This window comes from Streptomyces sp. NBC_01017 (assembly GCF_045162795.1).
In the GTDB taxonomy this organism is placed as follows: Bacteria; Actinomycetota; Actinomycetes; order Streptomycetales; family Streptomycetaceae; genus Streptomyces; species Streptomyces machairae.
The window spans coordinates 285,986-342,436 of sequence record NZ_CP108683.1 but is presented as its reverse complement, the minus strand read 5'-3'; the positions used below and the strand labels follow the sequence as shown (position 1 = coordinate 342,436).

The 56,451-nt window shown below is 69.3% G+C and carries 55 protein-coding genes and 5 pseudogenes (2 of these 60 only partly in view); 24 read left to right on the top strand and 36 right to left on the bottom strand.

The annotated features are described in order from the left end of the window. Positions 1–59, top strand: partial view of an amidase gene (locus OG331_RS01785; RefSeq protein WP_406190984.1) — the end only. 1,405 nt of this gene lie to the left of the window's left edge; the window shows 59 of its 1,464 coding nt (coding positions 1,406–1,464); the start codon falls outside the window, past its left edge; it ends in the stop codon at positions 57–59. Between the two features lie 186 nt (positions 60–245). Here OG331_RS01785 and OG331_RS01780 read toward each other — a convergent pair whose 3' ends face one another. The 4 genes from OG331_RS01780 to OG331_RS01765 form a co-directional block, all read right to left on the bottom strand. After that, positions 246–635, bottom strand: coding sequence for a hypothetical protein (locus OG331_RS01780; protein ID WP_406190982.1), 390 nt, complete (start codon positions 633–635; stop codon positions 246–248). A 294-nt stretch (positions 636–929) separates the two neighbouring features. Then, positions 930–1,220, bottom strand: coding sequence for a hypothetical protein (locus OG331_RS01775; RefSeq protein ID WP_406190980.1), 291 nt, complete (start codon positions 1,218–1,220; stop codon positions 930–932). Between the two features lie 58 nt (positions 1,221–1,278). Beyond that, entirely contained in the window at positions 1,279–4,683 is a 3,405-nt protein-coding gene (locus tag OG331_RS01770; protein ID WP_406190979.1) for a hypothetical protein, read from the bottom strand. Next, a complete protein-coding gene (locus tag OG331_RS01765; RefSeq protein ID WP_406190977.1) occupies positions 4,683–5,132 on the bottom strand; it encodes a TadE/TadG family type IV pilus assembly protein in 450 nt (149 codons plus the stop codon). The genes OG331_RS01770 and OG331_RS01765 overlap by 1 nt, the downstream gene beginning before the upstream one ends. 104 nt (positions 5,133–5,236) lie before the next feature. Between OG331_RS01765 and OG331_RS01760 the strand changes: the two genes are divergently transcribed. Next, positions 5,237–5,572 carry a hypothetical protein gene (locus tag OG331_RS01760; protein WP_406190975.1) on the top strand — a complete coding sequence of 112 codons (336 nt, stop codon included), beginning with the start codon at positions 5,237–5,239 and terminating at the stop codon, positions 5,570–5,572. A gap of 20 nt (positions 5,573–5,592) precedes the next feature. Here the strand turns inward: OG331_RS01760 and OG331_RS01755 are convergent, their stop codons facing one another. The 12 genes from OG331_RS01755 to OG331_RS01700 form a co-directional block, all read right to left on the bottom strand. Next, complete coding sequence (locus OG331_RS01755) at positions 5,593–6,051, bottom strand: TadE/TadG family type IV pilus assembly protein (RefSeq protein WP_406190973.1); 459 nt, start codon at positions 6,049–6,051, stop codon at positions 5,593–5,595. A gap of 56 nt (positions 6,052–6,107) precedes the next feature. Then, complete coding sequence (locus tag OG331_RS01750; protein WP_406190971.1) at positions 6,108–6,536, bottom strand: TadE family protein; 429 nt, start codon at positions 6,534–6,536, stop codon at positions 6,108–6,110. Continuing rightward, positions 6,536–6,751: a hypothetical protein gene (locus OG331_RS01745; protein ID WP_369275996.1), complete on the bottom strand. Its 216-nt coding sequence runs from the start codon at positions 6,749–6,751 to the stop codon at positions 6,536–6,538. The genes OG331_RS01750 and OG331_RS01745 overlap by 1 nt, the downstream gene beginning before the upstream one ends. Positions 6,752–6,792: 41 nt before the next feature. Continuing rightward, positions 6,793–7,677 (bottom strand): type II secretion system F family protein, encoded by an 885-nt coding sequence (locus OG331_RS01740; RefSeq protein WP_406190968.1) that lies wholly within the window; start codon positions 7,675–7,677, stop codon positions 6,793–6,795. Next, positions 7,674–8,630 (bottom strand): type II secretion system F family protein, encoded by a 957-nt coding sequence (locus OG331_RS01735; protein ID WP_406190966.1) that lies wholly within the window; start codon positions 8,628–8,630, stop codon positions 7,674–7,676. The genes OG331_RS01740 and OG331_RS01735 overlap by 4 nt, the downstream gene beginning before the upstream one ends. After that, positions 8,627–10,135, bottom strand: a complete 1,509-nt coding sequence (locus OG331_RS01730; protein WP_406190964.1) for a CpaF family protein — start codon at positions 10,133–10,135, stop codon at positions 8,627–8,629. Before OG331_RS01730 ends, OG331_RS01735 begins: the two co-directional genes overlap by 4 nt. After that, complete coding sequence (locus tag OG331_RS01725) at positions 10,125–10,934, bottom strand: hypothetical protein (RefSeq protein ID WP_406190962.1); 810 nt, start codon at positions 10,932–10,934, stop codon at positions 10,125–10,127. The genes OG331_RS01730 and OG331_RS01725 overlap by 11 nt, the downstream gene beginning before the upstream one ends. Next, on the bottom strand, positions 10,934–11,635 hold the full coding sequence (locus OG331_RS01720) for an SAF domain-containing protein (protein ID WP_406190960.1): 702 nt from the start codon (positions 11,633–11,635) through the stop codon (positions 10,934–10,936). Before OG331_RS01720 ends, OG331_RS01725 begins: the two co-directional genes overlap by 1 nt. A 21-nt stretch (positions 11,636–11,656) precedes the next feature. After that, positions 11,657–12,556 (bottom strand): ATP/GTP-binding protein, encoded by a 900-nt coding sequence (locus tag OG331_RS01715; RefSeq protein WP_406190958.1) that lies wholly within the window; start codon positions 12,554–12,556, stop codon positions 11,657–11,659. Next, a complete protein-coding gene (locus tag OG331_RS01710; protein WP_406190956.1) occupies positions 12,502–13,101 on the bottom strand; it encodes a hypothetical protein in 600 nt (199 codons plus the stop codon). Before OG331_RS01710 ends, OG331_RS01715 begins: the two co-directional genes overlap by 55 nt. Positions 13,102–13,868: 767 nt before the next feature. After that, positions 13,869–14,408, bottom strand: a complete 540-nt coding sequence (locus OG331_RS01705) for a GNAT family N-acetyltransferase (RefSeq protein ID WP_406190954.1) — start codon at positions 14,406–14,408, stop codon at positions 13,869–13,871. Continuing rightward, a complete protein-coding gene (locus OG331_RS01700; RefSeq protein ID WP_406190952.1) occupies positions 14,405–15,691 on the bottom strand; it encodes an XRE family transcriptional regulator in 1,287 nt (428 codons plus the stop codon). The genes OG331_RS01705 and OG331_RS01700 overlap by 4 nt, the downstream gene beginning before the upstream one ends. A 243-nt stretch (positions 15,692–15,934) precedes the next feature. Here OG331_RS01700 and OG331_RS01695 point away from each other — a divergent pair, with 243 nt between their 5' ends. The 9 genes from OG331_RS01695 (at position 15,935) to OG331_RS01655 (ending at position 23,990) form a co-directional block, all read left to right on the top strand. After that, on the top strand, positions 15,935–16,381 hold the full coding sequence (locus tag OG331_RS01695; protein WP_406190949.1) for an ATP-binding protein: 447 nt from the start codon (positions 15,935–15,937) through the stop codon (positions 16,379–16,381). Positions 16,382–16,611: 230 nt separating this feature from the next. Then, a complete protein-coding gene (locus OG331_RS01690) occupies positions 16,612–17,034 on the top strand; it encodes a DUF6415 family natural product biosynthesis protein (RefSeq protein ID WP_406190946.1) in 423 nt (140 codons plus the stop codon). 56 nt (positions 17,035–17,090) lie between these two features. After that, positions 17,091–17,753: a hypothetical protein gene (locus OG331_RS01685; RefSeq protein ID WP_406190943.1), complete on the top strand. Its 663-nt coding sequence runs from the start codon at positions 17,091–17,093 to the stop codon at positions 17,751–17,753. A gap of 197 nt (positions 17,754–17,950) precedes the next feature. Further along, entirely contained in the window at positions 17,951–19,132 is a 1,182-nt protein-coding gene (locus OG331_RS01680; protein ID WP_406190940.1) for a phosphotransferase, read from the top strand. Beyond that, entirely contained in the window at positions 19,087–20,034 is a 948-nt protein-coding gene (locus tag OG331_RS01675; protein ID WP_406190937.1) for a lactate/malate family dehydrogenase, read from the top strand. Before OG331_RS01680 ends, OG331_RS01675 begins: the two co-directional genes overlap by 46 nt. Continuing rightward, positions 20,025–21,152: a hypothetical protein gene (locus tag OG331_RS01670; protein ID WP_406190935.1), complete on the top strand. Its 1,128-nt coding sequence runs from the start codon at positions 20,025–20,027 to the stop codon at positions 21,150–21,152. The genes OG331_RS01675 and OG331_RS01670 overlap by 10 nt, the downstream gene beginning before the upstream one ends. A gap of 945 nt (positions 21,153–22,097) precedes the next feature. Next, complete coding sequence (locus OG331_RS01665) at positions 22,098–22,361, top strand: hypothetical protein (protein ID WP_406190932.1); 264 nt, start codon at positions 22,098–22,100, stop codon at positions 22,359–22,361. Further along, positions 22,358–22,744 (top strand): hypothetical protein, encoded by a 387-nt coding sequence (locus OG331_RS01660; protein ID WP_406190930.1) that lies wholly within the window; start codon positions 22,358–22,360, stop codon positions 22,742–22,744. The genes OG331_RS01665 and OG331_RS01660 overlap by 4 nt, the downstream gene beginning before the upstream one ends. Positions 22,745–23,051: 307 nt before the next feature. Next, a complete protein-coding gene (locus OG331_RS01655) occupies positions 23,052–23,990 on the top strand; it encodes a GNAT family N-acetyltransferase (protein WP_406190927.1) in 939 nt (312 codons plus the stop codon). A 275-nt stretch (positions 23,991–24,265) separates the two neighbouring features. On the opposite strand, the pseudogene OG331_RS01650 reads toward OG331_RS01655, so the two are convergent. Then, positions 24,266–24,772 (bottom strand): annotated as a pseudogene (locus OG331_RS01650) (DUF4158 domain-containing protein); the annotation flags it as partial. Between the two features lie 285 nt (positions 24,773–25,057). Then, a pseudogene (locus tag OG331_RS01645) lies at positions 25,058–25,275 on the bottom strand (helix-turn-helix domain-containing protein). Between the two features lie 150 nt (positions 25,276–25,425). On the opposite strand from OG331_RS01645, the gene ssb reads away from it, so the two are divergent. Beyond that, positions 25,426–25,917 carry a single-stranded DNA-binding protein gene (gene ssb, locus OG331_RS01640; RefSeq protein ID WP_406190925.1) on the top strand — a complete coding sequence of 164 codons (492 nt, stop codon included), beginning with the start codon at positions 25,426–25,428 and terminating at the stop codon, positions 25,915–25,917. 124 nt (positions 25,918–26,041) lie between these two features. On the opposite strand, the gene OG331_RS01635 is transcribed toward ssb, so the two are convergent. Further along, a complete protein-coding gene (locus OG331_RS01635) occupies positions 26,042–27,403 on the bottom strand; it encodes a hypothetical protein (protein WP_406210887.1) in 1,362 nt (453 codons plus the stop codon). Between the two features lie 253 nt (positions 27,404–27,656). Then, a complete protein-coding gene (locus OG331_RS01630) occupies positions 27,657–28,241 on the bottom strand; it encodes an HD family hydrolase (RefSeq protein WP_406190922.1) in 585 nt (194 codons plus the stop codon). A gap of 183 nt (positions 28,242–28,424) precedes the next feature. Between OG331_RS01630 and OG331_RS01625 the strand changes: the two genes are divergently transcribed. Then, positions 28,425–28,973, top strand: a complete 549-nt coding sequence (locus OG331_RS01625; RefSeq protein ID WP_406190919.1) for a DUF6262 family protein — start codon at positions 28,425–28,427, stop codon at positions 28,971–28,973. Positions 28,974–29,006: 33 nt separating this feature from the next. Here OG331_RS01625 and tgmC read toward each other — a convergent pair whose 3' ends face one another. Further along, positions 29,007–30,206 (bottom strand): ATP-grasp peptide maturase system methyltransferase, encoded by a 1,200-nt coding sequence (tgmC, locus tag OG331_RS01620; protein WP_406190917.1) that lies wholly within the window; start codon positions 30,204–30,206, stop codon positions 29,007–29,009. A gap of 218 nt (positions 30,207–30,424) precedes the next feature. Here tgmC and OG331_RS01615 point away from each other — a divergent pair. Continuing rightward, a pseudogene (locus tag OG331_RS01615) lies at positions 30,425–30,778 on the top strand (nucleotidyl transferase AbiEii/AbiGii toxin family protein); the annotation flags it as partial. Between the two features lie 43 nt (positions 30,779–30,821). On the opposite strand, the gene OG331_RS01610 reads toward OG331_RS01615, so the two are convergent. The 9 genes from OG331_RS01610 to OG331_RS01570 form a co-directional block, all read right to left on the bottom strand. Beyond that, a complete protein-coding gene (locus OG331_RS01610) occupies positions 30,822–33,446 on the bottom strand; it encodes an ATP/GTP-binding protein (protein WP_406190915.1) in 2,625 nt (874 codons plus the stop codon). Beyond that, a complete protein-coding gene (locus tag OG331_RS01605; RefSeq protein WP_406190913.1) occupies positions 33,422–34,006 on the bottom strand; it encodes a hypothetical protein in 585 nt (194 codons plus the stop codon). Before OG331_RS01605 ends, OG331_RS01610 begins: the two co-directional genes overlap by 25 nt. 230 nt (positions 34,007–34,236) lie before the next feature. Then, positions 34,237–35,394, bottom strand: coding sequence for a C40 family peptidase (locus tag OG331_RS01600; RefSeq protein ID WP_406190911.1), 1,158 nt, complete (start codon positions 35,392–35,394; stop codon positions 34,237–34,239). After that, positions 35,391–38,207: a hypothetical protein gene (locus OG331_RS01595; protein WP_406190908.1), complete on the bottom strand. Its 2,817-nt coding sequence runs from the start codon at positions 38,205–38,207 to the stop codon at positions 35,391–35,393. The genes OG331_RS01600 and OG331_RS01595 overlap by 4 nt, the downstream gene beginning before the upstream one ends. A 1-nt stretch (position 38,208) precedes the next feature. Further along, positions 38,209–38,559: a hypothetical protein gene (locus tag OG331_RS01590; protein WP_406190905.1), complete on the bottom strand. Its 351-nt coding sequence runs from the start codon at positions 38,557–38,559 to the stop codon at positions 38,209–38,211. Beyond that, positions 38,556–41,237, bottom strand: a complete 2,682-nt coding sequence (locus tag OG331_RS01585; protein WP_406190903.1) for an ATP-binding protein — start codon at positions 41,235–41,237, stop codon at positions 38,556–38,558. Before OG331_RS01585 ends, OG331_RS01590 begins: the two co-directional genes overlap by 4 nt. Continuing rightward, the gene (locus OG331_RS01580; RefSeq protein WP_406190900.1) at positions 41,234–41,815 is read right to left on the bottom strand and encodes a hypothetical protein; all 582 of its coding nucleotides are present in this window, start codon (positions 41,813–41,815) and stop codon (positions 41,234–41,236) included. The genes OG331_RS01585 and OG331_RS01580 overlap by 4 nt, the downstream gene beginning before the upstream one ends. Then, positions 41,812–42,153: a hypothetical protein gene (locus tag OG331_RS01575; protein ID WP_406190897.1), complete on the bottom strand. Its 342-nt coding sequence runs from the start codon at positions 42,151–42,153 to the stop codon at positions 41,812–41,814. The genes OG331_RS01580 and OG331_RS01575 overlap by 4 nt, the downstream gene beginning before the upstream one ends. After that, positions 42,150–43,085 carry a conjugal transfer protein gene (locus tag OG331_RS01570; protein ID WP_406190893.1) on the bottom strand — a complete coding sequence of 312 codons (936 nt, stop codon included), beginning with the start codon at positions 43,083–43,085 and terminating at the stop codon, positions 42,150–42,152. Before OG331_RS01570 ends, OG331_RS01575 begins: the two co-directional genes overlap by 4 nt. 750 nt (positions 43,086–43,835) lie before the next feature. Between OG331_RS01570 and OG331_RS01565 the strand changes: the two genes are divergently transcribed. The 4 genes from OG331_RS01565 (at position 43,836) to OG331_RS01550 (ending at position 47,791) form a co-directional block, all read left to right on the top strand. Then, positions 43,836–45,251 carry a hypothetical protein gene (locus tag OG331_RS01565; RefSeq protein WP_406190890.1) on the top strand — a complete coding sequence of 472 codons (1,416 nt, stop codon included), beginning with the start codon at positions 43,836–43,838 and terminating at the stop codon, positions 45,249–45,251. Continuing rightward, entirely contained in the window at positions 45,248–46,693 is a 1,446-nt protein-coding gene (locus OG331_RS01560; RefSeq protein WP_406190888.1) for a hypothetical protein, read from the top strand. Before OG331_RS01565 ends, OG331_RS01560 begins: the two co-directional genes overlap by 4 nt. Before the next feature lie 577 nt (positions 46,694–47,270). Beyond that, positions 47,271–47,540 (top strand): hypothetical protein, encoded by a 270-nt coding sequence (locus OG331_RS01555; RefSeq protein WP_406190885.1) that lies wholly within the window; start codon positions 47,271–47,273, stop codon positions 47,538–47,540. A gap of 8 nt (positions 47,541–47,548) precedes the next feature. Then, on the top strand, positions 47,549–47,791 hold the full coding sequence (locus OG331_RS01550; protein ID WP_406190881.1) for a hypothetical protein: 243 nt from the start codon (positions 47,549–47,551) through the stop codon (positions 47,789–47,791). 493 nt (positions 47,792–48,284) lie between these two features. Here the strand turns inward: OG331_RS01550 and OG331_RS01545 are convergent, their stop codons facing one another. After that, complete coding sequence (locus OG331_RS01545) at positions 48,285–49,487, bottom strand: hypothetical protein (protein WP_406190878.1); 1,203 nt, start codon at positions 49,485–49,487, stop codon at positions 48,285–48,287. 375 nt (positions 49,488–49,862) lie between these two features. Between OG331_RS01545 and OG331_RS01540 the strand changes: the two are divergent. Then, a pseudogene (locus OG331_RS01540) lies at positions 49,863–50,536 on the top strand (class I SAM-dependent methyltransferase). 83 nt (positions 50,537–50,619) lie between these two features. On the opposite strand, the gene OG331_RS01535 reads toward OG331_RS01540, so the two are convergent. Together OG331_RS01535 and OG331_RS01530 are read right to left on the bottom strand one after the other, a co-directional pair. After that, the gene (locus OG331_RS01535) at positions 50,620–51,183 is read right to left on the bottom strand and encodes a transposase (RefSeq protein ID WP_406190874.1); all 564 of its coding nucleotides are present in this window, start codon (positions 51,181–51,183) and stop codon (positions 50,620–50,622) included. A gap of 106 nt (positions 51,184–51,289) precedes the next feature. Beyond that, entirely contained in the window at positions 51,290–51,760 is a 471-nt protein-coding gene (locus OG331_RS01530; RefSeq protein ID WP_406190871.1) for a helix-turn-helix domain-containing protein, read from the bottom strand. 518 nt (positions 51,761–52,278) lie between these two features. Between OG331_RS01530 and OG331_RS01525 the strand changes: the two genes are divergently transcribed. The 5 genes and pseudogenes from OG331_RS01525 (at position 52,279) to OG331_RS01505 (ending at position 55,645) form a co-directional block, all read left to right on the top strand. Next, the gene (locus tag OG331_RS01525) at positions 52,279–52,812 is read left to right on the top strand and encodes a hypothetical protein (RefSeq protein WP_406190868.1); all 534 of its coding nucleotides are present in this window, start codon (positions 52,279–52,281) and stop codon (positions 52,810–52,812) included. Between the two features lie 84 nt (positions 52,813–52,896). Next, positions 52,897–53,184: a transposase gene (locus OG331_RS01520; RefSeq protein WP_030596003.1), complete on the top strand. Its 288-nt coding sequence runs from the start codon at positions 52,897–52,899 to the stop codon at positions 53,182–53,184. Positions 53,185–53,195: 11 nt separating this feature from the next. Next, positions 53,196–54,098 (top strand): annotated as a pseudogene (locus OG331_RS01515) (IS3 family transposase); the annotation flags it as partial. Positions 54,099–54,299: 201 nt separating this feature from the next. Beyond that, positions 54,300–55,244 (top strand): hypothetical protein, encoded by a 945-nt coding sequence (locus OG331_RS01510; protein WP_406190864.1) that lies wholly within the window; start codon positions 54,300–54,302, stop codon positions 55,242–55,244. Further along, entirely contained in the window at positions 55,244–55,645 is a 402-nt protein-coding gene (locus OG331_RS01505; RefSeq protein ID WP_406190860.1) for a hypothetical protein, read from the top strand. Before OG331_RS01510 ends, OG331_RS01505 begins: the two co-directional genes overlap by 1 nt. A gap of 243 nt (positions 55,646–55,888) precedes the next feature. Here OG331_RS01505 and OG331_RS01500 read toward each other — a convergent pair whose 3' ends face one another. The 3 genes in view from OG331_RS01500 to OG331_RS01490 are tightly spaced (at most 21 nt apart) and all read right to left on the bottom strand, a layout consistent with a single transcriptional unit that may run on beyond the window. After that, entirely contained in the window at positions 55,889–56,023 is a 135-nt protein-coding gene (locus tag OG331_RS01500; RefSeq protein ID WP_406190857.1) for a hypothetical protein, read from the bottom strand. A 21-nt stretch (positions 56,024–56,044) separates the two neighbouring features. Beyond that, positions 56,045–56,422 carry an AAA family ATPase gene (locus OG331_RS01495; protein ID WP_406190854.1) on the bottom strand — a complete coding sequence of 126 codons (378 nt, stop codon included), beginning with the start codon at positions 56,420–56,422 and terminating at the stop codon, positions 56,045–56,047. After that, on the bottom strand, positions 56,419–56,451 hold the final stretch of the coding sequence (locus OG331_RS01490; protein WP_406190851.1) for a PolC-type DNA polymerase III. Its footprint extends 369 nt past the window's final position; 33 of the gene's 402 nt are visible here — the last part of the coding sequence; the start codon falls outside the window, past its right edge — the gene reads right to left on this strand; its stop codon occupies positions 56,419–56,421. The genes OG331_RS01495 and OG331_RS01490 overlap by 4 nt, the downstream gene beginning before the upstream one ends.

Below are 56,451 nucleotides of genomic sequence, written 5' to 3'. Positions count from 1 at the left end.
CGTCGGCGGGGGAGTGTCTAATCAACGGCGGATCCGATGATCAAGGAGAATCTCAATGATCGTGTCAAGCCGCTTGCGTGACTGGCGGGGCGGGGGTGACAGAGAGTCGTCCAACACCCCCTCACCACTACCGTCCGTCGCCGAGGTGCTGCCCGTTGCAGCCCCGGTCCGCCTGGAGGCGGGATCGTCTGATACCGCGTCTTAGCAGGTAGGCACGGCCCTCGCGGGATGTCAGCAGCTTGGGGTCAGGAGATTTCTGGAACCGCGCGGCTCAGTAGTGTGAGGTCTCCATACAGGGAGGCATGCAGCGCCGCCGCAAGTTCACGAGCCCTGGATTCGCTGCCGATGTCGAACAGCGCAACGTAGCCAACGCTCTCATGCGAGTCCGGACGGATCTCGCGGGAGCGCACCAGATGGGCGACGGCGGCACGAAGAGTCTCGATCACCGTGTCGTCGACGGCGTACGACGGGCCCGCGGTGAGCGTGTCGACCTTCACCGTCCAAAACTGTGCCTGACACTCCACAGCAACGAACACCGCACGCTGCCGCTTAGCCTGCTGATAGACCGCGGTATAGGCGTCCAGACCGGTGGCCTCCGGGATCAGATCAGCAGGGCAGGGAGTCGGCAACGTCATACACGCATCGTGCCAGCCCGGCCGGGCTGGTGGGCACACCGACATCTCCAGGCGGAAGGGACAGCCGCCGCCGACACCACGACCTGCGCTGTTGATCGTTGAGACCAGGCCGACAGCATCCTTGTCGGCCGTAAGTTCTTGTCGCCAGACGGGTGGAGGGCGTTGTGGCTGATCCGTCGGCCGACACCGGATACGAGCGCCTCGCCGGTCATCTCGCGGCCGGCATGGCCCTGTTCTCGTATAACTACGGCGAACGGACGGACACGGAGCGCTGTGCGACTGCTCCCGTCCTCGTCACAGGTAGTGAGCAGCAAGAGATATACGAGCAAGCGGTGCACAGCCGAGTTCAAGCGGGACGCGGTTGCGCTGGCGTTGTCCTCGTCCACGCTCGTGCCGCACGGCCGCGGACAGGACCCGGGCCTTTCCTGCCTGCACGCGGCCGAGGAGTTCGGCGGTGCGTTCGCGGGTGCGGATGGTGCCCAGCCAGGGCAGCGTGACATGCCGGCCGTCCGACTCGACACGGAGCGTACCGGTGGTGAACCGGCACGCAAGGCACGCCTTGCGCTTCGACTTGAACCGGGGCATCCCGAGCTAAGCGCGTATTGAACGGCCGTGCTGGCCCTGCTTGTAGCGGGAGGCCGCCTCACCGCGTGGGGAGCGCGCCTGCCGGTGGCTTATTGAGGAGCTCGTTGATCAGTTGGAATGTCTCAGACTCCAGGGAGCAGTCCAGCGCGTGGTTGACCTGTTGCACGCGGGTGATGGCGGTATGCAGGCCCTGCCGGTTCCCGGCCGAATGCTCGATCCGGAGCCAGTCCCGATACAACAGCTCTGCGCTGTTGTCGACGTCGAGACCCGTCGCGACGGCCTGTCGGGCCGCGCTGAGGTCGTGGTGCGGACCCGCGGGCGTGCGGTACGCGGCCACAGTGTGGGCGACGTCGATGATCCGCGTGATCATTTCCTGCTGGTGGGGTTCGGCCCAGGGCAGGGGCTTGCCTCCGAACGGCCGGCCGCGCACCAGGCCGAGGGCCTTCTCCAGGTCAGGTAGGCCGGTGGGGCCTAGCGGCAGGGCGTGTTCGACGAGTTGCAGGAAACGGATCCAGTCGCAGCGCACGCCGGGGGAGAGCCGGTAGGGATCTTCGCCGGAGCTGCGGCGGGGCACGTAGGGATTGCCGGTGGGATCGCTGCCCAGACAGCGCCGCAGGCCCCCTACCCGGGCGTTGAGGGTGCTCACCGACCAGGGATTGACGGGATCCATGTCGAAGCACAGCACGTCGGCGCTGCGCCCGGGCCGGAACAGCAGCAGGGCGGCGAGCTGCGCCATCCGCGGGCCGTGGCCGGTGCTGTCCACGCCGGTCACCTCGACCGGACCCAGGACTCGGATCTCCGGCGCCTGCAGGGCATGCGCCTCGGACTTCTCCACCCCCTCGTGGTCCTGGACCAGGTCCTCGGTGTCGTTCGCCGCCGCGACCTCTTCACCGCCAGTGGACTGCGGGGGCGCCGCGACTGCTGCTTCGGTGTCTGGGCCGGGCTCGTCGTGGCCCTGCGTCGGCACGACGGCGGTAGGCAGGAGACGCAGCCCGGACGGATCCGTGGTGGCGGCGACCAGAGCAGGGAACGCCTCGCTGCGCCCGTCCGGTGCCGTTGCAAACGAAGGGCTCGTCGGCGCGATGAGGTCCTTTGGTGCGGGCGGTTGCGGCTGCGCAGTCCTGTCGGGCTCGTCCGGGACGTCCTGCCAGTGGCCCTCGGCCGGGTGGGCTGGCTGCCCGGACAACGTCAGTGCGGTGGTGATCTGCAGGTAGGCGGCGTGCTCCAGGCGCTGCACGGTGATGTCGATGCCGGCGTGGTCGAGGTGCTGCGGCTCGCCGACGGACGCGTTGAGGAGTTCCGCCTCGGGGAAGTGCGGGGCCGCCGAACTCGCCGGGGCGACCAGCGTGACGGGCACCGTACCGGACCTGCTGATGACATCGGCGAACTGCCAGGCTGTGTCGGCGTCCAGCGAGGCCGCGCACAGCAGCAGGTACGGGTGACGCTGAGTCTCGGGCATCTGGTGTGTTTCCAGCAGCCGTTCGGACAGATCGCGCAGCGCGTGCTCGGCCTGCCGCATGTGGGCGATCCGCGCGGTGGGCAGCAACTGCGGCAAGTCGTCACCGAATCCGATCGTGACGACCTCGACCTCGTTCGCCCACGGGCTCATCGCGAGCTCCAGGGCGAGGGAGGTGCACAGTTCGGTGATGTGGACCGGGTTGCCGTCCAGCAGCAGCGCAGGCACTTGCGCCAGGTTGAGCAGCAGAAGGTCCCCCGCCGCGGTGCTGCCGATCGTGACCAGCCCGGGATACGGTGCCGGCACCTCGCGGGCGGCTTCCTCGTCCAGGAGGACGGCATCAGAGGGCAGGACCCACCAACCGCCCTTCCCGGGTACGAAGGGTGCCGACGGCTCCTGGGAGAGGTCCTCGGGCAGCACCTCCAGCGCGCGGGCCCCGATCCGTGCGGCCCGCAGCGACGGCAGACCGCCGAGGCTTTCTGGGCGAGCGGGCTGGTGGGCGAGAGTGCGCAGTGCACGGTCCAAGCGGGCAGCTCCGCCGGGCTCGGCGGCCGCCGCCAACTGGGCTTCCGCCGTGGATGTCTCCGGCGCGATGGCGATCGTCTCGCCGGGTTTGCGGCGGCGGCGTTGCAGCGTCCGGCGCAGGGCGAGGGCACCGGTGACGGCGGCGGCCAGCAGCGCCCCGGCGCCGAGAACAGTGCGCAAGTTCAGCGGGCTGCCGGCCGGAGCCGTCGCCGGGGCGTCGGACGCCGTAGGGGCGGATGACGCGGCAGCGGAGCCAGATGATTCAGCCGACGGCGAGACGGCGGAGGCCGAGGCGGTGGGCCCGGGTGCTGCAGAGGCCGATGCGGACGGAGAGGCCTGATCCTGCCCGGCAGTGTGGCTTGCCGATGCGCTGGGGGCCGAGGCCTCGGGGGCAGGTGTTGCGGTATGGCTCGGCGCGGGCGCTTGCTCATCCCCCGTGCCCCCGCCCGGGTTCTGCTCGCTGTCGGGCTTCTGGCCGGCCGGGGGAGTGGTCTCCGTGCTTCCCGACTCGCGATTCTGGGGCGGCTGTTCGGGCTGGGTGCCGGGCACAGTGACCTGCTGCCCGGGGCGGATCAGGTCCGGGTCGGTGATAGCGGGCAGGCCGTCCGGCTGCGGCTTGCCCCGGCTGGCATTGAATAGCCGAGGCCAGTCGTTGCCGTCGCCGAGCTCCTCCTCGGCGATCTTCGACAGGTAGTCGCCGGACTGGACCGTGACGACGTGCTCGCTCTTCTCGGCACCGACAGGCGGGGCGCCAGCACCCAGTTGCGTACGGAGGCCTCCCGCGGCATCCCCGGCATCAGGCATCTGCAACTGCCAGCCCGGCTGCAGAAAACTGTTCGCGCGGAAGACCTCGCCGTCGACCATGGTCCTGCCCTCGTTCAGGTCGGCGATCTCCCGCCATCGCTCGCCGTCCCCCAACTGCCGCTCGGCGATGGCCCACAGGCTTTCCGCCGGCCGCGTCTCGCGCACCGTGTATGCACGGTGCGTCGTGCCCGCGCGCGTCGCGTCGTGGTCGGCCTCGGCCGCCTGCGGGGCGTGGCTCTGGCCGGGCAGGCGGGCCGAGGCGGCGGCGGGAGCTGCCTGGGCGTCGGAGGCGAGGGCCGAGCTCGTGGGTAGCAGGACCAGGATGCTGCCGATCAGGAGCGCAGCGGCGCGCTGTGAGCTGCCCAGTCCGCGAGGGGCACGCCAGACCCGGCCGCGCAGCTGCGCGACCAGTTCGCGTACGGCGCAGAACGTGAACTGTGCCCACCCGATCCAGCCCACCGCGACGAGCAGGAGCAGGAACGCAGCCCCGGTGTCCTGGCGGTCCAGCAGGTGTGTGAGGTCGTCGTGGCTGGATGCCCAGATGGCCGGTGTGGCCCACGCCAGCAGCAGCGGGAGCCCGGCGACCGCGCCGGCCAGGACAAGCAGGCTTAAGCCGGCCCTGACGGCTCGGCCCAGGGTACGGCCTGCTGTGGCGGCGGGGGAGTGGGTGGTGCGCATCAGCTTCCTTCTGGAGCGGTGACGCCGTACAGGAGGGTGGCCTCGCCGTGGCCGGCCACTGTGAGCGAGCCGATCCCGACGACGGACAGGAACTTGGTGTCGTAGGCGTCGTTGACGGTCACGGTGAGCGTCTTGCCGTCCCCTAAGACGCTGACGGTGCCCGTGGCGCCGACCGAGCTGAGGTAGGAGCGCGCGGCGGCGACCGCGTCCTGCGGATCCACGACCACGGCTTCACCACTGATCGCCTTGGCGGGATCGATGGCCTGTCCGCCTGCCCGGGCGGCTTCCCCGGCGATGAAATCGGCGCGTTCCACCGCGCGCATCTTGCTGCCGCCGTCGACCGCGACGCCGATGATGCCGATCAGCGCGACCATGCACACCGCGACGAACACCGTGACGCCGCCGCGGTCGTCGAACCGGGCCCGCTCGCCCAGCCGATGAACGCTCATCAGCCCTCCCATGTCGGAGAAGCCGTAGGTTCGGCAGCGGCCGCCCGGGCTTCAATGATGCTTTCCCGTCGGCGTGACCCAGCGCGTTCACGGACAATGACGTCATGACGCGCTGGTTTCGCAGCCACTGGGCCGAAGAAAACATCTGGTTCTACTTCGAGGTCGACGACGACGGCTGGGCCACCCGTCAGGTCGAGCTCCAAGGTCCGCTCGAAAGGCCCATCGCCGCGGCCTCGTTGACCGAGTGGAATGCCGCCCAACAGGCCGGAACTCTCGCGGACTACGAAGCGACCTTCGGCGCCACCGCCGAGGTTCCCGTCCATGAGTGGGACATCCCTGATCCGCGGGACCTCACCATCGGAGAGTTCGAGAGCGTGTGGCGCACGGCACGGGCCGTCTGCCAGACAAGAGCTCGAGCACGCTCGACGCGCGGCGCGTGAGCCCAGGTGCCGTCGCGCGCTCACTGCGCAGCACCTGCGCTTCGGTTCGCGGTCCACGGCACTTCAGGATTCGCGAACCCGAGAGCTCTCTGCCGGTACTGATCCACGACCGAGGTCGCTGACGATGTGAGCGTGCGAGCTCCCGGCACACCCGGCAGCAGCAGGTCCGACAGGCTGACCGTGCAGTGCACGGTCACGGTGACGGTGCCCATCTGGCCCACGGCAACGTTCAGCCCGCTCGTGTTGATGGTGACGTCGGCGCTCGCGCACCTGATGCCCTGGTCGTCCAGCGACTCAGTCGCTGCCGCGCGGGCGGCATCCTGGGCGGAGGCGACCGTGCGGTGGATGGACGCCTCACGGGCGGCGTCCTCAGCTGCGGCATCGATCTTCGCTCCGGACATGACGAGCCGGCCGCCCGCGATCGCCATACACAGGAACATGATCAGCGGCGGGACGATGATGGCGGCCTCGATCGCCACACTGCCGTCATCGCTGCGCGCCCGGCGAGCCCAACGAGCCCTGCTGCTCAACGGATTCACCCCCCTGGGAGCGTCCAGCGCTCCACGGCACCGGCTGCCGACTGACTGACCTGCAGACCGGCCACACCCGGGATCATCGACTGGGCCGTGCCCGTCACCGTCAGCCGCACCCGCTCGGCGGTGCTGCCGGCGCTGGAGACGCTGTAGTTGAGCAGGCTGTCGCCCGCCGAACGCTGAAGTACATCCTGTGCTTTGGCTGTGCCGTCGGCGGGGGAGGCCTGGTAGGCGCGGGCCTCAGCCAGGCCTTCGCGGGCGGCGGTCAGGGCGATTGACCGCGCGTAGTACCACATGGACACCTGAATGACGGCGATGGTGGCCAGCAGAACGAACGGGAAGATGATCGCCATCTGGATGGAGGCGTCTCCGCGGTCGTCACTCCATCGCCGGCCGCGCCACCAGGTCTGAAGCTGCTCGCCGCCCAGCATCAGATGCCGTTCAGGGTCCCGTTGTACCTGGCGATCACCGCGGCGATAGTTCCGGCGATCACCAGAGCACCGGTGACAGCGGCCACCCAGATGATCACGGTGGTGAGGCTGATGTCGCCGCGGTCCGGCCGGCGGGTTGCCTCCTCCATGCGTTCCCGCCACCGCGTGGTCAGCCAGAAGACAGCACGGCGGGTGCGGGCTGCGGTGTACCTCATGGTCCTTACCTCTCAGATGCGTTGAACGGTGTCGGGCGGTCTTAGACGGTGAGCATGCGGATCACCGCGGGGAACGCCATCAGGAGCATCACGAGCACGGCGAGCAGAGCTCCGGGCGCGGTCATCTTTTGGCTGGCGGCGTTTGCCTCGGTGGCCTGATCGGACAACAGCTCGGCATTGAGCGCTGCGGTGCGGGCCCGTAGCGCCTTGTAGACGGCGGCGCCGTCGGTGGCCGAGCCGCGCATGATGTCAGCGACGTCGTCCAGGCCCGGCAGGTCGTAGGTATCGGCGAGTTCCGTCAGAGCCTGATAGGGAGGGATCTTCTCCAGCCGGGCCCGGCGCAACGCGCCCTGCAAATACAGAAAAGGCCAGCCGCGGCCGACCGCAGCGGCCTTTTCCAGCGCTTCCGTTGGACCGGCGTCCGCGGCCCGCTTCAACGCGACCAGGTCCATGTAGGCGGACAGGGCGTGCGCGAACTCCTCCCGCGCCCGCTTGGCCTGGTCGCGTACGGCGAGGTCAGGGGTGACGAACAGCAGACCGGCGATGGCGAAGCCCACCACGGCGGGTACGTAGAACGGCAGCGAGACACCGGCGATGATCCACGGGATGGTCACCAGCACCGGGCACAGCAGGCCGAGCGCGGCCAGCGCGGTCTTCTTCAGCATGAACTGGCCCGGCCCCTGACCGAGCAGGGCGAGATTTTTGGTGGGGGGCCGCACACCGGGCATGCGCTCGATGCGGGCCAGCAGCCACCTGCCCCACCGTTCCTCACGGTCGAGTTCCGGCTCCGGCATGCTCAGACTGGCCGGCGCGCTACGTGCGAGCGCTGCCGCCAACGCGGGCTGGGGACGCAGCAGTTCACGCACCAGGAGTGCGACGCCGCCCCCGACAGTGCCGCCTGTGAGGAGCGCAGGAATCAGATTCACGACCGGGCTCCTTCCAGCTCACGCTCTACCGCGGCCGTGTCCTGCCCGGCCGCGGGAACCGGAGCGGGGAGCCGCACGCTGCTGCGCGTGTCCGCGATCAGGAAGCGCGGGATACGGCGGAAGTTGCCCAACTGCCGCATCATCGCCAGCACGCCGACGAACCCTGCCGTCAGGAAGGCGAGCACCAGCTGGCCCAGCAGCGTGCCGTAAGGGCGGGTGTAGGACGGGACGAAGAATCCGCCGACGATCACACCCAGGGTGATGAAGGTCATCCACCGCACGGTGGTACGCGGCTTGGCGCGATCCGCCTCGATGGACCGCTTGCGTGCAACTTCCTCACGGACCGTGCCGGCCAGGTCCTCCAGCGCCTGGGCCAGACCCGGGCCGCGGTCGCCCGCCGACAGGATCAAAGCGGCCGTCACCTTGTCCGCCGTGACGTCATCCAGCTCGGCGGCGAAGGCCCGCAGGGCCTTCTCGGGCCGCCAGCCCAACCGCAACCGGTCGGACAGGCCAGCGATCTGGGGCGCGAGCGCGTCCGGCGCCCCGTTCCGACTGGTGATCATTGCCTGTTCCAGGCCCATGCCCAGCCGCAGTAGACCGGCCAGGCGCTGCGTCCACTCACTCAACGCCTCCAGCTGACCGATCCACTCCTGCGCGAGACGCGCCGGGGCGACCAGCCAGGGCACCCCGACGACCGCGGCGCCGAGCAGTGCCCCGGCCACGAAGTTCCCCGAGACCAGCCACACGGCGAGGAAGACCACGAGTGCCGAGATAGCCAGCGCCCGCCGCCGCAGCATGACGCCCTCGGCCTGGTCCCGGCCTGTGCATAACGCCTGCCACCGCTGCCGCAGTGGAGCTCTGCGGGGCGCCGTGGTCCCGACCAGCCCGACGATGACGCCGATCAGTCCGCCGACCATGGCCATGCCGGACAGAAGGCCCAGAAGCAAGGTCACCGGTTCACCCCCACTTTCAGGGGCAGTGGCGCAGTCCAGGCCCCATAGGGCTGCTGCAGCAGCGCGGAGTCGAAGCCGACCCTGCGTAGATCGTCGATGCAGCCCGGATCCATCCGAGGCACTGCTCGCAGCTCACCGAACTCGGTGCTGGGGGAGAAGACTTCGTTGGTGGCGGGGCGGCCGGACTCGCCGATCCCGGTGAGCTCCAGGACGTGGGAGACGTAGCGGTGGCGGCGGCCACCGATCTGCGTCTCGTCCGTCATGTCGACGTAGACGATGAAGTCCAGGCCGTTGGCGGTCTGACGGTACGCGAGCTGCTCGGACAGATTCTCCTGGGCGAGCGCATACAGCTCGGCGATCCGGTCGAAGATGATGTCCGGGCGACGCGCGTGGATGGTGCACAGGTTGCCGCCCGAGCCATTCGTCAGCGCCTGCATCATGGCGACGACTTCGGGGCCGCGGACCTCGCCGACCACGATCCGCTCCAGCGACATCCGCAGTGCGGGATGCATCAGATCCAGCAGCGTGACCTCTCCGGCGCCGCGACCGGTGACGTCCTTCTCACCGTTGGACTCGCGGCCCACCAGGGAGACGACCTGGCGGTGGTAGCCGTTGGTGTGCGCGAAAAGCTCGTCCTCGGTCTGGATGGTGGCGAACCGGCACTCCGGGTCGAATTCCTTGAGCATCGCTCGCAGCAGCGTCGTCTTTCCAGCTTTCTGCTTCCCCGCGATCATGATGTTCTTCTCTGCGCGCACGCACGCGCCGAGGAACTCCCGCAGGACCTCGTCGATCGTGCCCAGCCGGACCAACTCGTCCAGGTCGGCGTGGGAGACCCGGTGTCGGCGGATGACCGCATAGGTCATCGGACCCAGCCCGGTGATGGCCTGCAGACGGGAGCCATCCTGCAGGGACAGGGCGAGCGTCGGGTTCGCCGTGGAGATCGTGCGCTCACTGAGCCCGGAGTCCCGTGCCAACTCCCGCAGCAGCTCCAGCAGTTCTTCCTCAGAGTCCGCGATCGGGCCGACCATGCGCCGCTGGCCGTCCCCATAGTCGAGCCACACCTCGTGCGGTCCCTGGATGATGATGTCCTCGACCCGCTCATCGTCCAGGTACGGCTGCAACCTGCCAGCCCGGTACAGCAGGTCGTACACGGCACGCCGCAGCCCGTCATCCTCGTGCGGCGTGGGGCTCACACCGCGCTCGACGCCCTGAGCGTCCGACCACAGTGCAACCGCTTCGTTGATCCAGTGCAGGCACTGCTGCTCTTCGGTAGCCCGGTCCACATCCGGGCTGGCCTTCAGCAGCTCCTCGCGCTGCCGGGCGACCTGGCCAGCGATGTGCCGGGCAACCTTGTAGTCGACAGTGACCTGGGGCACTGCCGTCCCGAAAGCCTCGACGCTCGCAGCCGCCCCGGCCGGCGCCCCGTTCGCCTGTTGCGGCTGCTCCAGAGGGTGGCCCGGCAACGGGTTCACGCTGGGGTCGGGGTGCAGAGGTCTACCGCGCATGGCTCACCTCCACACCCGGGGCGAGGCGGGCACGGCGCAGCGCAGCGCGCTGGACCAGCACCGTGCTGCCCGTGCGGGCCGCCTTCATCAGCGGCGACCTGGCGAAACGCCGAGGCTGCTCGGCGCCGTCGGACAGCACCCGCGCGTCCTCCTGCGCGTACGGCAGGGTCGCTACCACCGGCACCTGCAGCACTCGCTGCACCTCACCGGCCGGGTAGGACCCCTCATCGATCACCAAGAGCCCGACATCGCCGATACGTTCCTCCAACGCGCCCACCCGCGACTGCGCGGCCTGTAGCCCGCGCAGCGTGTTGCGGACCACTACCACGACGAGGTCAGCCTGCTCGGCCAGAACACCGGAAGGGCCGACCGCCCCCGAACGGCCGAGGTCGATCAGCACATCGTGGTCGGTCTGCGCATCTATGCCCCGGAACATCGTCGCGAGCGCCTTCCAGACCGGGCTCAGGCTCGCCGCCTGCGCAGGATCCGTGATCCCAGGCAGCAGCAGCCGGTCAAGTGGTGACGCCTTCGTACCGTCCTCACCGCTCAGGTCAATCAGCTGCCGCCAGAACGCGTCGCTGAACTCACCTGTCCTGGCGGCGACGGAAAGGTTCCGCAGTCCATAGCGGTCACCGAGGGTGCCCTGCAGCAAGCCGTGCAGCACGGCACCGCCGTCGGGGTCACACTCGGCGAGAATCATCTTCCGGCCCGGCTGCAGCGGCCAATTCAGCAGCAGCGCCAGAGCCGTGGTAGTCACCCCCGGCGCGCCACTGCAGCCAGCCAGGGCGATCACACTCATCAGCTGCCGTCCGGAGCGTCGAGAACCAGACGCAACGTGCCAGCCGACACCCACGCCGCGGCAGCCGGGCCATCGCTAGCGGAGGTCGCGACGTCGACCACCACCACGCCAGTTCCGGGAGCTGCCTTCGACGCCTTCACCACCCGCCCTGCGATCGTCTTGGGGGACTTGTCCGTCTCGGTGTCCGCGCTCGATGCGCCCTGGGCAGGAACGCGAACCAGCTGCACCTTCTGCCCCGGCACAAGAGCCGTGGCCGGTACCTGTTCCGGCTTCAGACCGATCGGCACCAGTTGCTCACCCGTCTTGACCAGGCTGTCCTTGGTCACCTGGGACGGAGTGAGCAGCGAGCCGGACTTGAGTTCGACCGCCGCCCGCTTGCCGACCACCGAATACCGGTCGCCGGCCTCAACCGCCTTCAATGCCGGATCCAGCGCGACGGAGGCCGCGCCCAGGTCCTGCTCGGTGAGCACCTGACCGACTTGAACGTCGCGGACCACGGTCACCACCTCGGTTCTGTGGCCGACCTTCAGCAGCAGAACCGCAACCCCAGCGCCGCCAGCAGCGATCAGCGCCAGCGATAAGGCGATCACGCCCGGACGGCGCCGGCGCGCTGACACACGTGGGGGCGTCACCGGGCCGGCAACCTGAGCCTGCGGCGGCATGCTCGTCGCGGTGGCCGTGCGTTCTTGTGTCTTGCTCAACGTTCTGCCCTTCCGGCGGCTTTACCTGACGACCTGCAGCTCGCCGATCGCCACCTGCACGTTGGTTTGCCGGATCTCGGTGAGCTGACCGGCCGCTCCGCTGCCCTGCCAGTCGATCGTCCACGTCGAGGTAGCCGTGACCGGGAACTTGGCGCCTGGGGCACCATCTGAAGTCTTTGCGTAAACGTGCCCGCAGGTCGGCGATTCGGCCATGCTCTCTGACACCTGGTAGGGGGTACCGGGGCCGTTGCAGGTCACGCTGACACCGTCACCCATCTGCCACACGATCTTCGAGACCCTCGCGGTCGCGGTGACGGTCACTCCGCCCGCCGAGGCAGAGGCGGTGTTGGGGCCATAGGTCGTGGCGCTCTGGTTGACCCACATCCACACCGGGACACCCACGGTGTACCGCCCGGCCGCCTTCGGGCTCGCGACATCTGGGCCAAGCATCGTCATGGAGTCGACCGCACGCTCCGCCAACTCCTGCGGATTGGCCTCCTGCTGAGGGGGCTGACCGTTCGGCACGGAAATGAACCCGTCGGGGTTGTCCTGGCCACCGTCCGAACAGGAGTAAAAGTACAGATCGCTCTTCTTCGGGTCGGCGCCCTTCCAGAGCTCGACCGCGCTAGCTGGTGGCTCAGGGTCGATCTTGGTATACCCGCACTTCAACCCGCTGTCGCTGCCCCCACTCCCGTTCCCCGAGCCCGTCTGCGTGTCCTTCCCACCCGGCTCGCCACCGACGGAGACATCGACGCAGAACTTAATGACCTGGCACTGACCCGCCCCGACATCGGGGTCCTCACCGGCCTGGGCGGCGCCAGAGGCGGCCAGGACGAATACGGAACTGAGTAGCGCAAGGCGCCGTATCAGCAGGACTGCGCTTGAGCGGTCAACTCGGTGACCATCCACTTTGCCCCCCACTTCTCCAGCTTTGCGGTGCTGATGTATTTGACGAGCCGCGTCGACGGCAGCGGGACCTTCTTCTTCGAGGCCTTGTCGATCAGAGTCCAGTTCGTGGTGTCGACGCAGTCGGTGAGGGTGGCCTTGGGAATGTCACCATCGGTGACCTTGGGGTCTCGGGGGTGAATCGCGGGCTTTCCGGTCGTCACCTGCCCGGCCTTACGCATGGTCGTCAGGTCCTTCTCGATGAGGCCCAAGGCCCGAAGAGTGGTGGTCTTTCTCAAGCCGGTGCCTGCAGAGGACGCCTTGGCGTAGGCCTCAGCCTGGGCTTTCCAGGACTGGGTGTACGCGGCGAGGACCGCGGCCTCCTCAGCATCAGCCGTGGAATTGGGGGACGCAGTCGGGGTTGCGGTAGGCCTCTGGCTCGGTGCAGATGGCGACGCCTTTGGGTCGCTGTCGCTGCAGCCGGCTAGCCCCATCAGGCTGCCCGCAAGGAACAAGGCGGTTGCATTCCTGTGGAAGCGAACGGTGGTGAATCCCGCCCCACGGCGTTGTGCTTGTGTCACGTAGTCTCCCCGTACGACGCGATGTGGCAGACCGCTACCCGAGATGCCGTGTACAGCAGTGCATAGCTGCGTCCCGTTCGAGCTGCGGTTATGCGTTTACGTGACCGGGACATTACGTAGACGCCAGCCAACTTCCCAGCCTAATATTTGGGTCGACTCGCACAACTTGTGACATACGTGGTCGCATTCGCAACTGGATGTCGACTTGTAGTCCCCTACGTTCGCTGATTCCTTCAGTGAACGAGGGCGAGCGTCCTGTTCCTGTTGGCTTACAGTGCCATGTGCAGCCAGAGGATGATCACGTCGCCATCTAGCGTTTCGCGTAGTGCTGGGAACTGACGGCGGACCAAATTCAGGCGCTCCGCTGTCCGGGCGGACAGCCTGGCGCCGTGCTGCCGTATTGCGCGCCTGGCGCAGTACGGCACGTCGTTCGGGCTGGACGTAGACGAGGAAAACAGCCTGCTCGACGAGGAAGCCATGTTGGTCACTTCCTCACCGGACAAGGTCAATCCGTCGACGAAGTTCTGGTTGCTGAGGGTCCGCGCTCCCCGAGCTCCCGTAAGGCCTCCGCTGTGACGCTTCGTTCCACCAGGTCGACGATCGTTGTTTCCCGCTGCGCCTGGGTAGCGCCGTACATCGCGGCCGTGGCATCGCACACGGTACCGGGACGGCCCTTTAGGAGCAGGTTTGCACTGCGTCGAGGACGTACCAGGTCCACCAATCGGAGACCTTGTCCGTTGCGTGCCAAGGCGAAGTCTGCGCGCCAATTAGTGGCTGGCTCGGATCATCACGGTGAGTACGGGCGAAGCCGGTGACGGCTGGCTCTGTCCGATATCCTCGTAGCCCCATGATCTGTAGAGCGCGTGAACCTTTCCGTCCCCAGCAGCCGGGTTGACCATGAGCGTGACGTACGGCTCGTCGCGTGTGGCAAGGAGGGCGTCATGGATACGGCGGGACGTGCCAGTCTTCCGCCAGGTCGGCCGGACGCCGATCTCCTTCAGGGCCACGGCCGGGCGCTCGGTGTACGTCTCTGCCGGCGTCGGGCTGGTGCGCTGCCAGTAGCGGTCGCCGTGTTCGATGGTGTTGCCGTAGGCGTAGCCAACCGGATGCCCCTCCGCGTATGCGAGGACGGCCGTGAACCCCGGTTCGGCGCCGTGCCGGTCTAGGCGCTCGCCGAACGCGGTGACCGCGTAGTTCGGCAGGTGGAGCAGCGGGGCGCGCACGTCGGCGTACGCGTCGAGGAGGTCGCCGCGGGCGGTGTCGAGGGTGGTGAATGTGCGCAGTTCAATAGCGGGGGCCGTGGTCATGCAGCCATCCTCCAGGTGGCGGCGTGCTCGGTCCAGGTATGCACGCTGGCGCTGCCCGGCGCTGTGGCGCGCAGCGCGGCTCCAAACTCCTGCAGCATGCGCGTTACCCGGGCGTGCTGGGTGGCAGCGTCGGCGGGGACCTTCATTGCTGTGGCCGTGGCGGCTTCAGGGGCGCCCTGGGCGAGCTGGGCGTGTGCGAGCCGGGTCGTGGTGATGGCTCGGGACCGGATCATGTGAGGCCGGAGAGCGGACAGGCAGCGGTGGGCGTGGTACTCGGCGGTCGAGTAGTCGCCGAGCGCCAAGTGTGCAGAGAGCGCCAGGGAGTCCAGTTCGGCCTGGTCGTAGAAGGCGAGCATCCACACCGGCCGATAGTCGGCAGGGTCTGCGCGCAGCATGGCGTCCTGCGCCTGCTCGAAGGCACGGCGGGTGCCAGTGCGGTCCTGTGCCGCCCCGTGGATGGCAGCCTGTCGGGCCAGGCCGAGGGAGGCGAACAGGGGGTCACGGCGGGGGAGGTGCAGGTTGCGGGCGACGTCGTTGGCGGCGAACGCGTCGGCGGGACGGCCCATGTGCCGGTACATGGTGCCCGCGTGACTCCAGATGCGGAACTTGATCGCCTGGTCGCCGGACATCTCGGCGAGGGTCTGGGCCTCGCGCATGTGGGCCTTGGCGACGTCGTAGCGCCGGCCGTCGATGGCGGCCCACATCGCCGAGGATCGAAACGCCGCTGCGGAGGCGTAGAGGTTGCTGCGTACCCGCTGGCTGGCGCTACCGGCGTTTTGGAGGTTCAGGGCCTCGTCGGCGAGCGCGGCGGCCCGCTCCTCGATGCCGAGTTGGCCGCCATGGCGGTGGTCGCTGGCGATGATCTCGGCGAAGCGCTTCTGCAGACGGTCGACGTCGCTCATGCCGATGCGACGCGGGGATGTGGTGCCGGGAGCGGCAGCTGCCGCGGCGGCAGCCGCAGCGATCCCGCCGACGAGAGTGCGGCGCTTCATATCGGGGTCCTCCTGCTGCGGTGGCGCTGGGTTGGACGGAGTCCGGCCCCGTGGCACGAACCCTAGAGCGATGGCGGGCAGGCCGCTGACGTCCTCAAGTGCCTTGCGGGTAGCAGATTTTGGCCACGTGACCCGGCCCGCTTTCCAGTCCCGGACCGATGAGCCGTCGAGGCCGCCGGTCCTTCCGGTCAGTTGCTCTAACGCCCTGTTCACAGCGTCAGCGAGGCTGTTGGAGCTGTAGCCGTGTTCGTCCATCCACGCCTCAAGAACGGTGTTGCGCGTGGTGTCCATGTCCGCACGGTAGCTCCCGTGACCCCGCACCCGCCAGGTAAACGGAAGGTCAAATCGCCCTAGGTCGTTCCGTCGTGAAAGCCATTGATCGCCCTAATCACTCTGCTTGCAAAGGGAGTTGTCTAGTTGGTGGTCGCCCTCCAAGCCACATAGTGCGGGCGGCTGTTGATGGCCTGGCCGGCCCCTGCGATTCCTCCGCGAGGGCGGGCCGGGCGCCGAGACAACACGAAGGCCTCCACCCCAATGACGACTCTCACTAAGCAAATTCACATCGCTTCCGTCGGTCGCCCCGCCTATAGCCAGACCTTCCCCTGCGAGCCGTCCACGGCCGAGATCGGCCGCCAGCTCCTCCGGGACGTCCTCGGTATTTGGCGCCTCGACAGCCTTGTTGACCATGCCCTGCTGATCGTCACCGAGCTGATCGCGAACGCCGCTAGGCACACCCCGTGCCACAAGATTCGCCTCATTGTCGAGCTGCCGAGTCCAACACGGCTCCGTGTCGGGGTCCTGGACCGGGCGCCGACGCGCTTGCCGGCATTCAGCAGGACCGATGACGATGACGAGTCGGGCCGCGGATTGCTCCTCATCAACGCAGTTGCTGACCGCTGGGGCTATGACATGCACAGCTCGGGAACGGGCCCATGGGGTAAAGAAGTTTGGGCCGAACTCCGCATCAAGGACGGTGCGTGATGCCCCTCGCGCGCCTGCCCCTTCCAGATGTAGCCCTCCTTCACCCCCACCAACAGTTGGCCATGGAGAGTGCCCTCTGCGCGCGTTCGCTGAGCGTGATCGGCCGGCGGCGGAGCGAGGTACGCCACCGGAACCTGCCATTTCGGTTCTGTGCCTGCATGCCCGACTGCCAAGCGGCGAGATCGCCCAGGTGTGCTAGGCGTCGGTTCCTCTTACTAGGGGAGGGGGTGGTGACTGCTGTCGTGCAGCGCTGGAATCACCCTCTGGAGCGGTGGGCACCGCAGCTCGATGGCGAGGCACTGACGATGCTCGCGGGCAAGGTGCGCAGGTGGCAGGTCTTTGACGGTGAGGCCCTACTCGACGACCTGGCGACTGTGCTCGACGACGTCGGACCCGCCGAGCAGCAGGTCGACGAGCTTGCGGAACGGCTCCGAGGTCACCTGGTGCGGCTCGTGACTATCGCTGTTGCCGCCGAGGAGGAACAGCGGGACGCCGCAACAGCCCGGCTCATAGAGCAGGCACGCACGCTGCCCTCTGAGGAGGTGCCGGGCGACCACTGCAGGGCCGTGGGGCACCTCCGCCGGATGGGCTGGATCACCAACGGGCTGCTGGAACGCCTGGTCGCTACGAAGTGCCTGAAGGAGACGGTGTGATCACTCCTCCGCTCCCGTACTCGCCACGCCCAAGACCCAGGGAGACGAAGCTTCCCGTGCGCCTCTCGGCCGAGCCCGGCCTGGTCCCCTACATCACCCAGCGGCTGGGGGAGGAGGCGGCGCCAGCCAACCTCATCATCCAGCGGCATTCTTCCGGCCCGCGGCTGTACTACCGGGACGAGGATCCCAGAGACCGGCCTATGCGCGGCATCTTGTGGGCGCGGTGCGGATTCAACCGCGTGGACGGCCGCGGCAAGCCGGCGGGTGTCCCGCAGTGGAAGTTCATGCACCCCTACCGGCAGATGCTCACCATGCAGTCCCTGCGCTGCCAGGTCTGCGCAGAACAGGCCCGGACACGGCTGGGTTTCATCTTCCTCGCCGGGCCCGAGGACGAAGACCCGGAACAGCCCACGATCTACACCAACCAGCCCCCGGTATGCGTCAAGCACGCTCGCGCCGCTGCCGCGCTCTGCCCGCACTTGGAGAAGAACCCGATGGTTCTTCTGGCCCGCAGCGCACCCCTGTACGGCGTCCACGGCACCCTCTATGGCGTCAACGCGCAGGGCGAGGTGCACGTCGTCGCGAGTCCCGGCCACCCCCTGCCCTTCGGCCATCCCAACATCCCCACCCTTTTGGCCTCGCAGCTCATCCGCCGGCTCAGTTCCTTCCGCGTCCTCGACATGGAGGAGCTGCTGCAAGAGCTGGAGCCGGCTGTGTAGACCCCTTCCCAACGGCCCTTGAGGCTTCGCCCGAGTCATCAGGAAGGCCCAACACCCGGCGCAGGGGCGAGTATCCAGCTCGCCTATGGCGGCGCCGACTGGTGATCTCCGGCGGCCGGGCGGTGATTTGCCCTTCCCGCCCGACCGCCGGCCCTCCCGTTTCCCCTGTCCCGCTCCCCTCGTTGAGGAGACTCCACATGCCGCACGTTCAGCCCGAACCGGGAGCACTCTTCGAACTGGCCGCCGCCCGGATACGCCGCGTGGCGGCCGAGCAGTGGCCCGGCGAGACCGTGACGCTCGGCGCTCACGTCCCCTCGGTCACCGGCTTCGTCTACCGGGTGCACCTGGGCGGACGTGAGCTGTTCGCCAAGGACTCAGTCCTTGGCCTCTCCCTGGTCTCCGTGCTGCGTGGTGTCGCCGGGGGTGGGGACCAAGTCCGTGCGGCGCAGTCCGCCTATGCCTCGTCGCCGACGTCGCTGTTGGCGCGGGAGGCCGCCCAGCTCCGCGCCCTGGACGCCGCCGGTATCCGGGTCGGCAGGTGCGTCGGCTACCGGAGCGGGGTGCTGTTCACCGAGGCCGTGAGCGGCCCGAGCCTGCTCGACCTGATCACCAAAGACCCCGGCCGGACCGCCGACTTGATGAGCGGGGCCCTACGCGGCCTCGCAGCGCTTCAGTCCCCGATGGTCGCGTCGGTGGCCGACACGACACCGATCGCAGAGCGCGGGATTGACACCACGTTCCGCCGGAAGTTCAACGGCATCTCCGGCCGCGCCTACGTGACCCGACTCGGCGTCGACCGGCTCGACGAGCGGGCCCGCCGGGGTGCAGTGGCCGTCCTCGGTGTCGTGGTGTCCCGGCTGCTGAAACTCCGCCTCCTTCCGGCGCCGGGCCCCCGCCTGGTCGTGTACGGGGACCTCAAACCCGAACACGTCCTGTTCCCGGACGGCCCCGACGAACAGCCGGTGTTCATCGACCCGGGTCTTTCGCGCGGGGGCGACCACCAGGACGCCGCGAAACTCGCCTCCCGCGCGCTCCTCGCTGTGATCGCAACGCCGCCGCCCGACGGCGCCGTGCTGGTGGTGGAGGGCATCGATGCCTTCGTCCACCTTCAGGCCCGGCACATCGGACGTGCTGAGCGCGGGATGTGGCTGCGCCGGTTGATGGTCACCTGGCTGATGGACAGCGTCAACATCCTGTCGACGTACCTGGCGGCCCCGTCCGCACTGCCGCTGCCCGAGCATGCGTTAGCGGTCGTCGAGTCCACCCGCGCTCTGTGCACGGTCCTGGACTCCGTCAGCGCCACCCTGGCCGCAGGGACCGAGCCCGAGGTGGCATGGCGTCTTGCCCTGGCCTGCGTGACCCGGGCGGCCACTCGATGACCCGGGGCTACACGGTCGGCGTCATCGGCGCCGGCGCCGTCGGCCAGACAACGGCCGCGCTTTTGGCCGTCGAACCCTGGTGCACCCGCCTGCTGGTCACCTCCCGCACATCCGAGGCCGCGCGCGGTCTGGTGACCGACCTCGAAGACGCCCGGCAACTGACCGGAGGCGCCCGCACGTTCACCGCCACACGCGCCGATATGGGCGATGCCGACGCGCTGGTCGTCTGCCCCCGCGCGACGTTCACCAACACCCGCACCGCGGATGTGCGCATGGCCGGACTCGCCGCGAACGCCCCCACCATCGCCGAGTGGGCGGAGGTCCTGACCGGCTATCCGGGCGTGGTCGTGATGGTCACCAATCCGGTCGACGTGCTGGCCCGCTATTTCGCCGAGCTGTCCCGCACGCGCCAGGTGTACGGGATCGGATCCGCCACGGACACCGTCCGCTACCGGCTCGCCCTCGCCCATCATCACCGCGTTCCGGTCGACACCGTAGAGGGCTACGTGATCGGCGAGCACGGCGACAGCGCGGTGATCTGCGCGTCGTCGACCACGATCAACGGACGGCCCGCCACGGTACCCCTCGACCTCGTGACGGCTGAGCTCCGCGACCGGCCACGCCGGATCAACACCGGGATCGGCCGCGTACGCAACGGCCCGGCCGCTGCCGTGGTGTCTGCCCTGCGCAAGCTCCTGGCCGTAGAGGATGGCACGGACGTCCTGTCTGTCAACCGTGGCGGTGTATGGCTCGGAATCCGGTTGCAGATCACCGCCGGCCAGCCCGCCGTCACCCCCCTGACCCTGAACGAGCGGGAAACCACCCAGTTCATCGCCGCCCGCACCAAGTTGGGCGCCGCCTACCGCACGATCAACCGTGAAGGAGCATCCGCGTGCCGCTGACCGCTACCCACATCACCGCCGATACCGCCACCGTGACGGTCGCTTCCCAGTGGCAGGAGGTTGCCGACTGGTCCCGCCGCTACTTCGGCCCCTGGTGGAACGCCATCACCGTTCAGGCCCACTCAGGCGGCAGCATCGCCGAGAACGGCGCAGGCCTGGTCCTCGCCGACACCGACCCCGGGCGGGTGGAGGACGTCCGCACCCTCGTCACCGACTACGGGTTCGAGGAGACCGACTACGCGAATGCCCGCACGCTCGTCTCACGGCAGGACGGCATCACCTACGCCGTGCAACCGGACGAGCACCTCGCCTACCAGGCGGACCGGGGGCGTCTCGCTATCGTCGGCGAACACCCCGAACCCGTGGCGGTCGCAGCTGCCCGCCTCGCCCGCGAACTCGTACGCGCCCAACTCCTCGCCGACGGCTGGACCGTCCTGCACGCGTCCGCCGCCGTCAAGGACGGCCGCACCGTGCTCACCCTCGGCGAGAAGGGCGCCGGGAAGACGACCACGGCTCTTCTGCTGGCCCGCCAAGGGTGGGGGCTCCTTGCTAACGACCGCGTGTTCGCCCGCGCCGAGCCGGACGGCACGGTCAGGGTGCTGCCCTGGCCGTCGGCCGCCGCAATCGGTCTCGGCCTGCTCGAGGCGACCGGCCTGTACGACCAGGTGCGCGACAAGGTGCTCGCCGGCGGGCTACTCCACCCCACCCAGCACCCGAGCGTGACCGAAGCCCTCCGGGAGGGCCGCCGTGCGCCCCTGTGGAAGGACATCGGCAAGGAACTCAAGCCGCAGTTCTTCCCCGACCAGCTCTCCACCTGGCTCGGCCTCACCCTGGCCACAGAAGCCACCGCGGCCGCGCTGCTGTTCCCCCACATGAACCCCGACTCATCCCCCACGCTCCTCGACGACGGCCGCGCCCTGACCGAGGCGGACGTCTTCACACGTGCGACTGAGGATCGCTACCCCGACATCTTCCACCTGGCCCCGGCCACCACCCCGGCCGCGTCCACACTCGTCGACCACCTCGGCCGTCTCCCGCACCGGTCGCTGACGCTCAGCCACGACACTGAGGCGAACGCTGCTCTCCTGGCCAAGACCGCCGACGACCTCACGGCGTAGCCCACACCCGTCCCACACTCCCGCCGCCAAAGCGGCGGGACAGGCCCGGAGACGCCCCCGTCGCCACCGGCTGCCCGCCCCAGAGCGGGCAGCCACACCTTGCCCCTGCCGGGGCCGCACACGTCACGCCATGCTGGAAGCCCCGGCAGGGTCCCCACCGGAACCTGACGAAGGGACACAACCGTGACGATCGCACCGGAGGCTCCCGCAACGCCCGTCGTGAGCTCCAGTTTTCCGACCGTCTCTCGTGAGAGGCTGGCGTGACCGGGCTCTTTGCGTGCCGGACATGTTCGCCATGTGTCCGGTCGGTGTTGCGGTGGCTGGCGTTCGATGAGCCATCGCACCGGCTACGGACCGGGATGCTTCTCGCTACGGGGTATCACGCGGGCTGGTTCGACGCTCCGGGGCGGCTGTGCTTGGCCATGCCTCGATGCTCTCAGGCCGCGATCATGGTCGGCCTGGCGGAGAGTCCTTCACCGCGTCCAGCAGCGTGTTGAGCCGGGAGGTGACGAGCGTGGAGTCGATACGGGCCGCGTCGTCGAGCGCCTGGTGGGCTGCGGCCGCAGCCTGCTCCCGGCTCGGCCGCCGGTGAACAGCGCGGCGGCGAGGCCGACGCGGTCCTGAGTGCGCGGGCCGGCGGGGTGAACGCCTGGTACACCATCCTTCTCTTGCAGCGGATTTTCTGAGCGGCTCGATCAGAAGCGTGCGGCTTCCCAGCATTTGGGACGACAGCGACCGGGAACCCGCGCACCACCGCAAGCATTCTTCCGGTTCGGCGACGGGTACGACTGAGCAGCCGCAGACTGGCGTTGCCATGCGCCGACGGGGCGACGCAGTCAACGGCGCGGGCGACCAGGACGCGGGGGAGTCTGCGCCTTACGGAGCTATCGCTCCAGGCTCAGTGGACAGGCCCACTCGACGTATACATGCGCGTATACTGAGGTTATGTCTGATGCGATGATTCGAGTGCCGGCCGAGGTCCGTGACCGGCTGGCAGTGATCGCGGAGTCCCGCGGCACGTCGATCCGGACCCTGGTGCAGGAGTTCGCGGAGTCCACGATGACGGACGAAGAGCGCCGCGAGCGGGCCGAACGTACCCGTGCCTACCTCGCGGAGCACTTCGGCGTCGAGGTGTCGGACGGTGAGAGCGCCGCGATGGGCGCCCGTCTGCGCGAGGCGTTCCTGCCGGCGAACGGCGCGGCCGCGTGATCCTTCACCACCTGGTGCTCGACGCGCCGACCCTGCTGGCGCTCGCCGGGAACCGGCAGGTCTCTGCGCTGATCCATCGGGCGCACTTCGAGACGGAGACCCGATTGTGGGTGCCGGCGCTGTCGGTCCTGGAGGCCGACCGGGAACATCGGGGGATGGCCGAGCACGTTGGGCAACTGGAAGTCCTGCATACCGTCGATCTCGACTATCCTGCGGTACTCGCGACGGTAGACCTGTTCCACGATGGCGTCCCGGTCGGGATCGGTGCGGCGATCCACGCAGCGCGACACTTGCCCGAGTGGGGAGCGGACGCGTTGATCGCCACGGTGGAGCCGAAGGTCTATGCAGGGCACGGCATTCCGGTACTCGATCTCAACCGGTGACGCCCCTCCGGCCTCGACCAGCGTCCCCTGCGGCACCCTGGCCCCCCTGCCCGATCGGCAAGGCCCCGCAGAACACCATCCCGGCGATTGGGGACAGCGCGAGTGGCTCTACCTCGACCTGCCCGACCTCCCCGCCGTTCAGCATCCTGTGCCAACCTAACGGTGCTCCGCGGGACATCATCGTCTCTCCGCACCGGACCGGATGCGGTGGTTTTGCCGGGGCCTGCGGCTCCTGGTCGACGTGAGTAGCGTGCGGCCATGCGCTTCTCCTGGGACCTGATTCAGCCCGTGATGCCCGTTTCCGTACGTGCCGACCCTCGGCCCCGTCCGCCCCGACGACCCGGTGCACGACCTCTTCGAGGCCGTCGTCGAGACCGCGGCGACAGACCGCTTCCTGCCCTACGACAAGGACCAGCGATGGTTCGAGACGAAGACCGAGCGCGTCATGGCGGACGCCATCGTGCACGACAGGCACCGGACGCTGATCCCTACCCTCGCCGAGCGCGCCGGGGCCGTCGTCAAGGTGCACGTCTACGGGTCGGCGCCGGACAGCCTGTCGGCCGGCACCGGCCTGGCTCGCAAGCTCGCCGCCACCCATGGCGCCCGGCAGGTCCGCATCGTCTGGTTCCTCGGCCCCGACCAGCCGGAGGGGTACGGCCATGGTGTCGGGACTCGAGTCCAGCTCAAGGACTTCACCCATGGCCCCGGACAGGCCCCGGGCGCCCGGGGCCTGGAGTACAAGGAACTGCCAGAGCCTGAGCGGTTCGAGATCTTCGCGGACCTGATGGCGGAAGACGGCTTCGCGTTCCTCTGCGGCCAGATGCAGGCCGGGTCCGTCGGCCCGGTGCTCGTCGTCCTCGATGAGGGCACCGTGGCTGGCGCCATCGGCCCGATGGAGACCATGAGCGACGCCATCGGCCGGTCCCGGCTGCTGCCCCAGTACTTCGGTGTACGCCCGGACTACCGCGGCCTCGGCTACGGCCGCACTCTGTGGCGTGCGGGGAGGGTGATCCACGCCTCGCGCAGCATCAGGGCTGCGGAGTCCAGGTCGCCCAGGGTGCGCATGCGCTGCTTGGCCGCCAGGTGCGCGGAGGTACGGGCGAGGTCGGACATCAGCATGTCGAAGACCTCGATCGCCTCGTCCGCGGAGCGGGTGCGCATCGCTGCGGCGAACGCCACCAGGGTGGCCATCCTGCGGGGTTCGGCGAGGTCGGCGACCGCGCGGGCACGGACCGAGGAGGCGTAGCGGGACAGCGCGTGCAGCCGTCCGGCGGGGATGGCGGCCAGGTCCCAGCTGGAGGCGCCGAGCTTGTTGAGCTCGATGAACCGGTCGATGGCCTTGCCCGCACCGGGGCCGGTGATGTCGCGCGGGGAGCGGCGCAGCCTGTCGAGTTTGGAGGTGCGGCGGCTGTCCTCGACCGGCAGCAGCGCGGCCAGGGCGGCGCGCTGGGCGGCGTCCGGCTGGGCGGCCAGGGTGCGCCAGGTCTTGCGGTTGGTGTGCTCACGGATGGAGGTGACCGTGCGTTCAAGGACGGTGGCGCCGGGCAGCAGCACCTTGTTCTCGACCAGGTGCAGCGTGGCGAGGTCGAACAGGGCGATGGGGCGCTCGTTGCCCGACCAGCAGCGGTCCCACAGCCAGCGGGCCAGCTTCCACCAGGCGTCGCCCTTCAGGTCCTGGTAGCCGTAGGCGTCCTTGATGGCGCTCTGGTGGTCCCAGCGGGTGCGCTCTGCGCCGTACCCGGCCAGCACCGACGGGGAGTGGCCGAGCTGGTCGGCGACGTACTCGACGACCTCGGTGGGCGCGTGCTCGGGGTTGTCCAGGAAGGTGCCCAGGAACCGCACGGTGCCGAGCTGTACGCCGTACCCGAGCTGCGACCTCGCGCCCCGGCAGGCCATTGCCCGCCGCCGCGCGTCGCGGTCCAGCAGGAGTAGCCGGCCAGCTGCCCGTCGTCCGGTACGGCGGTGAACGCGCCGTAGTTGCGGCGTTGTTCGTCGGTCAGGAACGCCACCCGTCCCGCCCCTCCCCATCGCTTCTCCCCGTGCTGTGACGGCGCTCACCTTAAATCACATGATCAGCAGGGGCGGAACCCGGGTTCAGCGCGGGGCTGACGGCGGGGACGGGCCGGTGATCGCCTGCCCGCATAGCGGGGCAGTGTTGTCCTGGACGCCGCCTTGCGACGCCCGGCCGCCGGACTCCCCTTCTGCCTCGGGCTCTGTGTCCGGACCGCCCCAGAGCCCGAAGGGGCCTTTGTTTCCGGGGCCGCTGGCACCGAGCAGGGCACCCGCCCTTGGTGCGGTGCGGCGGCAGCGGGATCATGAAGCCGAGCCCCCTCGCGTCGCGCCACCGCGCGAGCGGAAAGTCACTCCGGCATCGGCCAGGAGGTGATGCACCCCGCCGTAGGAACGGCCGGCCTCCTCCGCCAGCGCCCGGATCGAGGTGCCCGCCTCGTACCTCGCCTTCAGTTCCCTGCGGCGACTCGGTCACGCTCGGGGCCCCGTACCAGCCTGCGGGCCGGAGACTTGCGGGTCATCAGCGGATTCCTCCCCAGTGAGAACGATGGATACCCCATGATCGCGTGGGTCGGCGGTCGGCGGCCAGTGTGGGGGCTGCGCGCGTGCGGCGTTATCTACCCTGGTGCGTAGCCCCCGAGCACGTCACAGGGACGTGGCAGGCTTCGTGCATGCGTAACGACCTTCCGTTGACGGTGATCGGGAACCTTGTTGACGATCCCGAGCTGCGGTTCACCTCCGCCGGGGTACCGGTGGCCCGGTTCACCGTGGCCTCCACTCCCCGCACCTTCGACCGCGACACCAACAGCTGGCGGGACGGCGAACCCACCTTCTTGGACTGCAGTGCATGGCGCCAACTGGCCGAGAACCTCGCGGAGTCGCTGGCCAAGGGCGCGCGCGTGGTGGTCGCCGGCCGCCTGCGGACCGACCGGTGGGAGACCCCTGAGGGCGAGAAGCGCTCCCGTATGGTGATGGACGTCGACGATGTCGGCGCGTCGATGACATTCGCCACGGTCACCATCGCCCGCACCACGCGCGCCATCCCGCCCCGTGAGACGGCACCCGACGACCCCTGGGCCACCGCAAGCCGCAACCGCCCTGCGGCCGCCTCTCCCGCCCAGGACACCGCCATCGATATCCCCTCAGGGGACCCTCCGTTCTGACCAGGCCCTTGTGAGGAGACACGGCCCTGGTGGCGACTGCCGAGCCCCTGCGCGGCCCGCGGACGCGATGAGCGCCGCGGCATTTTCCCCCGGCCGTCCGGGTGGCCCGGACGGCCGTCAGGTCTCAGTGCACCCCGGGGCAGTGTTCCGCGGCCCGGTGCCCGCCTGCGGACGCCTCGGCCAGGGTCGCCAGGGCCGTGTCGGCCGTGGCCTGGGGAATACCCGACCGCCATGAGAGGAAGTTCACCCAGTGCGGCAGCAGCCGCTTGACCCCGATCGTGACCGGGTGGCTGGAATCCCAATCCTCAATCAACCTGAGATTGTGGTTGATCCGGTGCGGTGAGACCGAGTCCGCGGTGTCAGGCAGAACACCCGCCAGCCACTCGCCGACCAGTGCTTCCACGATCTCCTCATCGATCGTCTCGCTCTGCCGCTGCTGCAGCCACGCGGTGAACGCGTTCAGCGTCGGGGTGATGTCGATGTCGTGGTACAGGTTGAGGGCGGCGGGCAGTGAACTTCCCCGCCGCTCCAGGGCGGCGGAGACATCGTGGATACGCCGCAGTGCCCGGAACCACTCGTCCCACACCGCCCGCGGCTCCGTCCCGACAATAGTGATCTCGGTCAGGTCCACCTCGGTCAGACAGCGCAGCGCCTCCGTCCCGGCCTGGGCGAGCGGCTTGGCCCCGGCTCCGGCAGCCGCCGTACCGACCGCGGTACGCCAGGCCGCAGCGGCCTGCTCCACATCGTCGTACGTGCCGCCGCCGGCGAGGACGACGAAGCCGCAGGCGTCGATGTCGAAGAGGTAGACCGCCGGATCCATGCCGTCCGGGTAGACCGTGGCTGCGATGATGCCCAGACGTGAGCCGTACACATCACGCAGCACCCAGACGTCCCCGGTCATCCGCAGCTTCGCCACCGCATCCCGCCACTGCGGCAGAGCCGACGCCACCTGTGAACCGCGTACCACCGGACGCAGCCGGGACACCGCCTCCAGGGCCGCCCGGGCGATCGCGGGCGAGCCCACCGATGACAGCCCGTACAGCAGGAGCAGGGCGGCCTGGCCACCGGGCACACCAGAAACCAGGCGCTCTCGGGCGCGCTGCTCCGCCGCGTCGATCAGCCCGCCGATCCAGTCACCGAGCGCGAGAGAGCGCCCCTCCTGGACGGCCTCGTGCACACGCGCCCCCAGCAGGCCAGCCGTCATGTCCTCCAGCTGGCGCGGGCCTTCGGCGCCGAGCAGCACCTCGGCCTCGTCCAGGAGCACCGAGAAAGAAGGCCCGAACCAGTCGAGCCTCGTCGGCTGTCCCTGCGCGAGCTGCTGCAGGAACGACAGGCCGGAAGGGCGTGCGAACGGATTGCCCGAGCCGAGGCCGGACCACTCCCGCGGTGCCGGGACGTTCCTGGCCGATGCGGGATTACCCGAACGCCTCCCGCCGCTGTTCTGGCGGTTCTTCTTGGGCTTGCGACTGCGGGAGACCGGGGACATGGCGGGGCCTTCATGCGAGAGGAACGGCGGCCGAGGACAGGGCAGATCCGCCCGGTACCCGGTGCTGCCGGACCCGGCAGAGACCCCTGCCCCTGGCCACCCCTATAACGGAACGAGATTCTATGCCGCGGGCGGCAGCGGCAGGGACGGATCAGAGCATGGCGCAGCCTCAGTGTGGATGCGTTCTGCACCAACGACAGCCGCACCGCGGCCGGGAGGCGGGCCAGCAGCTGGGTCATGCCGTGGATGTGGGTCAGTAGACGGGCTCGCCCATGGCCGCGCGTAGCCAGTCGAGGGGAGCCTGCGCCAGCAACTGGTCGGCCAGCCGCTGCCCGGACTCTGTGACGATCCGGGCCCGGCTGTTGTCGACCCATCGCTGGGCCGCTTCGTACCCTTGCGCCTTGTACTCCAGGCCCTGCAACATGCACTCCAGCTTGTCCGCGTCGCGTGCACAGATGGCTTCTGGCGTCTCGCGCGCCTCGTACTCGGCGATGACAGCGCGGACAGCGTCGCGTAGGACGTCGGGCATGCCAACTGTCTGGTCCGCGGTCACCGCCACGGGGTCGCCCGGGGCCGCGTACTTCTTCCCCAGGTGGTTCACGTCGCCCGTGCGCGTCTCCTGCGAGTCGTGCCACACCGCCAGGTGCGCAGCCCGCGCGGCGTCGGCGCCCTCCAGGGTGGCGATGACCGAGGCGATGACGGACGTGCGCCATGCATGCTCGGCGACACTCTCGGGGTCACGAACGCCCGCCATCCACCAACCCGTTCGACGGGCCGTCTTCAACGTGCCCGCCTCCCACAGGAAATGAGCTACGTCCGCCAGGTCCTGGTCTCCCATGGGTGTCCCCTTTCACGCCTCGGCGAGGCGGATTGCGTACCGGATGCCCTCAAGCTCCCGCCGAGCCTGCGGCGAAAGCTGGGAGTCATCCAACATCACCGGCAGCCGTTCGCGCAGGGCCTGCCCGGCTGACGATCGCGCGCGCAGCAGGCTCGGGCGTGCAGCCAGCAGCGCCCACAGAGTGTGGACGCTGAGGTCAAAGAAGGGCCGGAGCCGCTCTGCGGCGCGGTGAGCCTTGCGAGTTGTTTATCAGCACGCGAATCGTCAACCGCAGTCACCTTCCAGGCTGTCGCCCGCAAGACGGGCGTCTCCCGCACCTTCCTCTACGAAAACCCCGAGGCCAGGAATCTGATCGAGACCGCACGGGAGCGGGGCGAAGGAGCCGGCCGACCAGAGAGGCATCGCGGCAGCGAGGCCGAGACGGCCTGGCATGAACGCGTACTCAACGCCGAAGACGGGCTCAAGAGCGCACACGCGGAGATCAGAAGACAGCGCTCCCGCGTGGGCCAGTTGCTCGGTCAGATCCGCGATCTGGAGGCCCGCTGGTCGGACGAGTCGGTGACGAGCCTGGTCGAGCAAAACGCGCAACTCAAGCAGCGAGTCAGCAACTGTCCCAGGACCAGCGGCAGATGTGAGGAGCGGCTGCAGGCGGCCCGGACGAACAACAGGTTCCAGGACCGCCGCATCGCCCAGTTGGAAGCACAACTGCTGGAACACACCGGCGGCAGTTGAGCGCCGTGCTCGCCTTGCAACTCGGGGCCCGCGTCAGGGCCCGGGCAGCGGCAGGCCGGGCATCTGCTCGTGCCGCAGGTGCTGGCCGCCGTCGTAGGCGTGCAGGGCGAAGGTCTCCGGCCCCGGCCTGCCGGCCGCGTCGTAGGCGTCGACGACGCGCTCGATCCGCTCCCACAGCTTCACCGGGCCACCCTCGCGGACCTGCCATGCTCCGTCGCCCGGGATGAGGGTGGCGGCGGAGCCGGTGACGACGTCTACCAAGTGCACCACCTCGCCCACGGTCGTCATCTGCGCGTCGGGCACCGCGCTCTGGGCGAGGAAGCGCAGGTGGAACGCCTCTTCGGTGGCAGCGGCGATCCGCTCCGGACTGTGCGAAGTTGTCCGGGACCTCTCCGGCAGGCCCGCGGCCCAGTGGGTGGGGTTACCGAACACCGGCGCCGCGTGCGTACGAGCCGACATGAACGACACCGTGCCGCCCAGCAGCCGGCCCTCGGCCGTGCCGTCCTCGGCCACCGTCAGCAGCACCCGCGCGTATCCGTAGAGCCAGCCGGACAGCGTGAGCAGGATCTTCCCGCCCGGTCGGGTCTGGGCGAGCAGGGCCGAGGGCACCGCGCGGAACGAACAGGCGGCCACGATCCGGTCGAACGATGCTTCGGGCCAGTAGCCGTACAGGCCGTCCGCCACCGCCAGGGTCGGCGTGTAACCCAACGCGTACAGTGTGCTCGCGGCCTGCTCCAGCCGGCGGCCGTCGATCTCGATCGACGTGATGTCGGCGGAGCCGAGACGCTCGCAGGCGAGCGCCGTCGAGTAGCCGGTCCCGGTGCCGATCTCCAGCACCGTGTGCCCCTCTTGGACATCGGCGTCGGCCCACATCCGCAGCACAAGCGAGGGAAGCGTGGACGACGAGGTCGGCGCCCCGCCGTGCCGCGCGGCGGGCTGCTTCCAGTCGGGTTCGTCGCCGTCGAACTGCGTGATGAGCGTGGTGTCGGAGTACGTGGCGGCCAGCCAGCGGTCGTAGTCGAGCTCGGCGGTGACCGGCTCCCAGATGGTCAGGCCCTGTCCGTCGCGTACGTCGGCGGGCAGGTAGAAGCCGGGCACAAACCGGTGTCGGGGCACCGTCTGAACCGCCTCGCGCCAGGTCGGGTCATCGAGGACGCCGTCCTCGGCGAGGGCCTTCGCCATCGCCTCGCGCAGTCGTGCGGCGTCGGTCTCACAGTCGGCGGGCAGCGTCATGGTCTGCCGCCTCCTTCCTGCTCAGGATGTCGGCGAACGCCTCGGTGATGGCCGGCGCGTCGGGCAGCCAGCCCCACTGGCCGTTCGGATTGCACTCGATCGCCGTCCAGTGCTCGGGGTCGTCCCCGGCGCCGGTCAGAGCGAAGTCGAAGCAGCCGAAGACCAGGCCGAAGGATGACAGGTAGCTGTGCAGCGCGCCCGGGAGGAATCGCTTCTCAGGCTACGCCGTCCAGGCTCACGGCCGCGTGAACCGCCTCAGCCAGGACCTCGACGTGGCCACCGAGAACCCCGCTTCCATGGACGACATTGTCCGGACTGTCAGCGGCGGCCTCACCCAGCGTGGCTGGGACATCCGGCAGATCGAGGCGAACCCGCTCTCCGGCAGGCTGATCGCAACTGACCCTGATACCGGAGAGGAGTGCGAGGTCGGCATCCTCAAGGAAGCCTTTTGGTCTCCACCGGTGGCCACTGAGTATGGACCCGTACTCGGCCTCGACGACGTGATCGGCACCAAAGTGCGCGCCCTCGCCGACCGCGGCGCCGTCCGCGACCTGATCGACGTCCACTCCGCCGGGCTCGGCGTATGCCTGGACGGCTCGGTCTCGAAGGTGGTGGTCACTGGTATCCCTTCTTGCGCAGGACTGCCGGTTGGGCTTCACGGGTGTGGTGGGCGAGGAAGTTGTTCACGCGCGTGAGCTGGTTTTCCGCCCGGTCGGTGAGCTCATTCAGCGGGGCAACGCCCGCTGTGGCCTGGGCGGCGTTCTCCAGTGCCCTGGCCTGGCCCGGGCGGGCGTAGTCGGCGAAGACATCGTCCAGGTGGGGGCCGGTGATCCGGACGGGCCCGACGCGGCGGCCCTGGACGGTCATCGACATGTAGTGCTCGAACCGGTCCAGGGCGGCGACGACGTCCGGGCTGGGACTCTGGCCCCACTCTGCGGTGATCGGGGAGAGCGCGGACTGCGAGCCTGTGGTCGAGGCAAGAGTGGAGGCGTTCTGTACCAGTGACAGCCGCACCGGGGTGGGGAGGCGGGCCAGGAGCTGGGTCATGCCGTGGACGTGGACCTTGTATTTGCGGAAGTCCTCGAACATGGCGGCGATGGTTTCCGGGGCGGCGCCGGTGAGGGTGATCAGCTCGTCGAAGTAAGGGCGGAACGGCACCCGCTGGTCTTCCGGGGTGTCCCTGCGCGAGCGCACGGCCCGCAGCAGGTCGTGGGAGAGGAGTGCGGTGATGAGCCGGTCGGTGGGTCCGTTGCCGCCCGGGCATACCCACACGATCATCCGTGAGTCCATTGCTGCGCGGATGTTGTAGACGCCGGCCCCCTGTCCGAGGAAGGCACGGGTGACGGGGTTGGCTGCCAGGCGGGTGATCGGGTTGAGGATGACGGCGAACGCGTCGGTGGGCAGTGTCGGGAACACGGTCCGCCACCACGAGCGGGTCTCCTCGTCCAGGCGCCCCTCGATGGCGGTGAGTGCCGCCGTACGGAAGACCGGGTCGGTCAGGAGCGGGCGCAAGTGGAAGACGGTGGCCTGGTCCCCCTGCCGTCCGTCCTGGCAGGCGGCTGCGTTGACGGCCACCAGCACCGCCAGGCACGCGGTGAGGATGGTCAGTGCCCGGGGCGCGGTGGCGTCGTCCCAGCCGAGTACGGACGCGTAGGCGTCTGCGGTCGCCTCGACGACCTCGTGGGCCACCTGGCCCTGATGCATACCGATCGGGTTCCAGCAGCTGAGCGTAGGGGCAGGGCCGCCTGCGTTGAGGTCGATCAGTGCGATCCGCTGCATCAGTTGGTCGTGGGCGAGGAACGGCAGGGCGCGCGGCCAGGAATCGCGGTGCGGGTCGACGAACATGAGCCCGCCGCCGGTGTGGGCCCATCCGATCGCCTGGGCGAGAGCCCGCTCGGTTTTGCCTCCGCCGGCTTTGCCCACCCCGACCTCGAACAGGGTCTCCTTGGCGTAGGTGGCGACCAGGCGACGGCGGCCGTCCGGGGCGCGGTAGATGCCCTGCAGCAATAGGTCGGGATCCCCGTGCTCGAAACTCGGCAGGTCTGAGGCGAGCAGCGGCAGGCGGCAGTGCACGGTGGGCGGCTTGAGCAGCCCGGTCAGCTCCTCCAAGCGGACCCAGTTCGGGCGCGGTGGCTGGCAGTGCCCTAGCTTCCAGCGGCGTTCGAAGCCACGCCGGCTGGGCCAGCGACCCGCCCCGTACCGCCACGGGCCGATCCTCCAGCCCCGCATCGCCCAGCGGGAGCCGCCGCCGAACACATCCAGCGCGGCCTGGAGTTGAGCGAGCCTGGCCTCGGCCCGACCTGACGTGTTCGACGCACACATCACCAGCAGCTGCACCCGCACCAGGTGGTCATCCTCCGCCAGCTTTCCCAGCGCTTCCTGCGGGTCCACGCGGCGCGGGACCGGCGGCACGACCAGCCGACGCCCAGCCCCACTGCCCTGCTTGCCCGAGACCAGCTGCTGCAACTGCGAGATCAGCGAATCCTCGATACCGGTGGCGTCCTGACGCACCCACCGCGCGGCCCGCTGGGCCTCCCGCCGTTCCCGGCGCCGCGCGTCGGTCATCAGCTGCACACGGCGCGCCCGCAGCGACCACTTGGGGGCGCGCTGGATATCGAGCCGCATCTCGGCAAGGTCACCCAATTCCGCACGCAGGTCGCAGACGGCGTCGATCAGCGGCTGCAACGGGTCCGGATTCAGAGGCACTTCCCGCAAAGGTGCGGTCGGCTTGCCGCGCAGCAGGAACTCGGCCCGCACCACATGGTCACGGGGTTTGTCGACGGTGGGTTGGGCCCGGTTCACGGTGACGGCCGGACCGAACGGTGTGATCGACAGCAGGCGTTCGCCGCCGGCGGGGCCTTCGATGCGGTAGCGCAGCGGGCTGGAGCCGTCGGCGCGCAGCCGGATCTGCACCGCCTTCGACCGACGCGGCGCCCACCACGGCATGGAAGTCGAGGCCCTAGCGAGCTGCACACCCCGGCGGAAGATCTCCTCCAGACCTGGTTCGAAGTGCCGCGACGGGACGAGCTCCAAAGCCATCCGCTCAGCGGAGGCCTTGCGCGCCAGGCGGCGCACGAGCGCCTCACTCGCGGCCCAGACGGCGACAGCAGCCAGGGCCATCACCCACCAGTAGGTGAGCACCCAGCCGACGGCGTGAACGATGCCCGAGACGAGGCCGAGTACCTGGCTGGATGGCGACGCAGAGGCCTGGCCGGTCAGGTACGGGGCTGCGGAGTCCACGTGGATGCTCCCTTCCTTGAGGTGGTGCGGGTGAAGTGCCAGTCGGTGATGCGCAGGTCGGTGAAGGTGCCGCCGCGGTCGGTGCCGGCCCACACCAGATGGACCACCGCCTTGCCCGGGCGGCCGTCACGGCGGGCGATCGCGGCCTGGATGCGGAAGCGGGAGGTGGCGAACGCTGGGGCCACCCCTTCGCCCGAGTCGGGGAAGATGACGGGCCACTGCGCGCGGCCGACACCGGTGGCGTCTGCGCGCAGCAGCGCTCGGCCGGCGGTGAGTAACTCCCGTTCGTCTGCGGCGGGAAGGTCGGCGGGCCAGGCCTCCCGAAGTGACCGCTGAACAGCCGGGTCACCGGCCGTGCCCTCGCCGTGCGGCGGCAGAGCGGACTTGAGGGCTGGCGGTGTCGATACGGAGGGCGTCGTCGAGGAGGCGGACTCCAGGGCGGCCTTGCTGTCGGGACGTGGCGATGCAGCAGATGGGTCCGTAGCCGCGTGCGCGGTCGTCGACGCCGGCGGGGCCGTTGGCCCGTTACTGCGCGGCAGGCCGAGGAGGGCGATGCCCACGACGGCGAGGACGACCGTGCTTGTGAGCAGCAGCCGGGGTGAACGTGGGGTGCAGGTTCCGATTTGACTTGTCGTCTGGCGCTCGGCTGACCTGCCCGTTCGCGTGGCTTTCCACGAGACTTGTCGGCGGAATCGTCCAGCGAACTTGTCGGATTCTTCAGCCGAGAGCGCCTGTTCGCGCTCTGCTGACAGATCCCTCGGACAGTCGACCTGCAGGTTTGGGGTGGAGGTCACAGCAGGCGCGCCCCTCCCGCGTATCCGGACATCGCGTTGACCGAGTGGAGACGCACCACGCTGCCCGGGCGGGGCGCGTTGACCATCTGCCCGTCGCCCACGTAGATCCCGACGTGGTAGATCGTGGAATCGCGTCCGGGGGTGTAGGCGTAGAAGACGAGGTCGCCCTCCTTGAGGGCGCCTGTGCCGAGGCTCGCGGGGATGCGCCGGCCGACCCCGGCCTGCGCGGCCGCGGTACGCGGCAGCTGAATGCCGGCCTTGGCGTAGGCGTAGGTGGTCAGCCCCGAGCAGTCGAAGCCCTTGATCGTTGTGCCGCTCTTCCCGCTGGGCGAGCAGCAGATCCCATAGGACATGCCGTCGGCGTTGCCGCCGCCCCATGAGTACGGGACTCCCTGCTGGGAGAGCGCCGCCTCGAGGACGGTGCGGACCTTGCCCGTGGCGTTCTTCAGGTCCGGGTTCTTGGCGGCCGCGGTGTACTGGTCGATCCATCCGAGCACGTTGGCGACGTACTCGCCTGAGCGGTTGTACTGGAAGACCGCGGACTTGAGCTGGGTGCGCATGGTCAGATCGCGGCCGCTGCCGCACAGGTAGATCGCGGCGCCGAGCGCGGCGTCTTCGGCGTTGTGGGGGTCGACGGCTTTGTCCCCGTTCGCGTCTTGCCCGACGCCTTCCCAGGTTGAGGGCAGGAACTGGAAGGGGCCGACGGCACGTTCCGCGGTCGTGGTGCCGTCCCAGCGGCCGTCGTCGGTGTCCGGGAGGACCGTGGTGTTTCCGCCGGCGCCGGAGCCGTTGAGGAGAACCCCGTAGATCTTCGGGCGGATGTCCCCGCCTGCGGCGATGTTCCGGCCGACGGCGTGGTTGGACTCGACCTTGGCGATCCCGGCGAGTACCGGCCAGCGCATCCCCCGGCACTTCGGCACATGCTTCACAACCTGCTGGACGGCCTTCTTGTAGGCGGTGAGCATGCGTGGCGAGATGTCCGCGACTGCGCCGCCTTCGGCGATCCCGCCGTCTCCGGCGCCGGGCGCACCTGTCTTCAGCGCGACGTACGCGCTGATCGCGTTCCCGACCGGAGCCGCGCAGCACACGGCGGCGAACAGCAGCAGCACGACTACGCATCCCCAGCGGCCTATGCGGCGACGGGCACGCCTCATGTGCTGCCACCGCCCTCGTCCGCCTCCCGGCCAGAGTCCTCACTGTGCCGCTGCCACCAGTCCCAGAAGCTGGCATCGGCGGGGTCCGGGTTGTCCGGGTCCGGGTCGTAGGGGTGTCGGTCGTCGGGTGGTTGCGGGGCTCGCGCCTGCTGGCGCAGTCGCTCGGCTGCGGGCTCGGTACGCCGCTTCAGCTCCTCAAAGCGGGTACGCGCCGCCTCCCGCGTACTGTTGCTCGCGCCGCCGCCGCCGGCCAGGACCGGCCCGGCCGGGCTCGCCGGACGCCGGGACATACCGCCCCCCAACCGCGTCGGTGACGCGGGCGCGGCGGCGGGCGCAGCGCTGCTGTCTCCGGCCGACGATCTGGGCTCATCGGGCCGTGGGGGAGTGGCCGGTGGCATGGTGCGGGCCGGGCCCCTGGAGGATCCGGTCGGCCCCGGAGCCGGTGTCGGGCGGGTGGGCAGGCGACGGCTGACGGCGCGGGACACCTGAGTGCCTGTCTCGGCCCAGGCCCGGGAGTCCTCGCTCAGGGTGTTGCCCCACACCCGTACTTGCTGGCGGGCGTCGTGCGCGTAGCGCGAGCCGCTGGTCCGGGCCCTGCGGGCGTTTGCCGGCAAGCCTGCCGTCGCCCCGTATGCGGTGCGGGCCCCGCGGTTGAGGATGCGGTAGCCGCGCAGGCGCACCAGGCGGTTGTGGGCGCGGGTGGACAGCAGGGTGCGGTCGGTGTTCTGGTCGTGCAGGACCTGGCCGGAGGTGCGGTCGACTATGCGGCCGTCCTCGTCGCGGTAGCGGTCGGGCGGGCCCCCTGGCCGACGCGGCCCGGGTCCGCCGAACCCGCCGCCGTCCGACGGGCCTTGCGTGTCCGGGTCGCCGTCGGCGGTGGGCTTGCGCCACTTCGCCAGCTGCTCCCTGTCCGGGCGGCGGCCGATCAGCAGCCAGTGCGCGGTTTTCGCGCCGAGCCGTGCCCCGAGTCCGCCCGTGGCGGCCGCGGCGGTGAGCGGGGCGAGGCCACGGCCGGCTTCGGCGGTGGCATCGGCAAGGACGCCACCGGTGTCCACCGGCATGCCTGTCCCGTCGGTCAGGGAGGTGAGTGCGCCCATCAGCCGCTGCCGGGTTCCGAGCAGCCCGAACCGGCCGCCACCCCCACTGGTGAAGGCACGCAGGCCGCCGCCGTAACCTCCCCTCGCCGTCGGGGAGTTCATGGCGAGGGCGGCTCCGAGGTCGGAGGTGTCGCCGGGCATGTGGGTGCCGCCGATCTTGGCGTATCGCATCCGCATGGCCATGCGGTGGCCGAAGGATGTGATCCCGGTCAGCATGCGGCGGTGTCCGGCTGCCCCGGCGATGGCCAGGACGTCGATGAGCAGGATCCGTTCGACCATCAGGTCGGGCCCGTCGGTGATGGTGGCGTCGACGGCGATGCCGAAGAACGGCACGAAGGCGCAGATCCCGACCATGGCCAGGATCGCGATGCCCCAGATCGACAGCCACTTCCACACCGACTGGCGGGCGGGACCGGGCAGCATGCCCGCGACGAAGGTGACGCCCCCGACGGCAGCCGCTGCGGCGCAGACGCCCTGGGTGCCGAGCAGCACGATGGCGCTGGACAGCAGCATGCCGCAGATGAACAGCGCGGCGATCAGCAGCAGTCCGGCGCCGCCGACCCGCCACCAGGTGGGCTCTTGCGCGTAGGCGGCACACGCCTTGCCGACGTCGCCGGCCTTCTTCATGTCCTGGAGGAAGGCAGAGAACTCGCGGTCCTCGTCGGTGACGATCGCGCTTGAGGCATCCAGCAGTTCGCCGCCGGGAGTGAGGGCCGGCAGGCCGTCGCCGCTTCCGTCAGCGTCGGAAACGCCTTCCACGTGGCCGCGTTCGCAGTACTGCTTGGCCGGACCGTAGACCAGGCTGCAGGCGTCCTTTCCTTCGTCGGTGACGCGGGCGTTGCCTGCCTTGTAGCCGCCGGTGACCCATTTCAGGTGGACGGCATAGGCCTTGAGGTCGGACTTCCTGGCGGGGTCGAGGATGCGCCCGTACTGCAGCAGCATGTACGGCTTGACGATTAACGCGTTGGTAACCGAGTCCTGGAGGGGACGGGCCACATCAATTGAGGAGACCGGTTCCTCGCCCTCCCGTTCCAGGCACTTGATCTCGGCGTTGCCCGCCAGGCCAGCGCACGGGTCAAGGCTGGCGAGTTTGCCGCCCCAGTCGTAGGAGTTGACGCTCTGCTGCGCCACCTCTGCGGCCACCTGCTGCGACTGCCCCAGCGGCCCGTTGGGGCCGAGAAGGGTGTCGGGACGGATAAGAGCCGAGGCGGCGATCGCCCCGATGAGCAGGGTCAGGCACATTTCGCCCAGGCCGCGGCTGACTCGCCCGCGCACGATCATGAACCCGGTGAAGACGAACGCCCACGCGAGCAGCAGACCCTTCAGCCCGAGGGTGTCGACCACCGCAGTGTCGTAGGTGTCGGCGACCTTCTGCGCGGGGCGGACAAGGATTTTCAGCAGGGGGAAGCGGAAGGCCATCTCGATCGCCCACCCGGCCAGGCCGACCAGTAGCCGGATCAGGGTGAAAATCCCGGACAGGGCGAAGGCCAGGGCCTGCGTCTTGAAGGCGATGATGGATCCGCCCTGGGCGTTCAGCTCGTACCCGTTGATCGGCACGCCCTCGGACGAGTAGATGTTCAGCGGCGCGAGGAGGTCACCGGTCTCGCTATTGCTGCCGGCCGCGTACACGACCTGGCTGTTCACCATGACGAACACGCTGGTGAGCAGCACGACGAAGCTGGCTGTGCGGAGCGTTGCGCCCTCTGGGCGGAGCATGTCAGCGCCGCCCTCGCCCTGTCGGCTTGGACCGGCGCCAGATGACGAGCACGCCGAGGGCCGCCGTTGCAGGAACAAGCCGCCACACGGCGCGGTCATCACGGGCCTGTGCTGTGTGGGTGGTTGTGGTGCCGCGCTCGCAGTAGTCCTTGGCCGGGCCCACGATCAGGTCGCACGGATCGTCGTGCCGGTCACCGGTCGCAGCGAACGCTGCTCCGGCCCGCGGCCACCATGCCTCGGGCAGGCTGACCATGAACGTCATGAGCACAAGCCCTGCCGCGACGGCGGTTCCTGTGATGATGCCGGCGGCCGCGGCGAGGCGCCGTGAGCGGCTGGAGGAGATGGCTGTCATCGAAGGTCCTTCGGATGGTCACCAACACCAGCACTAGCGAGCGGCGCGGACGCGGGCGTCGTGGTCCGGTGGCCCGGGGTGGTGGTGATGGACGAGGCGATGCGGGCAATGCGGGGGATGACGACCTTGATGCGGCCGGTGTTCTGCCGGGGCCCGGTGATCAGGAACTCGCCTTCGCGGCCCTTGCGGCCGACGGGGGACAGACCGGTGGTCACCAGCCGCAGCAGCTCGCCGTCGCTCGGGTCGAGGCCAACGAACTCCAGGCCGCGGCGGGCACGTTCGCGGTCGGCGGTGCGGGCGAGCGCGCGGTAGGCCATCAGGCCGCGGTCGGGGCCGAGTTCCTCGGCGTCGTGGGAGGCAGCAAGCAGTCCGGCGCCGTGCTTGCGGCCGTCGTGGAGGATTTCGTGGATCAGCGCGGTGCCCTCGGCGGACGAGGTCAGCCAGTACAGCTCGTCCGCTACCACGGCGGTGAACCGGTTCGGGTCCTCGAACGCGGTCTGCCGTGCGATCGCTGCGATGAGGTAGAGCACCGCACGGCCGATCAGTGCCTCCAACGGCTGCTGGTGCAGGACCTCCGGGTTGCCGAACGCGGCCTTCGGCGGCAGCTTCAGACCCGCCGTCGTGATCACGATCATGTCGGAGGTGCTGGAGGCATCCAGGTGCACCGGCGCCAGCGTGGGGTCGAACACCATCCGCGCCAGGGAGTTGGTGGCGACCACGCGGACGAGACCGGCGAGGGTGGCGGCCGCGTCTTGCCGCTTTCCCACTTCGCTCTTGGCCATCTCCTCGAGGACCTGAAGCACACAGTGCATGGACGGCTGCGGGCTGGCGGCGGCCTGTTCGACGGCGTGGTGGAGGACTTCGCCGTTCGTGCTCATCGGCCCGATCCCGAGCTGCAGGGTGAGATAGGACAGGGCGTAGTGGCGGCCTTCAGGTCCGTCGAACATGCGCAGCGGGTCGATGGAGACTTCGGCCTGGGCGGCGTCGATGATCTGGACGCGGCCCTTGGCTGCGGTGAGGGCGAAGGCGGCCCACTCGCGTACGGGGGTGCGGTCGATGCAGATGGCGCAGCCGCCGCGCGCCCAGACCGCTTCCGCGATGAGCTTCTGCAGCACGCTCTTTCCCGCGCCGAGATCGCCGACGATGCCCATGGAGGCGGAGGCGTCGACCTTGGGAGCGTCGGCCACGTTGATCATGACGGGGCGGGTGGTGCCGCTGTCCAGGTCGATGCCGAGGAACATGCCGTTCGGGTCGCCGACCTCCGAGGCGGTGAAGGCCCCGCCCAATGCCCAGTCTTCGGAGATCTGATGTTGGGTGAACTCCCGTACAACCCCGGGCCTTGTTGTGCCGGTCAGGCCGAGGGTGAACAGAGCCTCCTGGAGGCCGGCCGGGCGCACCGCGCGGTAGTCGGCGCCACCCAGCAGCGCGGCCAGGGCGCGGGCACGGGCGTCGCAGACGGCCGCGGTCTGCCCCCACACCGTCAGCACGGTCACCGACTGCACCTCGACCTCCACGCTGGTGCGGGACAGGCGGGCGTCCAGCTCGGCCAGATCGCGGGCGGCGTCGGTCAGGGAGGCAGGCATGCCGGTGGGGCGGGCGTCGTACTGGTCCGCCTGGTCGATCAACTCGTTCTTCTTACGCCGCACTTGATCGCGGGCCTTCTCCGCAGGCACCAGCGCAAGATCGACCGCGTAGTCGACGGGAAAGTCGAGCATCTCGAGCTGAGCAAACAGATCGGCGGCATCCTGACTGACCGCGGGCGGGCACTCGGCCAAAGCGAGCTGCGCCTGGTAGCCCACCCCGGCGTCGGATTCAACCTGCAGCCAGCGCCGCCCGAGCGGCGAGCCGCTGTTCACCCGCCACCACGCGTTGCGCCCGGACCGCGTGATCCGGCCGGAGCTCTTGAGCTCGTCGACGTCGTCCAGGCCGGGGTCGATACCGCCTTCCTGCAGGCGTACCTGGCCGAGGTCGGCGTAGCTGGGGGAGCGCAGCACCCCGCCCCGCACGTGCCCGCCGTACAGTTCGCTGGTTTCGGCTTCCGCCAGCAGTGGCTCTGCCAGGCCGCGGTGCAGGGCGTGCTGGATCATCCACACGATCTCCGCCGGGCGGGCCGGGCGCAACGCGATCCCGCCGGCGAGCGCGGCCTCCACCCGGGAGGCCTGCTCGCGGTAGGCGGCCACCTCCCGCTGCGCCACCGGCGCGGGCCGCATGCCCAGCACCGGGGACAGCTCCGCCCACGCCGCGCCGAGGGCGGCCGATACCTGCAGGCCGCCTGTCTCGGTCTGCAGCGGCACCGCCAGCCACAGGGTACGGCGGTGCATCTCCTGGTCGTCCAGCAGATCCAGGGTCGCCTCGACGTTCTCCACCCACGGGTGCCGGCCCGTGCCCGGTTCCGTGGCGGCCGGTTCGATGCCCTCGATCATCCTGAGGGCGACCTCGCCGGGATCAACCTGCGCGCACAGCCCGAACAGCCGCGGCGCCCCGGACAGAGAGCGCACCAAATGTGTGATCTTGGCGAGATGTTCGTCGCGGACCGCGGCGGGCACGACGGTGCCCTGAACGGTCTCCTCATGCTGCCCTTCCGTGTCCGGGCCCGGGTGCAGTCGGTAGACGGCCCACACGCTGCCGTGCGATGACCAGACCAGGTGCCCGCAGATGTGACGGACCGGAACTCTCACCGCGCACCCCCGCTTTGCTCGGCGAGAGCGAGGAGCTGCTGAACACCCGACACCGGCCCCACCGGCGCCGCGGGAGCAGCCGGCTCCTTGCGGTGCCATGTGGCCGAGCGGCTGGCGGCCGGATTCGGGTGCGGCGACCGGCCGATACGCGGCCGCAGCACAGGGGACGGTGTGGCTGCCAAAGCGGGGACGGGCGCGTCCTCGATCGTGAAGCCGCCGATCAGCGGCTGGGGAGCCCGGTCGCGGGCGGCACGTCCGCCGATGCGGCCTCCCTGGGGCTGCCACAGCAGCAGCGCCCAGCCCAGCGCCGCCTGCAGCGGGGCACGGCCGGCGATCTTCGGACGGCGGACCGCCCAGACCGCCAGCAGCCAGGCCGCGATCGGGATCGGCCCCAGCACCGACCACCAGTTGATCGTCTTGACCAGGAGGAAGCCGCCGCCGACGGCGACCGCGATCTGCGCAGGCGTGTACGGGCCGAGGGGGATCTTCCAGTCCGCGACCTTCCCCAGCACCCAGGGATGGCGACGGGCGGCGGTGTAGAAACGCCCCGTCCGGCCCGCGGCCGCCGCGCCGCTCACAGCCAGCCTCCGACGCCAGTGGAGTGCTCACGTACGGCGGGGTCAGAACTGTGCACCATGCCGGGGACAGCTGGCGCGCCCTTGGCAGGGTTCTTGACCTCGTCCTCGAACATGACCGCCAGGTCCTCGCGGGAGTTGTACAACCCCAACGCGATGATCATCAGCAGCAGGGCGCCGATTCCCGCCTTGAGGCTGAACTTCTGGATCATGATGACGACGACGAGCACAAGCAGACCGGCCTGCAGGCCCTTGGTCGCCCAGTCCCTGAGCATGTTGATCCAGCCATCTCCGAGGTCGTCCAGCTGACCGGCGAGGAACACGCTGTTCACCGTGGTCACCGCGCACCCCCGTCCAGGACCGTCCCGGACTCGAGCGCCGAGACTTCCCAGCGGCCCGAGCGGGCCGTGAGCGCGAGCTCGTAACCCAGCGGCCACCGCCCGCCGGTGTCCCGGGCTTCCACCTGAGCGAGGACACGGACCTTCGTGCCGTCGGCCGGCACCTGCTCCGCGGCCGCGGCCTCCTCGACGGCGGACACCTGCCGCACCGTGACCGCCGCGTACGGGGCGGGGGAGACAGGCGACAGGCTCACCTCGGGGGCGAGGTAGCGGTCCACCTCGCCGGCACCGCTCAGATACGCGGCAAGGAACTCCCCGACTGCAGCCGACAGATCACTCTCCGGGACACTCACGCTGTACGACGACTTCGGCACCTCGGCCCGATCCGGACCCGCCACCACGCCAGGTGCACCGGTCACGGCGAACGATGCGCCCGCGCTGTCGGCGGACACGGGCACGGCGTAGTACGCCACTGCGCCGTCGGCGTACTGCGCAGCCACCGTCACCGACCACGCGCCGTCTGCGCGCTGCGCGCTGCGCACCGCCGTCACCGACGCCGGCGTCGCCTGCGCATCCGCGGCCGGGTCGGGCAGTTCGACATCCGGAGCCATCGACTGCGCAACCCGCGACTGCGCACTCGTCGCATCGTCCGCACTGCTGCGCAGCCACGCGTGGACGAACAGCTGCGCATAGCCGGCCGGATCGGCGCCGGCCGCCGTGGTGCGCACGTCGGCGGTGGGCTTGGGCGGGGTGGCCGCCTCGACCGTGGTCGGGGCGGAGGCGAGGGCGACACCCAGAGCGATCGGGCCGGCCCCGATGACGGTCCAGACCGCCAGGCGCGACAGACGCACTCGGCGTCGCATCGCCTCCAGTCGGGCCCCTGCCGCCATCGGGGCAGCTGTCTTGCGCTCCGAGGCCTGCTTGCCAGGAGACATGGTCAAACTCCCAGGTCAGAACGAATGTTGCTGACCTTGAGAAAACCCGCGGGCCCCGACCGGACCACCGACCATGGACCCCCGACCACGGTCACGATGGGGACACGAAGTCCATGGTCGGGGTCATGGTCGGCCCGACCATGACCCCGACCATGGGGTAGCCGCGCGGGTGGGGGCGGCGCATCCTGGTCCGCCGGAAGTCCCCCACCAGTGACAGCTACGGGCCTACCGGCCGCCCGGCCGCCCGGCCGCCGGGCCCGCGCACCAGTGCGCAGACGGTTGCCACGGGCGACCGCGGCAGTGCCTGCGCAGTGCGGCAACCGGACCTGCGCACGAGAAGAGCGGCAAGCCTCGGGTGGACTGCGCAGTCGCATGGCGGCGATCGACTGCGCACGCTCCTCGACCGGTTGCGCAGACCCGTTGTGCACCGCCCGTCCGGTGATGCGCAATCGGGCGGCGCACCCTGCGCACGCCGGAGCTGAAGGCGCGTGGCCGGCCCGACCACGAGCCCGACCACGGTAGACAGAGGGCTGCGTTGCCGGATCGTGACCGATGGTGGGGCCTGGTGGCCGTCCTCCTGGTCGGGGTCGGCAAGTGAGCTGACGGCATGGAACACACGTACGCATCCACGCTCAGGACTACTGGCCGCCCCGCCTCGGCGAGCCCGGAGTGCCGCCGTGGCCACCGTACCCGCCTGGCGCCAGGGGCACGTTGGTGAGCGGGTTCGGGGCGGGGATCCGCCGGAGCGTGATGGCGGCTGATCAGTTCACCCAAGTCGCCAACGCCTTGTTCCGCGACTCCCAGCTGTCGTTTAAAGCGAAGGGGATCTTCGGATACGTCAGTACGCACCGAAACGGCTGGCAGGTGAAGATCGCCGATCTCGTCCACCTCGGTCCGGACGGACGGGAGGCGGTCCGTACCGGGCTGAGGGAGTTGGAGGCGCGCGGCTACCTGATCCGTGAGCGCCTGCGCCGGCCGGACGGCACCCTCGGCGAGATCGTCTACGGCATCTCGGACCGCCCGGCCACCCTGGACATCGCGGTGGGCGAGGCCGACTTGATGATCGCGGCCTCCGATGTCGGGCATGGCGGCGGTTTCGGGGCGGGGATCCGCCGGGGCGTGATGGCGGCCGACTCCTTCACCCAAGTCGCCAACGCGCTGTTCCGAACCACCGAACTGTCGTTCAAGGCCAAGGGGCTGTTCGGGCTGCTCTCCACACACAGGGAGGGCTGGCGGATGACCGTCACCGACATCGCCCGAAGCGGCCACGACGGAGAGTCAGCCGTCAAGAGCGGGCTGAAGGAACTTCAAAGACACGGCTTCCTCGTCCGGGAACGCGAGCGCGAGGTCGACGGAACCCTCGGCGCGGCCGCCTACTTCATCACCGACCTACCCGCTCTACAAAACAGCAGGTCGCAGCCAGGGTCGGGTTTTCCACCAGTGGATGAGCCTACGTTGGCTGATCGGCCCACTAAGAACAACAACCTAAAGAAGACCACTCAGCAGAACACCAGACCCGTCCGTCCGTGCCGCCGCAGCGAATCGCCGCGAGCCCCTGGACGGACCGGCCGGCCGGATACGCCGACGACTCCAACCCCTGCGCCCGAGGCCGATGAGATGCACCCCGGGATCCGGCTGCTGCTGTCGATCGGGACGGCCCACCCTGAACTCCTGCTGACAGGACAGGCGCTCACCGATCAAGGCCGTGTCGTGACCGTGATGCTGGAAGCCGGCTGGAGCGCCGAGCAACTGCGGCACGTCATCGCCGGCCGGCCCCTGCCGCATCCGGTGCGCACGACGGTCGGCGCGATCGTCGCCGCCCGCCTGCGCACCGCCCAGGCCTACGCGCCGCCCGCCGTCACGGCCGCCTACCCCAACGAGCCCGTGCCCGTGCCGGACGACTCGATGCCGTTGTCGACCACCCCCTCAAGCGGGCCTGCACGCACGGTCAGCGAGGCCCTGACCTACCGGGCCCACACCGAATGCGCCGGCTGCGGCGTCCCCACAACCGCCCCCGGCGAGGACCTCTGCCCGACCTGCCTCGGCTGGCCGCCATGCCGCACCTGCCCGGGACCGACACCCCGCCGCGCCCACCCAGACGGCGACGGCAGCTGCACCACGTGCGCCTCCACGTTCATCGACCACCTGGAAGGAAGCACCCCGTGACGCAAAAGCCCCGCACCACGCCGCCGACCGCGCACCACCAACGCCCCTTCACCCGCGACCCGGGCCGGTGGGAGAAGGAAAGCAGCCGCGCCCTGCGCGCCGGCCACGTCCGCAACGGCACGTGCTCGGCCGCGTGCCAGCCCGTGCTCGTGCACGAACGCACCTCGTGGGGCTGGCTCGCCTGGACCGTCCCCGGCGACGGCACGCCGCCCGAACTGCCTGTGCAGATCGGCGTCCTCGCCCCGGAGGCGACACGGACGCAGCGGCTGGCCGCGCGCTGGCTACTCAGGCGTCCCGCGCACCGCATCGCCCTGGCCCCCGCAAGCCGCGTATCTCTGAGGTTCACCACGACGGCCGTTGCGGCTATCGCCCTCGTCGCCGCCCTGTACGCACCGAGCCGCGGCATCCCCGTCGGCCTGGTACTGCTCGCCCCACTGCTCACCGAGCACCTGCCCGACCGGCTCGACGAGCGGGCGGGCGAGTACGTCCGCAGCGTCGAAGGTGATGCCGCTTGCCGGTACCTCCAGCGCCTGGCCGACCTGCACACCGGCCTTGTCGACGCTGCCGCCGGCAGCGACCGCTACGCACTGCTGCGCTCGGCCGAGATGGGCCACCACCTGCTGTGGGACGCCGCCGACCTGCTGCAGGCTTATGCCCAGGACACCCGCCTGGTCTCGGCGCAACTGATCGACCGGGAGCGGCTGATGGTCCAGCTCGCCAACCAAGTCGCCCGAGATCTCGAGCGCATCCGCGCCAGGCCGGCATCCGGCCAGGCCGGCCAACCTCACGGGGATGAAGGCGCGCTGGGTCCGCTTCCACCTGGCTTCGAGCGAGTGACGCCGTCGAGACCAGAGTCCGCCCACTGCACTTCACCGCTGAAGGGATCCCGAACCATGGCCAAGGCCCAGTCCGACGATTCAGTCCGCGCCACCGATGTATATCTGCTCTTCGCGCACGAGCTGTACTACCCGGGCGAGGACGCCCACGAGATCAACACCAGCGTGGTCGCCGCTGCCTCCCTTCTCCACCCCAAGGTGCACCAGCCCGACGGCGCCCGGATCCACGAGCGCCTCACCCAGGGACGCAGGCCGGGTGAGATTGTCCCGCTGGCCACCCTCACCCACGAACTGGACGGCGGTGCGCAGTGGCCGTACGTCGGGGACTGGGAGAAAGTCACCACCGACCTCGTCCGGCTCGTCCGCACCGCACAGTGCGACGCCCTCAGCCTCGGCCTGCCTGAAATCGCCCGCGCCCTCATCTGCACCGGCCCGAACAACCACGTGCGCACTCTCGACACCGCAGCCGGCCAGAGCCTCACCTACGGCCCGAAGGAACGCGCCGCTGTCCTTGCGGAGATCGACACCTATCTCGCTTGCCTCGTCGCGGAACAGGATCTGTGGCCAGGCGATGACCTGCTGCCTCCGCTCTTCCGCCACCCGTAGGGCTGTGTGGGAGCGGTTCGGAACGACCAGCTCGTCAGGAAGTCCCGCCATAGGAAGCCGTGAAGTCGGTCCGGAGCGCCGTCCCGCCGCTCGGTCGGGCCGTGTCTCCGGGGCCGTTCCGCGCCTGACGTGAGTCTCTTAACGCTGACGGGCACTCCAGCTCCGTGCTGGTGAGTACAGCGGCGGGCACCTCGGCACCTGCAGGATCACGTATGTCCCAGAGCGCCGAGCTACTTTTTGAAGTAGTGAAAAGCGCCTGCTTTGAGTAGCGCTCAGTGGAGTATGGTTGGGGCATGGCCACGGACACGGAACTCATCGCGCGGGCTGCGCTCGCCCACCTGCGAACCGTTGGCGCGGCCGAACCTGACCTCGCTCGGTCGCGTGTGGTCACCGGACCGACCGGCACGCGGTACGCCGCCCTGGCCAGCTCCTTGGGCGTCGTGCTCGTTGTCTACCGGTTCGATCCCTCCGGCGGTCAGCTCCGCGCCCTCAAGGGCGTCCCGGAACCCGTGCGAAGTGCCTACGCTGACCCGACACGGCAGCAGCCTGACCCGCCCCGCGAAGGGAAGCGTCACTCATGACCGCTCAGTCCGTACCCTCCGCACCCGGCCCCGGTCGTATCCCCCGCACGCAGGACGCCGTTGCCGCTGCCCTCTCGCCTGCACAACGCATGGAGTTCTACCGGCAGATGGGCGAAGCCACAGACGATACGATCGGTGCCGTCCTGCGCCGGTGGTGGACCCTGGTCCAGGTCGCATCCGACCCGGTCACCGCCCGCACCGCCGCCGCCGTCCAGGCCAAAACTGCACCCGGACGCGGAGCCGCCTCCGTCCTGCGCGAGCGGTAGGAGGGCCGTTGACCCGCGACGGCCCTCAGTATGATTACAGCGGCCCCGACGACGAAGACCCGCTTATCCTTTCCCCGGCCATGCATCAGGCCATCGGCGCCAAGGCGCCGGTTGGCCTCTTCAATGCCGTGAGCGTTGCCATGGCCGCACTGATCGAGGTGCTGGAACTCGGCATCATGCCGCCCGACGCGATGCCCATCCCTGGCGTCCCCGGCGCCTACCTGTACCCGTGCCGAACGACTTCGGCATGATCGAATACCACGACACCCAGACCCCAAGGGGCGACCGGCGTACTACCTCGCGCGCATCGTCAGCCCCGACGACTTCCTGAACGATCTCTGACCTTGCTCCTGGTGGAGCGGTGAGTCCTGACAGCTCTGACGGTGGCGTGGCCGGAGAACTGCACTTGGACCACCCTGGACCACATCGACGGCTTCGTTCAGGGTGTGCCACGCATGGTGGGACACCTGGTGCGGATGACACGTGGCGTCGGCCCGCCAGGGAGCTGCGGTGCTGGACCTGCAACTGGCCCTTGTCCTCATGGTTGTGCGTTTCAAACCGTCGCGTGCTTTCCAGAAGGGCAGTTGGAGCGGATGCCCCCTCCGACTGCCACGGGCCTGTTCTCCCGGGCCTTCGATCAGGGCGGGGGACCATGGTCATCGCGGAGAGTGATGAGGCCGGGGTGGTTGGTTATTGGCGTCCATGTCCGAGAGGGCGGAGCCCCAGGGTGGCAGGAGCCGCGGGTCAGCGGCGGCTGGCGGCGGCGAGTTCGGTTAGCCGGTTGCCGATCACTGAGACGCCGGGGCGGGGCTCGCGCTCGTAGAACTCCGCCTTTCGGCGTCGCAGCCAGGCTTCACCGTGCTCGGTCCAGGTGAAGGCGGGTTTGCGCAGGACCTTGCTGATCACGGTGTCGACGGTGTCGGGGTGGGCTTCGGCGAGGCGTTGGAAGGGCAGTGGGGAGATGGAGGTGTCGCGGACGTAGCTGCGTAGCTGGTCGGTGTGGCGGCGGCTGGAGGTGAGGGCGGGGTTGGCGTAGAGGGCGTCGAGCAGGCCGTAGTCGCGGTAGAGGTTCATGCCCTCGGTGGCGTCGTAGATGATGCCGACGGTGTCCGCTGCTTGGAGGTCCTCGGGGAGCTGGAAAGACAGGTGCGAGGGGAAGGGCTCGGCGGGGTCGTGGTTGCCCGTTGCGGTGCGGGTGGTCAGCCAGCGGTGCCGGTGGAAGGCGTCGAGCCGTTCCTGGGCTTCGGCTGGGGGCAGCACCACCTGGTCCGCGCCGAAGCAGGCGATGAACGCTTCCCGGTCCCGGTGCATCTGCTCCCAGCCCTGGGCGATCTTGTCCGGGTTGCGGAAGACGAGCGCAGGATGTTCCGCGGCTGTCTCCAGGGCGATCTGCGCGATCTGGGGGCCGTCGGCCTTGCGGTAGGACGCGATGCCGCCGGAGACGAGCCAGGCCCCCGGATACGGGGCGATGGGCACGAGCCGACCGATGACGAAACCGCCTTTGGACATGCCGCGGAAGACTTTGCGGCCCATGTTGGAGTAGGTCCGGTACTCCAGTTCGTCGATGAGGTTCAGCAGTACCAGCGCATCACCGTCCCTGGCCCGGATCTCGAACAGGCCCTCGACCACATCTCTCCAGCCCAGCAGCATCTTCCGCTCCACCGGGGACAGGTCCTTTCGGGCGTCCGCGTACCGCTCCACCGGGGTGCGTCCGTCGGGCAGACGGTGCTGCAGCGCGAACTGGTCGATCACGCTGATGGTGGTGCTCTCCTCCAGCGACCGGTCTGCTCCTGCCGCCTCCAGCAAGGCCGCGGTCAGTTTCCGGTCGAACCGCGGCCCTTGAACGTACTGGACCAGCCCCCGCTTCAGATCGGCGCTGCGTTCGATGAGCTCGCCGAGTGACAGCGGTCGGTCCTGGGCGGTCGGCAGTTGAGCCGAGTCGGTCACGCTGGTCCCTCCATGGTGCGTACTGTGAGTCACGATACCGACGCGGCGCGTACCGGTTGACCGATACTCGGAAAACGCGCCCCTGTCCCAGCCTGGCCGAGCCGCACCCGTTCTGAGTGGGCGCTTAGCGCCTGGGCAGTTGCATGGATGACAGTGCAAGCCGTCCTTGCTGATCGCGGCGAGGGGGGTGCGAGAGCCTCCCGGGCTTCTGTCTGTTCGGTGGAGAGGTGAAATCTCCGAGATGGACCGGTCCCAGCTGAAGAAGTGGGCAGAGCAAACGCATTCCTACGCACGCGGGAGCTGAAGTCGCGTGGAGGTGCGCGGCGCGGGGCAGCGCGGTCGTGGTCACTGAGGAGCGAACGCTGTGGAACGGCGTTGGGGAATAAACACGGCCGTAACCGTGCCGCCAACGACCGCGACGTTCCGGACTCGTTCTACTGAACCTGGGAGCAAGACGCCGGCCCCGGCACGGAGGCCCTGGGCGAGTTGAGCGGGGCGTGCGTGGGAGACCTCGGCGCGGGCTCAGCCCGGCACGCCGCGCACCTGGCGACCCGTCACCGGCCGGCCCAGGTCATCGCCGTGGACTCCTCACCCGCCCAGACCGAGATGGCCACCGACCTGTTCGGCCACCTGGCTCCGCGCCTTCGGATCGTCGACTCCGATGTGGTCGCCCACTTGCAGGCGTTGGACGGTACCTATGACGTCCTGTATTCGGTGTTCGGGGCGGTCGACTTCACCGATCCGCGGGAGCTGCTACCGGCAGCGGCCAGGCGCTGCGGCCCGGAGGCCGTCTGGTGTTCTCAACGCTGGCCTACTATCTGTCGGGGGAGCGCCAGCGCAGCCGGACGTGGTGGCCGGGAACGTCGGCGTGAGGACGCCGGACGGTGAACCGACCACGATGCCCCCGCTGGGTGTTGGAGGAGCAGGTGTGGGTGAAGCTCCTCGACCAGTCCGGGTTCACGGACATCGGTGTGGAGGTGTGGCCGGCTACGAGTGACGGGCCGCGCACGGCGGCCACGCTGCTGGTCGGGGCGCGACGCTCTGCGTGAGTGTCTACGGCCGCGGGTGCCTTCCGAACTCGTCAACCACGACCACGGCGGGTAGTCGGGACACGACTAGTAGACTGTCGTGGCTAATTCTTGGGATAAAGGTGGCGCAGTTTGATGCGTGCGTCATGGGTGGTGAACTGCCAGTCCACTTGGCGTTGGTGGGTGTTGGTGGCGTTCTGCCAGGCCGAGAGTTCGGTGTTGAGTGTGTCGAGGTCGCCGATCCGGCGGTCGAGGCATTGCCGGGTCAGCGCGGAGAGTTCGATCTCGGCGATGTTGAGCCAGGAGCCGTGTTTGGGTGTGTGGTGGATCTCGAGGCGCTGGGCCGGGGCGAAGGCCTCTTGTGGTTCGAATGCCTCGTACAGGGAGGCGATGGTGTGGGTGTTGAGGTTGTCCATCACCAGCACCACGGTCGCGGCGTCGGGGTGGTCCACGGTCAGTAGCTGCTTGACCTGGCCGGCCCAGTCGATCCGGGTCCGCCGGGTCAGTGCCTGAACTCGACGCCGTCCGCGCAGGGGTTCGGTCCATACGAAGACGGAGCAGGTGCCGCAGCGGATGTACTCGCTGTCCTGGCACGCGTCGCGGCCGGGCCGGGCCCGTGGGGGTCGCGGACATGGGTGAGGAGCTGGTAGGGCTTCTCGTCCATGCACACCACCGGACGCGCCGGGTCATAGGGCCGGGCATAGACGGCCAGTACGTCCTCCATGCGCGCCGCGAACTCGGCGTTCGCTCGGGGCGGGATGGTCCAGCACTTCTTCAGGTGAGGACGCAGTTCCGTTTTTTTAAGACCCGGCCGATGGTGGAGTGGTCCAGATCGGGGATGTCGTCGACGAGTGCCACGTGCTTCTCCAGTAGCCGCAAGGACCACCGCGCATGGCCCGGGGGCGGCTGGGAGCACGCCATCGCGATCAGTCGGGCTTCGACCTCGCCGGTCACCGGCGAGGGCACCGGCGGCAGGTCGCGTTTCTTCCGTGCGATCGTGGCGTGAACATCGCCACCGGTCTCGGTGAAGCGCTTGGCGACCAGCCGCAATGTCTCACCAGAGACACCGAGCCGGGTCGCGATCACCTCCTTGGAGTCCACCTCACCCACCGAGGTGTCCAGCGCGAGCAACACCCGCGCACGCATGATCATCGAGGCTCTGCGCACACCCGTCGTGGTCACCCGGACCAGCTCCTCGCGATCCCGCGCAGTCAACCTGACCGGATACTTCTTCTGCGAACCCATGACAACAACCCTGTCCGGTAAGGAGGAAAGACCCTGTCGTCACGAACATCCCAGCCAGAAACACCATAGCTAAGCAGCGACACGCTACTAGCGGCCGAGACTGCCGAGCCAGCGCCATCCCTGATCCCGCAGCGGCGTCCACTGTGCGGGTGCGGGGAGCGGACTGGATGGCCGGCGGATTCACCGCAGGTCGTGCCGCGTTCATTGACTTTCGAAGCCTGTGTTGAGAGAAAAGCCGAACCACTTCTCGTACCTGCTGCCGAGTGTGCTGAGGGGGCAGAATTCGGTCAACTCTCTGCTCGCCAAGACGGTTGCGCTCTTTGTCGCGTTTGCGATCTGGCGCTTCCCGGATTTCGGCGTGAAGATGCCCGCCGTACCGGCGAACGGGGGGCGGGATGGGGTTCGGGTGGGGCCTGCGTGAGCGGCCACGTGCGGCGGAGGACGTGGTCCAGGGGCCGGCGGTTCCGGTTCAACCAGCTCCTGCTGCCTCTGCTGAGGTGGATCCGACCGCGTCGGAGGTGACCGGGTTGCTGTGTCAGGCCGTTTACGCGCGGCCTGACCGGGTCAAGTCTGCCAAGGCGTGGTGGCAAAGGATCCGCGGCAAGGACAAGGCGCCGGACAAACCCCGCCGCAGCACGCGCAGGCGCATCTACCTGGAGGGCAGCGACGACTGCCCGCCCTTGGGCGAGGCTATGGCGCAGTGGGTTTTGGATCATGTCCTGCACGGGCCGCCCGTGCCCGTGCCGTCGTACGGATTCGACCTCATGCCGGTGGTCGCACACAGTCTGCGTGCACGGCGGCGAAGGTGGCTCCGGTGGGTTGGCCTGTTGCTCGTGGCCGCTGGCGTGACCTATGCGACACCCCGGGCTGCGGCTGTGTGGGGTGGGGTCTTCCTGGTGGCTTTGGTGATGCGGTGGGCTGCGCTGCGTGCGCACCGGAAGGCGAAGAGGTCATGGTTGGCGACCTCTCCTCGGTCGGCGTACCTCGTGCTGTGCGTGCCGTGGGTGCTCGCTGTGGTTCCCTTCCGGCCGGTCGACGGCGAGTTCATCTGAAGCTCCCCCCTTGACCTGGACAGCCTGATACTGGGACGGAAGGTCCCGGAGGAAGCAGTCAAGGTAGTGAGCAAGAAGAGCAACATGAGCAAGCGGTACACGGCCGAGTTCAAACGCGACGCTGTCGCGCTGGCGCTGTCGTCGGACAAGACGGTCACCGAGGTCGCCCGGGACCTGGGGGTGAGCCCGGAGGGTCTGCGTGGCTGGGTGAAGCAGGCCAAGGTCGACCGGGGCGAGGGGCCTGCCGGGACTCTGACCAGCGCCGAGCGGGAAGAACTCGCCCAGCTGCGGCGTAAGGTCCGCGAGCTGGAGAAGACGGTCGACATCCTGGGAAAAGCGACCGCCTTCTTCGCGCAGGACAAGATGAGGTAGACACCGCCACGCGGTGCCGCTTCATCGACGCGGAGAAGACATCGAACGACAATCACGCAGGTCACAGCGTTGCGCTGCTGTGCCGTGCGCTCGGAGTGCCGCGCTCTACCTACTACGCGCACCGGGCGGCCGAGTCAGCGCGCCGGGTCGCGCGGCGCGAGGAGGAACGCCTGGTGGACGAGATCCGAGTGCTCCACGCCGGATCGCGCGGCGCCTACGGGGCCCCGCGGATCCACGCCGCCCTGCGGCGGGCCGGGCGGGCGGTGAACCCGAAGAGGGTCGAGCGGCTGATGCGCAAGTACCGGATCGTCGGGATCACCCGCCGCCGGCGTCGGGGCCTGACCAGACAGGCCAGGCGGGCGGTGTTCACCGCCGACCTGATCGGCCGGGACTTCACCGCCCCCCGTCCCGGGATGCGGCTGGTCGGTGACATGACCGAACTCGTCACACTGGAAGGGAAGTTGTATCTGGCGACCTGCATCGATCTCGCGACGCGGGAGGTGATCGGCTGGGCGATGGCCGACCACCACCGTGCCGAGCTGCCGGTCGTCGCCCTGCGGATGGCGGCCGGACGCGGCGGTCTGGAGGACGGCTGCATCATGCACACCGACCGCGGCAGCGAATACACGAGTGATGAATTCCGCACCGAGATACGCAAGTTGCGCATGCGACAGTCGATGGGACGTGTCGGCTCTTGTTACGATAACGCTGCTGCGGAAAGCTGGTTCGCCGTCCTCAAAGCGGAGATCGGAACCACCGTCTGGGAGACCCGCGAGGCCGCCCGGGCCGACGTCTTCCGCTACATCGAGATCGAGTACAACCGCAGCCGACTTCGCAGACACCCCGAGTACGGGTACGTCACCCCACTCGAAACGAGAACCTTGCTCAGGCAAGACCTCACCCCCGCAGCGTAAACACCCGCTGTCCAGGACCCGGGGGGAACTTCAATCGGCCTCCGGGTTGGTCTTCTGCTGTTGCCCTTCGCGTTGTTGGCCGGTGTCGCGCTGGTGTGTGCCGGGGACCGGCTCGTGGCCCGGGCTGCCCTTGGCGGGATCATGCGCGAAGGAGTCGCGCCCGGCCGGTCGCCTTGGGCGGCCGCGAAGGGCGGGCGCCGGATGGCACAGATCGGCCGGGAACAGACATGGCAGGAGCTGCCGTACGACCATCCGGAGCGTTTTGTCGGAGCCGGGCGCGACGTATGGGGTGCCGCAGACATCGGTATCCCGCTCAAGCCCAGAGACCCAGAGGAGTCGGTCAAGCCGTTCGGTGAATGGGAACTGCTGCGCAGAATAGGCGCCGCTCTCCGAGAACTGGGGCGCGGAGCGAGGGAGATCACCGATCCGCTGCCCGGGTTCTCGGTCACAGAGGTGCAGGCTCTGCCGGCAGCGCTGTGGCTCCAACGCACTCGCGCGGCCAAGCTGGAAGTACCCGACCTGCGGGGACGGGGGCGCCGGTCCCCGTCCAGCATGCCGGACCGGCTGTACTTGCGCGCGCAGTGCGTCAGCTGGGACGGACAGGTCGTGGTCAGCGTGTTCGTGCACGCTGCGCTGGAAGCCGGAGAACTGCGGCTGACCATCCGGCCACAGGTGATCACGCCGGTGTACAACGAGCTGCGGGTCGCTGGCACGCCGGTCGCCAAGCGTGGGCCCCGTCTACTCGGCTGGCTCGTGGCCCAATCGATACTGGACGCGGTCGCGGGGCCGGTCACGCTGTGGCGGTACGTGACGCGGCTCGGGCTCGGTGGACAGCGTGCGGAGGCCAGGGCCGAGGAGAAGGACCCGGTCAGCCTGCGTGATCGGTACTCATCCGAGGAAGTCATCGACATGCACCAGAGCGATGATGCCAAGCGGCACGTCGTGCTGATGCAGACCTGCATCTTCCGGACCGTCTCCGAGTACCTCGAAGAAGTGGGCGTCGACACCGCCCCGTATGAGCGCCAGGTCGCCGCGGTCATCACCAACATTCAGGTCTACGGCGACAACAACGCGCCCATCCAGAACGTCGCGGGCAGCGACATCCGCGGGGTGGGCCAGAGTAACGGCACCCAGGGAGGCAAGTGATGATCTTCGAGCGCGGTCGCCGCGAAGAGGAGCAGGGGCGAGGTTCGGGCATCAGTATCGGTGGCAGTAACAACGCCCCCAACCAGAACGTCGTGGGGCAGAACATTTCCAACGTGTACCAGTCCGCGTCCGTCCAGGGCGCCGTCGACATTGAGATCGTACGTGGCCTCCTCACCTCCTTCCGCACCGACGTGGAGCAGAACGAGACAGGTCTAGCCAACGCGGCAGTGCTGCTGGCCATGACGGATTCCGTCGACACCTCGCTGGGCGCGACTGACCCTCAGGCGCAGGCTGGTGCCTTGAGGGGAGTCGCCCAAGCCCTGCCCGCCTTGGTGGCCGGCACCGCGGTTCAACAGGGCGGGCAGGCGCTTGCCAACGCCCTTTCGTCATGGGTGAGTTGAAAGGAGCCGCTCCCTCGCGGCCACTGGGATCCGGGATGAACCGTTCCGGCTGCCGACGTCAACGCGCAGATAAGACGCCGGGACGCCCGGCGCAGGTAGGCGTGCAAGGCCGGGGCTTGGACCGCTGTGGTTGGGATGGTGCGAGCTCCCCGCACCCGCGGGGATGTTCCCCCGCAGGTCCGCCATGCGTTCCGAGCCGGGACACGGTCTTCTCGGCGATGGCGATGGTGCCTGTGGGCGAACTTATACCAGCGCCTCTTTCAAGCAGCGCTGAACGGCGACGTCGACGGCGTGAGCCTGGCTGTCGGGGTCGACGAGCTTGCGGTAGCGGGGGTCGTAGTCGTGGCTGGTGTCGACGGGTACTTCCTCGTCGAGCACGGTGGCGAACAGCAGGTCGTACTACGGCAGTTGTGTGGCGGCGAGTGCCAGCAGGCGTTCACGCTCCAGTCGGGGGACGGTTTCCCCGCGGCACTCCAGCGCGGCGTGCCAGTAGGCGAGCGCGTCGTAGGAGGCACGGTCGGCGAGGACGACTTCGGCGCCCAGGGTGACGGCGCTGATCTCGTTGGCGATGCCTTGCGTGATGATCCACTCGGTGGACCGCTCCGTGTGGCTGCATCTTCGGCAGCCCGGCCTCCGCCGCCCGCTTGCCGAGCCGACCGTGTGGGCCACGGTAAGGCCGTGCCCGCGCAGCTCCATCTCGATGCGCTTGACCAGCGTCGTCTTGCCGGTGGAGTGCGTGCCGAGCACGCCGATCCGGATGGGCTGTGAATGGGTCACCACAGGGTCGGGTCCTTTTCTGGGTCGGG

What these genes read in the sequence shown, in the direction of transcription:
- OG331_RS01780 (WP_406190982.1), bottom strand. Translation starts at nt 635, where the DNA reads ATGACGTTGCCGACTCCCTGCCCTGCTGATCTGATCCCGGAGGCCACC.
- OG331_RS01775 (WP_406190980.1), bottom strand. Translation starts at nt 1,220, where the DNA reads ATGCCCCGGTTCAAGTCGAAGCGCAAGGCGTGCCTTGCGTGCCGGTTC.
- OG331_RS01770 (WP_406190979.1), bottom strand. Translation starts at nt 4,683, where the DNA reads ATGCGCACCACCCACTCCCCCGCCGCCACAGCAGGCCGTACCCTGGGC.
- OG331_RS01765 (WP_406190977.1), bottom strand. Translation starts at nt 5,132, where the DNA reads ATGAGCGTTCATCGGCTGGGCGAGCGGGCCCGGTTCGACGACCGCGGC.
- OG331_RS01760 (WP_406190975.1), top strand. Translation starts at nt 5,237, where the DNA reads ATGACGCGCTGGTTTCGCAGCCACTGGGCCGAAGAAAACATCTGGTTC.
- OG331_RS01750 (WP_406190971.1), bottom strand. Translation starts at nt 6,536, where the DNA reads ATGCTGGGCGGCGAGCAGCTTCAGACCTGGTGGCGCGGCCGGCGATGG.
- OG331_RS01745 (WP_369275996.1), bottom strand. Translation starts at nt 6,751, where the DNA reads ATGAGGTACACCGCAGCCCGCACCCGCCGTGCTGTCTTCTGGCTGACC.
- OG331_RS01730 (WP_406190964.1), bottom strand. Translation starts at nt 10,135, where the DNA reads ATGCGCGGTAGACCTCTGCACCCCGACCCCAGCGTGAACCCGTTGCCG.
- OG331_RS01725 (WP_406190962.1), bottom strand. Translation starts at nt 10,934, where the DNA reads ATGAGTGTGATCGCCCTGGCTGGCTGCAGTGGCGCGCCGGGGGTGACT.
- OG331_RS01705 (WP_406190954.1), bottom strand. Translation starts at nt 14,408, where the DNA reads ATGACCACGGCCCCCGCTATTGAACTGCGCACATTCACCACCCTCGAC.
- OG331_RS01700 (WP_406190952.1), bottom strand. Translation starts at nt 15,691, where the DNA reads ATGGACACCACGCGCAACACCGTTCTTGAGGCGTGGATGGACGAACAC.
- OG331_RS01695 (WP_406190949.1), top strand. Translation starts at nt 15,935, where the DNA reads ATGACGACTCTCACTAAGCAAATTCACATCGCTTCCGTCGGTCGCCCC.
- OG331_RS01680 (WP_406190940.1), top strand. Translation starts at nt 17,951, where the DNA reads ATGCCGCACGTTCAGCCCGAACCGGGAGCACTCTTCGAACTGGCCGCC.
- OG331_RS01675 (WP_406190937.1), top strand. Translation starts at nt 19,087, where the DNA reads ATGGCGTCTTGCCCTGGCCTGCGTGACCCGGGCGGCCACTCGATGACC.
- OG331_RS01665 (WP_406190932.1), top strand. Translation starts at nt 22,098, where the DNA reads ATGTCTGATGCGATGATTCGAGTGCCGGCCGAGGTCCGTGACCGGCTG.
- ssb (WP_406190925.1), top strand. Translation starts at nt 25,426, where the DNA reads ATGCGTAACGACCTTCCGTTGACGGTGATCGGGAACCTTGTTGACGAT.
- OG331_RS01635 (WP_406210887.1), bottom strand. Translation starts at nt 27,403, where the DNA reads ATGTCCCCGGTCTCCCGCAGTCGCAAGCCCAAGAAGAACCGCCAGAAC.
- OG331_RS01630 (WP_406190922.1), bottom strand. Translation starts at nt 28,241, where the DNA reads ATGGGAGACCAGGACCTGGCGGACGTAGCTCATTTCCTGTGGGAGGCG.
- tgmC (WP_406190917.1), bottom strand. Translation starts at nt 30,206, where the DNA reads ATGACGCTGCCCGCCGACTGTGAGACCGACGCCGCACGACTGCGCGAG.
- OG331_RS01600 (WP_406190911.1), bottom strand. Translation starts at nt 35,394, where the DNA reads ATGAGGCGTGCCCGTCGCCGCATAGGCCGCTGGGGATGCGTAGTCGTG.
- OG331_RS01595 (WP_406190908.1), bottom strand. Translation starts at nt 38,207, where the DNA reads ATGCTCCGCCCAGAGGGCGCAACGCTCCGCACAGCCAGCTTCGTCGTG.
- OG331_RS01590 (WP_406190905.1), bottom strand. Translation starts at nt 38,559, where the DNA reads ATGACAGCCATCTCCTCCAGCCGCTCACGGCGCCTCGCCGCGGCCGCC.
- OG331_RS01570 (WP_406190893.1), bottom strand. Translation starts at nt 43,085, where the DNA reads ATGTCTCCTGGCAAGCAGGCCTCGGAGCGCAAGACAGCTGCCCCGATG.
- OG331_RS01565 (WP_406190890.1), top strand. Translation starts at nt 43,836, where the DNA reads ATGGCGGCTGATCAGTTCACCCAAGTCGCCAACGCCTTGTTCCGCGAC.
- OG331_RS01555 (WP_406190885.1), top strand. Translation starts at nt 47,271, where the DNA reads ATGACCGCTCAGTCCGTACCCTCCGCACCCGGCCCCGGTCGTATCCCC.
- OG331_RS01530 (WP_406190871.1), bottom strand. Translation starts at nt 51,760, where the DNA reads ATGGGTTCGCAGAAGAAGTATCCGGTCAGGTTGACTGCGCGGGATCGC.
- OG331_RS01520 (WP_030596003.1), top strand. Translation starts at nt 52,897, where the DNA reads ATGAGCAAGCGGTACACGGCCGAGTTCAAACGCGACGCTGTCGCGCTG.
- OG331_RS01510 (WP_406190864.1), top strand. Translation starts at nt 54,300, where the DNA reads ATGGCACAGATCGGCCGGGAACAGACATGGCAGGAGCTGCCGTACGAC.
- OG331_RS01505 (WP_406190860.1), top strand. Translation starts at nt 55,244, where the DNA reads ATGATCTTCGAGCGCGGTCGCCGCGAAGAGGAGCAGGGGCGAGGTTCG.